Raw genomic sequence first — 57,671 nt, forward strand, 5'->3', positions numbered from 1 at the left:
AGCTTGCCGGCGCGCGCTTCGGCGTCGTAGGCCCCCATCTCGGCCATCTTGGTGTGTGCGTTGGCCACCGCCTCCCAGTCTTCGCGCGCGGTCGCCTCGGCCTCTTCGGCCAGCACCGCGGCCACCTCGGTGTCGCCGCCCAGCACGAAGCTCAGCGCCGGGTCCGGCAGCGACGGGGTTTCCTGGGCCACGCTGGCGATACGGACCTTGCCGGGCAGGTCGACGTCACCCTTGTCGGCCTCCAGCTCGCCCTTCACCGCCGCGAACAGGCTGGACTTGCCAGCACCGTTGCGGCCGACCACACCTACCCGGTAACCGGCGTGCAGGGTCAGGTCGACATTGGACAACAGCAGCCGCTCGCCGCGGCGCAAGGCGAAATTACGAAGGGAGATCATCGGGGGAGGGGTCCATATAACCGGATGGAATGTGCTGGTGAGCACTGTTCCTGCGACGCAATTCTAGCGTTAACGAATACTTGACGCGTCCCGGGATGCGCAGTGGCCGACGTTCCTCTCTCCCACGTCCCCGCCGCGCGCGTCCCGGGTCTCCTCCCCGCCGATGCCTGTCCGGGCTAAATGGTTGCTGCTGCAACGTTTTTTTCGATGACCGGCATTTGACAGGCACTGAATATCCCGTTAATTGCTGTATTGCGCACCGCAACAACCGCCGTCCGCCTCACCCCCGTGATGTCGATTCCGGTGCCGCCCCCGCCAACCGGAGCCCCATCCCGATGACCCGCAAGACCAGCCTGATCGCCGCCGCCGTCGCTGTCGCACTCGGTGGCTCTCCGTTCGGTGCCGCTGCCCAGCAGGCCGGCACCGCCGCCAACACCCTGGACACGGTGATCGTCACCGGCACCCGCGTGGCCGACCGCACGGTCGCCGAATCGCAGTCGCCGATCGACATCATCACCCCTGAAGTGCTGCAGTCCACCGGCACCAGTGAGCTGGCCACCGCACTGTCGCGCGCCCTGCCCTCGCTGAACTTCCCGCGCCCGGCCTTGACCGACGGCACCAGTGGCGTGCGCCCGGCGCAGCTGCGCGGCCTGTCACCGGACCAGGTGCTGGTGCTGGTCAACGGCAAGCGCCGCCACACCTCGGCGATGATCAACGTCAACGGCAGCATCGGCCGTGGCTCGTCGGCGGTGGACATCAACGCGATCCCGATCGCCGCGATCGAGCGCGTGGAAGTGCTGCGCGACGGCGCGTCGGCGCAGTACGGCTCGGACGCCATCGCCGGCGTCATCAACATCGTGCTCAAGGGCAGCGGCCGTGGCGGCAGCCTGGCCGTGGACTACGGCCAGTACTCGGCCGGTGACGGCAACAAGTACCAGCTCTCCGGCGACACCGGCGTCGAGTTCGGCAACGGCCGCGGCCGGGTGCACGTGGCCGGCCAGATCAGCCAGCAGGACGAGAGCAACCGCGCCGGCCCGTACCGCGGCACCACGCCGAACACCGGCAACTTCCCCAGCATCGGCCAGAAGACCTTCATCGTCGGCGACCCGCGCGTGGATGCCACCGCCGCCTCGGCCAACGCCAGCTTCGACTTCAGCGACCACGTGACCGGCTACGCCAGCGCGCTGCTCAGCAACCGCGACATCACCTCGTTCGCGTTCTACCGTTCGCGCAACCACAGCGGGCAGAGCGCGCTGCTGGCGCAGACCTACCCGGACGGCTACGTGCCGGAGATCAACCAGTACTCCAAGGACCGCTCGCTGGTGGCCGGGGTCAAGGGCAACACCGACAACGGCTGGACCTGGGACCTGAGCCTGAACCACGGCGAGAACACCCTCGACTTCCACACCCGCAACAGCATCAACTACAGCCTCGGCGCCACCAGCCCGCGCTCGTTCTACGACGGCACGCTGAAGTACCAGCAGGACATCTTCAATGCCGACCTGACCAAGTCACTGGACTGGGGCCTGGCCTACCCGGTCACGCTGTCCTTCGGCGGTGAGTACCGCAAGGAGAAGTGGGACCAGAACCCGGGCGAACTGAACTCGTACACCGGCAGCGGCGCGCAGGGCTTCGCGGGCTTCACCCCGACCAATGAAGTGCATGCCGACCGCCACAACTACGCGGTCTATGCCGGCCTGGAAGCGGACCTGACCGAGAAGTTCTCGGCCGGCATCACCGGCCGCTACGAGGACTACTCGGACTTCGGCGACCGCTTCTCCGGCAAGCTGTCGGCGCGCTATGCATTCACCGACAAGGTCGCGCTGCGGGCAACCGCCTCCAGCGGCTTCCGTGCACCGTCGCTGGCGCAGCAGGGCTACCAGGCGGTGACCAGCCAGTTCCTCAATGGCGTGTTCGTCGAGCGTGGCACCTTCCCGACCACCAGCCCGGCCGCGCAGGCGCTGGGCGCCTCGCCGTTGAAGGCCGAGACCTCCACCTCCTACAGCCTGGGCCTGGTGCTGCAGCCGGTGGACCGCCTGTACATCACCGTCGATGCGTACCAGATCGACATTGATGACCGCATCGCGCTCTCGTCCAGCATCACCACCAACGCCGCCACCAGCGCGCTGCTGGGCACCCTCGGCCTGCCGCAGGTGACCGCGTTCTCGTACTTCACCAACGGCCTGGATACGCGCACCCGCGGCGTCGACTTCGTCTCCAGCTACACCGTGCCGTTCAGCGCCAGCAGCCTGGAGCTGACCGCTGCGTACAGCTACAACGACACCGAAGTGCGCCGTGTCGGCGGCACCCCGCCGGTGTTCGGCACGCTGGGCCTGACCCAGTCGCTGATCGGTCGCGATGAAATTGGCCGCATCGAGGACAGCTACCCGCGCGACAAGGCGATCCTGAGCGGCACCTGGCGTTCGGACCACTGGGAGCTGGGCTTGGCCGCCACCCGCTACGGCAAGTTCACCGTGCGCAACTCGGCCACCGCGCTGCGCGACCAGACCTACGGCGATGCCTGGGTGGTGGATGCCTCGGCCAGCTACAAGCCGAGCAGCAACTGGACCCTGACCGTGGGCGCCGACAACCTGCTGGACAAGTACCCGGACCGCACCGAAGACCTGCAGAACTCCACCTTCGGCATGCTGCCCTACAGCAACTACTCGCCGTTCGGCTTCAACGGCGCGTATGTGTACGGGCGGATCAAGTACACCTGGTAAGCGAGGCTCTGGTAGTGCCGGCCGCGGGCCGACAACTCCTAGCCACATCTCTCACACCCGCCGGAGTGATCCGGCGGGTGTTTTGTTATGTGCTGCGGGCAAGATCAGCCGCGCGGCTGGCAATTGGACGTGCGATGACCTTCTACGATCACACGGACAGACTCGAGACAGTTGTCCAGACTGTCAAAATTCACGCTCACTTGAAGACCAGGCAGCGACCACCTCGCGCTGCCAAACGTTCCTTCATCAAGCCAACGACTGGCTCGTTGATCCATGCGCTCTTCGAGAATGGACGGCGGATCATCGAATTGAAGGCCGAATGGCAGCGGCCCAGCCCAGGCTCTTGAGTTTCCCAGTCGATCGCGGACGAAACTGATGCCGGTGCATACCGGATGGCTACCGGGCACGCCCTGCCTACTGTCAAAGTAAAGGATGAAGCCATGCTCGTCGGCTCTATCAACGACCTCGCTGCTCGCCTCCGCCATCAGACTCGCAAGACCAAGGTCCCGGAACGCGACCTGGGAATCGGGGTCATTGGTCGATCTGCCGAGGACAGCGAGCACCTGCTCCGCCGAAGGGTACTCGCGCGTTGCCGGTGCGCAAGCCAATGGATGCATGGGAATTCCCAAGCTGATATCGAAGATCCCACGCGCTCCTGCCTGTTTGATGCATCCAGCCTGATACGTCAGACGGATGCGGTAGTCAGGCAGCCACCACGCGTCACGCCTGCCGGCGTGCAAGCTGTCCCCAAAGCCCGCCGTGGCGAGCCTTTCGCGCGCTGTCGTCCTGTCGTCCTCCCATTGCAGGCCAAACAGCAGGTCGCCTTCGTACCTGCGCATGACATCCGGAATGCCGGCCGTCACCGCAACGTTGGTGAAGATCAGCTCACCGCTCTTGCCGTGCGAAGCAATGGATCGCCCGTTCCAGTAGTTGCGCTCGCTGAAGGAGAACAGCATGCCCCGCGCGCTCACACGCACAATCGCCTCGTAAGGGCTTTTGGCAGGACGGGCCAGCTCTGGCCTTCGCCTGACGCCAAGCGACTGCAGCATCGTTGAGACGGCTGGGTCAGTGGCGCTTCTGCCAAACAGGGCTGTTACTGCCTGGATGTGCACCATATTTGTTGGAAGAATCATGGAAGCCCCACTGTCCATTCGAGCGGGTTGCGCATACGCCGCGATTACGCTTGGCTATGAGTACGGTCCACCGGAATGCCAACGGATACGCAGCGAATCGAATCTCCGGGACCGGAAAAATCCACCGTAAGCTCCAGACCGCTGACCCACCAGATATCCACTTCTCCAGAAAAGCCCATCTCGACAGCGTTCCCTGCACCCAGAACGGCAAGTCGCTCCCTGACATGTGGACGCAGCATGGAAAAGCTCACTCCGTGGGGTAAAGACCCAGCGTAGGCCCGCTTGTTTTTCCTGACTCCCCAGAAGATCGCGTCAGTCAGCACCCATGGGCCATCGTCCAGATCGTGATACGGAATGTCCTTCAGTAGTCCGATGTCCTTGAATTCCAACTGCAGCGAACCCTCGCTGTCGGTCCATATTCGCCTTCCGGCCAAGTTGAACGGATAGCGACGGAAGTCGACCTCGCCGATTTCCAGTTCAAGGAGCAACCGGGACATGGAAGCAGAACTCGTGTCCTGGCCTACCGCCTGAATCACTACGTCGATGTCGGGAAGCTTCATGCGGTCATCCACCCACGCAGTCTGAAGAGAGCAGGCCCCGCCTGGTTGGCAAGCAGAAGGGGCAATGAGCACATGGTGACGCGTGCGGGGCTCGGGAAAACTTCGGCCAGACCTCAGGCGTCCTGCCCAGAACGCGCGCCACCAGAATGACTTCCCACCCTCGTATATCATTGGATCGACTGAAAAACCTTCGCACAGGGGCAAAGGGTCCTGCGATGGCACCGCCGCGTATCGAAACCATCCTCCTTCCCGTGCCCGTCTCGGGTGGCGTCGGTCTGGCTCCGGTTCACGGTCGAGAGCAACTGGTCACCCCAAACAGGTCCGATCCCGACAGCGCCACCCTCGATCGCGCCGCACACGCCAGGCCGGACGCCGACCACTGATGGCTCCGCCCACGCAACGATCCGATACGCTGGCCGGGTTTGCCGTATGTGGCCGCATCGGTGAAAATCGGGGCATCCCCCCGATTTCCTGCGAGTGCCGATGCACCATGACACCGACCTGATCAACATCGTGGCCGTTGGCCTGGGGCTCGCCTTCATCTTCGGCGCGCTGGCCAACAAGCTCCGCTTGTCTCCCCTGGTCGGTTACCTGGTTGCTGGCATCTGCGTAGGCCCGTTCACCCCCGGCTTCGTCGCCGACCAGGCGCTGGCCAACCAGCTGGCCGAACTGGGCGTGATGCTGCTGATGTTCGGTGTCGGCCTGCACTTCTCGCTGAAGGACCTGATGGCGGTCAAGGCCATCGCCATTCCCGGTGCCATCGGCCAGATCGCGGTGGCCACCCTGCTCGGCTGGGGCGTGGCCTCGCTGATGGGCTGGCCGGCCATCCATGGCGTCATCTTCGGTTTCTCGCTGGCCACGGCCAGTACCGTGGTGCTGCTGCGGGCGATGGAGGAACGCCGGCTGCTGGAGACGATGCGCGGCAAGATCGCGGTCGGCTGGCTGATCGTCGAAGACCTGGCCTGTGTGCTGGCACTGGTGATGATGCCGGTGATGGCCGGCGTGTTTGGTCCCGACGCGGCCAAGGAATCGCATTCGCTGGGCAGCGTGCTGGCCGACATCGGCTGGACCTTCGTGCAGCTGGGCCTGTTCGTGGCGGTGATGCTGGTGGTCGGGCGCCGGGTCATCCCGTGGATCCTGGAACGCATCGCCGGTACCGGTTCGCGTGAGCTGTTCACCCTGTCCGTGCTGGCGATCGCGCTGGGCGTGGCGTTCGGCTCGGCGATGCTGTTCGGCGTCTCGTTCGCGCTGGGCGCGTTCTTTGCCGGCATGCTGCTCAACGAATCAGAACTGAGCCACAAGGCCGCGCATGATTCGCTGCCGCTGCGCGATGCGTTCGCGGTGTTGTTCTTTGTGTCGGTCGGCATGCTGTTCGACCCCAACATCATCGTGCAGCACCCGTGGCAGGTGCTGGCCACGGTGCTGATCATCATGTTCGGCAAGTCGGCCGCCGCGTTCTTCATCGTGCGTGCGTTCGGCCACCCGACCAGCACCGCGCTGACCATCTCGGCCAGCCTGGCGCAGATCGGCGAGTTCGCCTTCATCATCGCCGGCCTCGGCGTGGCGCTGCAGATCCTGCCGAAGGAAGGCCAGTCGCTGGTGCTGGCCGGGGCACTGGTGTCGATCATGCTCAACCCGCTGGTGTTCGGCCTGCTCGACCGTTGGCAGGCCAAGCAGGAGCAGTCCCCGCAGGCACCCGAGCCGCCTGAAGCCATCGGCCCGTCACGGGACCTGCATGACCACGCCATCGTGATCGGCTATGGCCGGGTCGGCAGCGAACTGGCGCAGGTGCTGAGCGACCGTGGCGTGCCGGTGCTGGTGATCGATGACAACAAGGAACACGTCGAGGCGGCGCACGCCAAGGGCCTGGCGGCGATCCGCGGCAGTGCGGCGGCCGACCGGGTGCTGGCCGAGGCCCATCCTGAGCGGGCGAAGATTGCGGTGCTGGCGATTCCGCAGCCGCTGGAAGCCGGTGAGGCGCTGGCCAAGCTGCGTGCGATCAACCCGGACCTGACCCTGCTGGCGCGCGCGCACAGCGATGCGGAAGTGAAGCATCTGCTGGAACACGGTGCCGATGGCACGGTGATGGCCGAACGTGAGCTGGCGTACTCGCTGGCGGAGATGATCATGTCCACACCGCCGTACCGGAATCTGGGGCAGCACAGTATCCCGGTGGTGTGAGAAGTGTGCTTGCGGCAGGGCTTGCAGCCCGGCACCTGCTGAAGCAACTTCAACTGCAACGGCAAAAGCAAAAGCAGGCATTCCGTGGGATGGCGGGGTGGGTCCGGTTGCGGGGGACGCCGTGAATACGTCCATGTAGGCTCGGTCGCCGCATCCATGCGGCTCACGCCCCCGCAACCGGACCCACCCCGCCTTCGACAGTTCCCCGCTGCTGTTGGTGCATTGGGTCAGATCCGTTTTCCGCAGGAAAACGGATCTGACCCCGGAAACAAAAAAATCCCCGGTCGACCCGCATCGACCGGGGATCTGGATCGCCACGTTGCCACGCCTTGGAGAGGCAGTTCCACCCTAGCGCATCGCGTGGCCGGCGGTGATCGCCTGTGGCGATGACGACCAAGCGCGTGGCTATCAGGCAGCGGCCAAGGCCTGCTCCAGGTCGGCGCGCAGGTCGCCGATGTGCTCGATGCCGATCGACAGCCGCACGGTGTCTTCACTGACGCCGGCCTTGGCCAGTTCCGCCGCATCCAACTGGCGGTGGGTGGTCGAGGCGGGATGGGTGGCCAGTGACTTCGCATCGCCGAGGTTGACCAGGCGGGTGAACAATTTCAGCGCGTCAAGGAAACGTGCGCCTGCCTCGCGCCCGCCCGGCAGGCCGAAGGTCAGCACGCCCGAGCCGTGCCCACCCAGATAGCGCTGCGCGGCGGCGTGCTCGGGGTCGTCGGCCAGTCCGGCGTAGCGCACCCACGCTACCTTGGCGTGCGCCTTCAGGTACTGCGCGACGGCCAGCGCATTGGCATTGATGCGTTCCATGCGCAGGGCCAGGGTCTCGATGCCCTGCAGGATCAGGAACGCATTGAACGGCGACAACGCTGCGCCGGTATTCCGCAGCGGCACCACGCGCGCGCGGCCGATGTAGGCCGCTGGCCCCAGGGCTTCGGTATAGACCACGCCATGGTAGCTGGGGTCGGGCTGGTTGAGCCGCGCGAAGCGTTGGGGCTGTGCGGTCCAGTCGAAGCTGCCCGAATCGATGATCGCGCCGCCCAGGCTGGTGCCGTGGCCGCCCAGGTACTTGGTCAGCGAGTGCACCACGATGTCGGCGCCGTGCTCGAACGGGCGCAGCAGGAAAGGCGTGGCCACCGTATTGTCGACGATCAGCGGCACCCCGGCGGCATGCGCGACCTCCGCAATCGCAGCGATGTCGGTGACGTTGCCACGCGGGTTGCCGATGGATTCGACGAACACCGCCTTGGTGCGCTCGTCGATCAGCGCGGCGAACGCAGAAGGATCAGCCGGATCAGCAAAGCGCGCCTGGATGCCGTACTGCGGCAGCGTGTGCGCCAGCAGGTTGAGGCTGCCGCCATACAGCGCGCTGGAGGCGACGATGTTGTCGCCGGCCTCTGCAATGGTCTGGATGGCATAGGTGATCGCGGCCTGCCCCGAGGCCAGCGCCAGCGCACCGATGCCGCCTTCCAGCGCAGCCAGGCGCTGCTCCAGTACGTCGGTGGTGGGGTTCATGATGCGCGTATAGATATTGCCCGGTACCTTCAGGTCGAACAGGTCGGCACCGTGCTGGGTGTCATCGAAGGCATACGCCACCGTCTGGTAGATCGGCACCGCCACCGCGCGGGTAGTCGGGTCGGGACGGTAGCCGCCGTGCACGGCCAGGGTTTCCAGTTGCCACTGCGGATCGCTCATTGCGCCAGGCTCCATCCGGGGAAACCGCCACCATAGGCCAGCCGTCGCCCGCCGCTGAAAGCTGCTGGCGATGACGCCCATACCGGGGGTTATCAGGTTGGCCGCGATTCAGGCAGCGGTCACGGGGCGTTGATAGGCTTCGCCGCCGGGCGCTCCTGCCCGGGCACGGAGGCCCCACGCGCATGCAGCCATCCCCCTGGACACCAACCGCCAACGGTACTCCGACGCAGGTCCTGCTGGTGGAGGACGACCGTCGCCTGGCCGAACTGGTCAGCGACTATCTCCACGAACATGGTTTCGCCGTGCAGCATGTGGCCCGCGGCGACCTGGCCGGCGCCGCCTGCCGCCAGCACGCGCCGGAGCTGGTGGTGCTGGACCTGATGCTGCCCGGCCTGGGCGGCATCGACGTGTGCCGGCAGATCCGCAGCTTCTCCGATGTGCCGATCCTGATGCTGACCGCCTGCGAGGACGACATCGAACAGGTGCTGGGCCTGGAATCGGGCGCCGATGACTATGTGCACAAACCGATCGAGCCGCGCCTGCTGCTGGCCCGCCTGCGCGCCCTGCTGCGCCGCCGCCATGGCAGCAGCAACACCGGCACACCCAGCCGCCTGATGCATGGCGAACTGCTGATCGACCGCATGCAGCGCGAAGTGCACCTGCACGGTCAGCCGGTCGAGCTGGGCACCACGGAATTCGAGATCCTGTGGCTGCTGGCCAGCCAGCCGGGGCAGATCCTGTCGCGCGACCATATCCTGCAGGCGGTGCGCGGCATCGGCTTTGACGGCCTGGACCGCAGTGTCGATGTCAGCATCGGCAAGCTGCGCCGCAAGCTCGGCGATGATGCGCGCGAACCGCGGCGGATCAAGACCGTGTGGGGCCGTGGCTACCAGTTCAATCCGTCGGCCTGGACGGCATGAAGCGGCTGTTCCTGTGGTTGTGGTTCGTCACTGGTGCCTGCTTCCTGGTGTCGGTGTTTTTCCTCAACCACATCCTGGACGGCATCTACACGCCTGTGCAGGATCGCGTGTTCGTCGAGCAGGTGCGCGGGCAGGTGTACGCCCTGCGCAGTGGCCTGGCCGGCCTGGACGCCGGCCAGCAGCGTGAGCGCCTGCAGCAGTGGCAGCCACACTACGGCATCGCGCTGACCCTGCTCGACAGTCCGCCCGCGCTCGCCCCCCAGGAACAGGCAGCCGTGAAGGCCGATGGCTTCATCGTGCGCGATCAATACCAGCAGGTCCTGCTGCCCATCGAAGGCATCGGAGGCCGCTGGCTGCACCTGCGCCTGCCTGGCGCGGTGCAGATGACGACGTACATGACAATCGCGGCATACCTCAGCATCCTGCTGCTGGTCGGCGCCAGCCTGTACGCCTGGGTGCGCCTGCTCTGGCGCGATCTTGAAGCGCTGCGCCTGCACGCCGACCGCATCGGTGCCGGTGATCTGCAAGCGCGCGCACAGGTCTCGCCGCGCTCGCAGATCCGGGTCATCGTCGAACATTCCAACCGCATGGCCGCGCGCGTAGCCGAACTGGTGCAGCGCCAACGCGACCTGACCCATGCGATCTCGCACGAACTGCGCACGCCGATCGCGCGCGTGGCCTTCGGCCTGGACCTGATGCAGGACAGCGACGATCACGAACGCCGTGCACGGCTGGCACAGGGGCTGCACGGCGATCTGGCCGAACTCAACCGGCTGGTCAGCGAACTGCTGGCGTATGAGCGCCTGGAGCACCCCAGCGAAGGCGAACCGATGCAGCGTATCGAAGCCAATGACTGGCTGCAGGCCTGCCTGGCCGATGCGCGCCGTGATGCCGAACGTGCCGGGGTGGTACTGCGCGTGCAGCCCAGTGCGTTGCCACGGGTGGATGCCGAACCACGCCTGCTGCAGCTGGCACTCAGCAATCTGGTCGGCAATGCGCTGCGCCATGCGCGCTCGCAGGTGGAAGTCTCGCTGGTCGGTGTCGGCGGCCGCGCCTGCCTGCGCGTGGATGACGATGGCCCCGGCATCGACGAAGCCGATCGGGAGAAGGTGATGCGCCCGTTCACCCGCCTGGATGACAGCCGCAGCCGCGATACCGGCGGCTTCGGCCTGGGCCTGGCCATCGTCAGCCGCATTGCCGTCCGCCACGGCGGCGAGCTTCGCATCAGCCGCGCCACGTTGGGCGGCGCGCGCCTGGAGATGCACTGGCCGCTGGCTGCCAGCTGAACGCCCTTGGGTGCAATTACAGTTGATTACAACTCCCGCACAACTGCGGACGGATCGGTCGCCGGCGTATCGCCACGCTAGCGACCCTGCAGCACTCGCCGGATGCGCGCGCTGCCTTCCTCCCATTGTCGAGAGTTTCCATGTCCCAGCTTCGCCGTTCCCCCGCCCTGCTCTGCCTGGCCCTGTTGCCGCTGTTCGCCGCACCGACCGCCTACGCCCAGGATGACCGCTGGACCTTCGAGCTAGCCGCCGGTGGCGGCGTGGCACCGCGCTACAGCGGCAGCGAGGAGTATCGTGCGACGCCGTCGCTGTCCTTCGATGTCACCTCGCCCGGTGGCTGGTTTCTGGGCACCAGTGGCATTGGCTGGGGCACCTCCATCGGTGAGCACACCCGCGTGCGCGCGTATGTCGGCGCCAGCGGCATCCGCAAGGAAAAGGACTCGCTGCTCGGCGGTTCCGACTTCCTGCGCGGCATGGGTGATATCGATACCCGTCCCCTGGTCGGCGTCTCGGCTGGTTATACGCTGGGCGAAGCCGTGCTGAGCGGCTCCTGGCAGTTCACCCGCAAGGACGAGGACAAGGCCGAGAACGGCCTGGCCACCCAGCAGATCCATCTGAACCTGAGCATGCCGCTGTTCGACCTGGCCGGCGGCGTGGTCAGCGGCAGCGTGTCCACCGACTACGGCAACCGCGGTTACATGCAGACCTGGTACGGCGTCAGCCCGGAACAGGCGGCGCGTACCGGCTTTGCCGAGCACAAGCCAAAGGCCGGCCTGGTCAGTGCCGGTGTCGGCCTGAAGTGGAGCCACCGCGTGGGCCGCAACGGCAACTGGTACATCTCGGCCGAAGGCACGCGCCTGCTCGGTGATGCCGCCGACAGCCCGATCGTGCAGAAGGCGAACCAGTTCGGCTTGATGAGCGGCTATACGCACCGCTTCTGAGTGAGCGCCGGGCATGGCCCGGCATGCCTCGCAGGAAACGGGGCGCTGCGGCCAGGCGGCGCCCCGTGTGAATCACGCTTTGGCGAACACCAGGCGACCGCCGTCGTTGCCAACCTCGATGGTGTCGCCGTTGACGAAGGCGCCGGACAGGATCTGCTGCGCCAGCGGATTTTCCAGTTGCGACTGGATCGCGCGCTTCAGCGGGCGCGCGCCATACACCGGATCGAAGCCGACGTTGCCGAGCAGGTCGAACGCCGCATCGGAGACCGCCAGCTTCAACCCGCGCTCGGCCAGCCGCTTCTCCAGCCCGCGCATCTGGATGCGCGCGATCTGCTTGATCTGCTGCTTGTCCAGCGGGTGGAACACTACGATGTCGTCCAGCCGGTTGATGAACTCCGGACGGAAGTGCGCCTGTACCACGCCCATCACCGCCGCCTTCATCTGCGTGTAGGCCTCCGGACTGTCGTCGGCGCTCATGTCCTGGATCTGGTGCGAGCCCAGGTTCGAGGTCATCACGATGACGGTGTTGCGGAAGTCCACGGTGCGGCCCTGGCCGTCGGTCAGGCGGCCATCGTCGAGCACCTGCAGCAGGATGTTGAACACATCCGGGTGCGCCTTCTCCACTTCGTCCAGCAGGATCAGCGAGTACGGGCGACGACGCACGGCCTCGGTCAGGTAGCCGCCTTCCTCGTAGCCGACATAGCCCGGAGGCGCACCGATCAGGCGCGCGACGCTGTGCTTCTCCATGAACTCGCTCATGTCGATGCGGATCATCGCGTCGGCACTGTCGAACAGGAATTCGGCCAGCGACTTGCACAGCTCGGTCTTGCCGACGCCGGTCGGGCCGAGGAACAGGAACGAGCCGGCCGGACGGTTCGGATCGGACAGGCCTGCACGCGAGCGGCGCACGGCATCGGAGACGACCTTGATCGCTTCCTCCTGGCCGACCACGCGGTTGTGCAGCACCTCTTCCATGCGCAGCAGCTTGTCGCGCTCGCCTTCGAGCATCTTGTTGACCGGGATGCCGGTCCAGCGCGATACGACTTCGGCAATCTCCTCGTCGGTCACGCGGTCCTGCACCAGCTTGAAGTCCTTGTGCTCGGCTTCCTGGGCCGCAGCCAGCTGCTTTTCCAGTTGTGGCAACAGGCCGTACTGGATCTCGCTCATCTTGGCGAAATCCTGGCGGCGCTGCGCGGCTTCCAGCTCGAGCTTGGCCTGCTCGACCTGTTCCTTGATCTTGGTTGCGCCCTGCAGCGCGGCCTTCTCCGACTTCCAGATTTCATTGAGATCGGAGAACTCGCGCTCCAGCGCATCGATGTCCTTCTCCAGATCGGCCAGGCGCTGCCGCGAGGCTTCGTCCTTCTCCTTTTTCAGCATCTCGCGCTGGATCTTCAGCTGGATAACCCGGCGTTCCAGGCGATCCAGCTCCTCCGGCTTGGAGTCGATCTCCATGCGCAGGCGTGAGGCGGCTTCGTCCATCAGGTCGATGGCCTTGTCCGGCAGCTGGCGGTCGGTGATGTAGCGGTTGGACAGCGTGGCGGCGGCGACGATGGCCGGGTCGGTGATTTCCACACCGTGGTGCACGGCGTACTTTTCCTTCAGCCCGCGCAGGATCGCGATGGTGTCCTCCACCGTGGGTTCGCCGACGAACACCTTCTGGAAGCGGCGCTCCAGCGCAGCGTCCTTCTCGATGTACTTGCGGTATTCGTCCAGCGTGGTCGCGCCGATGCAGTGCAGCTCGCCACGCGCCAGGGCCGGCTTGAGCATGTTGCCGGCATCCATCGCGCCATCGGCCTTGCCGGCACCGACCATGGTGTGCAGTTCGTCAATGAACAGAATGATCTGGCCTTCGTTCTTGGCCAGGTCGTTGAGCACGCCCTTCAGGCGTTCCTCGAATTCACCGCGGAACTTGGCACCGGCAATCAGCGCGCCCATGTCCAGCGACAGCACGCGCTTGCCGCGCAGGCCTTCGGGCACCTCGTCGTTGATGATGCGCTGCGCGAGCCCTTCCACGATCGCGGTCTTGCCCACGCCGGGCTCGCCGATCAGCACCGGGTTGTTCTTGGTCCGGCGCTGCAGCACCTGGATGGTGCGGCGGATTTCCTCGTCACGGCCGATCACCGGGTCGAGCTTGCCGCTCTCGGCGCGCGCGGTCAGGTCGATGGTGTACTTCTCCAGCGCCTGCCGCTGCTCCTCGGCATTCTCCGACTGCACGTTCTCGCCGCCACGCAGCTTGTCGATCGCCGCCTGCAGGCGCGTCTTGTCGGCACCAGCGGCGCGCAGCGCCATGCCCAGCGTGCCACCATCCTCCAGCGCGGCCAGCACGAACCACTCGCTGGCAATGAAGGCGTCACCATGCTGCTGGGCCAGCTTGTCGGTCTGGTTCAGCAGGCGCCCCAGATCGTTGCCCAGCGACACGTTGCCGGCCTGGCCAGATACCTTGGGCAGAGCGTCCAGCGCCTCGGTCAGGCGCTCGCGCAGCACCGGCACGTTCACCCCGGCCTGGGCCAGCAGCGGGCGCGTGCTGCCACCCTGCTGGTCCAGCAACGCGCTGAACAGGTGAACCGGTTCGATGATGCTGTTGTCGCGGCCCACGGCCAACGACTGTGCGTCTGCCAGCGCCTGCTGGAAACGCGAGGTGAGCTTGTCCATCCGCATTGCGAATCCTCATCGGTCTTCAGGGCCGGCCTAGGCCGGCAATGCTGGAAAGATGCGGTTGCCCCACCCGGTTTCAAGGGCGGCTGCGACTGCACCCCGGGGCCAGTCAGCCTGCGGCCAGCATGCCGGAGCGCGTGTGGTCGGCGCGTTGATCCCGATCAGTTCCGCACGGTGGACGGGCTCAGCGGGTGATCGCGCTGCGGATCGCCCGCAGCTGCTGCTTGATCGCCCGCGCCTGTGCAGGATCCATGCGTAGCAGGGCCTTCTGCCCGATCGAGCGTGACTGCAGGGTGGGATCGACGAAGCGGTAACGGCCGCGCTCATCGCGCTGCACCAGAGGCGCCTGGGCCAGTTCCGGGGTATCCAGCAGATGGTCGATCACCGCGACCAGGCGATCATTGAAATATCCGTCGGGCCGGCCTAGGTCGACGTAGGCCTGCTGGATCAACGGATAGAAGCGCTTGTAGGCCGTTGCCGTTGCTGCCGGATCCAGCGCGGTGAAGGCCTGCACATAGGGCGCATAGCGCGCCGCGTTGCTGGCGGCGGTGCGATCACCGCCTTCGCCGGGCTCGACCTGGAGGTTGCCCGGCAGCGGCCGTGCGGCCAGCGCAGTGGGCGGCACGCTTGGCTTGTCCAGGTTGTCGACCTGGGTGACCAGGCGCTGGATCAGGTGATCGCGCAGCAGCAGGGTCAGCGGCCCCTCGCCCTGGAACAGTTGGCTCAGTGCGCCCCAGGCCGCGGCATCGCTGTCAGCCAGCTTCGGCAGCGCCGGGTCGGCGGCGGCCTCGGTGTCCAGCGGATGCCTGATCGGCGGCGGTGCTGGCGAGGGTTCCGCGGCCGCCTGCGGTTGTGGCGCTGCGCTGGTGCTGACGGCAGTTGACTGCACCGGCACCGAAACACCATCTGCCAGGTGCTTCAGCTGATCCCGGAACAACCAACCGCCCGCGCCGCCGATCACCACCACACCCAGCACCCAGGGCCATACCGCCTTTGCACTCTGCATGATGCAGCACCTCGTTTCACACGCATGGAGAAGGTGTGACCCCACCGGTTCCAGCCGGTTCCCCGCCTGTTCCGCTGCCGTTCGGCTTCGCCCTGCGCCAAAGCCGCGCTCACGCCTGCTTTGCATGCCGCGCGCGAGGCTGGGGGCCTTGTCCTGCGGAGACACTGCCATGCAGTACGCGCTGTATTACTGGACCGGCATCCAGGGCCGGGGCGAGTTCGTGCGGCTGGCGCTGGAAGATGCCGGCGCCGACTACATCGACATGGCGCGGGTGCACGGTGATGCGGTGATGCAGCCGTTCCTGGAGGGCCACAGCGAAGGCCCGCAGCCCTTCGCGCCGCCGTTCCTGAAGGCCGGCCGCCAGGTCATCGCGCAGGTCGCGGCGATCCTGGATTTCCTCGGCCCGACGCTGGACCTGGTGCCACAGGCGGCCTCGCGGCGGATGCAGGCGCTGCAACTGCAGCTGACCATCGCCGACCTGGTGGCCGAGGTGCACGACACCCACCATCCGATTGCCGCATCGAAGTACTACGAAGCGCAGAAGACCGAGGCCAAGGCACGTGCCGCGTCGCTGCGCAGCGAGCGCCTGCCGAAGTTCCTGGGCTACTTCGAACGGGTGCTGGCCGCCAACGGTGGCCGCCATGCACTGCGCGAGCATTCGTACGTGGATCTGTCGCTGTTCCAGCTACTGAGTGGGCTGGACTACATGTTTCCACGCCGCATGCAGGCACTGGCGTCCACCCTGCCCCTACTGCGCGCGCTGCAGGCGCGGGTGGCGAAGCGGCCGAACATCGCCGCCTATCTGGCCTCGGAACGACGTCTGGCGTTCAACACGAATGGCATCTTCCGCCACTACCCGGAGCTGGACGCCGAACGGTAGTGCCGGCCGCTGGCCGGCAGAGCGCGCTGTGATCATTCGCCGCCTGCAACACGCCCCTGTAGGGCCGAGCCATGCTCGGCTCAGAGCAGCCGAGCGCAGGCTCGGCTCTACAGAGCACCAGAAGTGGAAGGAGCGGTAGCGCCGGGCCATGCCCGGCGTCACCGGTCAATGATCGGTGCGATCAGCCAGCGGTTGCACCGGCTGCTTCTGCAGCGACAGCAGGCCCAGCAGCACCGCCAGGGCCACGTAGGCGCCGGCAAACTGCAAACTGATGATGCGCGCCAATCCTTCCAGGTCCCACGGCAGGTAGATGCCGCCGCGCGGATCCACCGAGTGGATCAGCCCGAACAGTGTCAGCAACGCAGCCACCAGCAGGAACCCGCAGGCACGGCGCAGGCGGCCATCGACCATCGCCGCCACCGCCGAAATCCACAGCATCGAGGTGATGATGAAGCCGTTGCCGAGAGTGAAGATCACCGCCAGCTCCGGCAGGCCGTGGCCGTCGAGCTTGGTCAGCAGCTGCGCCAGCTGATCCGGTGCGATCCAGCCGGGTGCCTTGATCGCCAGCAGGTAGGCCACCGACGGCAGGAAACCGAGCACCATCGCGCCGGCATGGTGGCGCGGCGTGGCCTGGAACGCCTGCGTGGTGATGTCGATGGCCACGTACACGATGATCGGTGCCAGCACCGCCAGCGGCAACCACTGCACCAGCCCGGAGATGATACCGAGCATGCCGCCGATGCCGACGAACAGGCCGGTCAGCAGCGTATAGCCGCTGCGCGCGCCCATGTGCTTGTAGGCGGGCTGGCCGATGTACGGCGTAGTCTGCGCGACGCCGCCACACACACCGGCCACCAGCGTGGCCACCGCTTCCACCAGCAGGATGTCGCGGGTGCGGTAGTCGTCACCGGCTGCGCGCGCGCTTTCAGACACGTTGATGCCGCCGACCACCATCAGCAGGCCGAACGGCAACAGCAGCGGCAGGTAGGTCATCGCGGTGGGCAGGCCGTCGAGGAAGCCTAGTGTCGGCAGCGGCAGCACCACCTGCGGTGGCACCCACTCCGGTACATGGAAGCCGGGTGCGCCCAGCCCGGCCAGGCCGAGGCCGTAATACAGCACGGTGCCGAACACGAAGGCCAGCAGCACGCCCGGGCCACGCACCGGCAGCATGCCCTTGGCGATCAGCACGTACAGCAGCAAACCGAGCGTGGTGAAGCCGACCAACGGCGAGCGCAGCGTTTCCAGCAGCGGCAGCAGGCCCATCAGCACCAGCGCGATGCCGGCGATGGAACCCAGCAGCGCGGCACGCGGCAGGGCGCGGGTGACCGCTTCACCGAAGAACGACAGCACGAACTTGAGCACGCCCATGATGACCAGCGCGGCCATACCCAGCTGCCAGGTGGCGATGCCCGCCGCGTGCGGGTCCATGCCCTGCTGCTTGAAAGCGATGAAGGCCGGGCCAAGCACCAGCAGGGCCATGCCGATGCTGGTCGGGGCATCCAGGCCGAGCGGCATGGCGGTGACGTCGTCACGGCCGGTACGCGCGGCGAGCCGGCGTGCCATCAGGGTGTACAGCAGGTTGCCGATCAGCACGCCGAAGGCGGTGCCGGGGAACATGCGGCCGAACACCACGTCGGCGGGAAACTGGAAGATCCCGACCAGAGCCATGGCGATGAAGCCGAGGATGGAGAGGTTGTCGACGACCAGGCCGAAGAAGCCGTTGAAGTCGCCGGCGACGAACCAGCGACGCGGTGCGGCGGAAGCGGGAGCGGACATGGAAGGGGCGGTGGGGGTGGGGACCGCCGATGGTAGGCCCAGCGGGGCCCGGGCGCCAATTCCGCGGTGGAATGATGGGTTCCAGCCAACGGCGGGGCCCCTCGTGGCTGGGGGTGGGTCGCCAAAAGCAGCTTTATCGGAGTGGGCCGGTCGGGATGGGCTGCGCAGGACACGCCGTAAACCCGTCCCTGGGGGCTCGATGGCGCCATCCATGGCGCCAACGGTCCTGCGCAGCCCATCCCGACCGGCCCCTGACAACTCCCTGCGCGTGCCAGCCACGGAAAGGAATCAAAAGATCAAAAGCAAAAGCGGGTCGCTTCGCTCTGAGCCGAGCATGGCTCGGCTCTACACGAACAATTCGATCATTTCCAGGTTATCCACGCATGGCGTGGATCTACCGACAGATCGCAGGAAGCTGTCGAAGGCGGGGTGGGTCCGGTTGCGGGGGCGTGAGCGCCATGGATGGCGCGATCGAGCTTACATGGACGTACTTGCAGCGTCCCCCGCAACCGGACCCACCCCGCCATCCCTCAGGAAACCCGCTTCTGCTCTGGCTCTGGCTCGTAGCGGGTGCAGGGCGCAGCCCTGCATCGACCACCCCCTACTTCTTCAGGAAGTTGTCCACCAGCAGATGCTTCACGTCGTCGAAGCGGCCGTTCAACACCGCCTTGGCCGCATACAGCGCGGTACCGGCCACCTGCTTGGCTTCGATCTGGGGCGGCATCACCAGCTCGGCGCGGCTGGTGTGTACGTCCAGCAATGCCGGGCCACGCTGCGACAGGAAGTCCTGCACCGCTTCCTCCAGATCCTCGCTGCGGGTCACGGTGCGGCCGTGGAAGCCGATCACCTCGGCCAGGCGACCGAAGTCCGGGTTCTTCAGGTCGGTGTAGTTGTCCAGCAGGCCTTCCACCTTCTGTTCCAGCTCGACGAAGTTCAGCGAGCCATTGTTGAACACCACCACTTTGATCGGCAGGTTTTCCTGCACTGCCGTCAGCAGGTCGCCCAGCAGCATTGCCAGGCCTCCGTCGCCGGACAGCGATATCACCTGGCGGCCCGGGAACGCCTTCTGCAGGCCCAGCGCCTGCGGCATCGCGTTGGCCATCGTGCCGTGCAGCAGGCTGGTCAGCGTGCGGCGGCGGCCATTCACCCGGATATGCCGCAGCACCCAGACCATCGGCGAGCCGCCGTCGGCGGTGAACAGCGCATCGTCGGTCGCATACTTCGACAACAACGCGGTCAGGTGCTGCGGGTGGATCAGCTCGCCTTCACCCGGCTGTTCTTCCTGTTCGCGCTTCTTCAGCGCCTTGTCGCGACGCTCGATGCACTCGTCCAGGAAACTGCTGTCCTCGCGCGGCGGCAGCATCGGCAGCAATGCATCCAGCGTCGGCGCGATATCACCGACCACGCCCAGGTTCACCGGGTGGCGGCGACCCAGATGACTGCCATCGCGGTCGACCTGGATGATCGTGGCCTTGTCCGGGTAGAACTGGCCCCAGGCGAAGTCGGCGCCGAGCAGCAGCAGCGTGTCGCACTCCATCAGTGTGTGGAAGCCGGACTCGATGCCGAAGATGCCGGTCATGCCCATGTTGTACGGGTTGTCCGGCTCGACGAAGTCCTTGGCGCGCGAGGTGTGCGCGATCGGCGCCTGCAGGCGTCGGGCCAGTTCCAGCAACTGCGCGTGCGCGCCCTGGCAACCGGCACCCGCGTAGATGCCGATGCGCTTGCCCTGCCCCATCAGCTCGGCGATACGCTGCAGTTCGGCGTCGGAAGGACGCAATACCGGCTGGGTGTAGTGCACCGAGAACGGCACATCGTGCTTCACCTCGGCCTGGCTGATATCGGCCGGGAGGATCACCACCGCCACGCCGCGGCGGCTGATCGCCGCCTGGCAGGCCAACGTGACCACGCGGCGTGCCTGTTCGGCGCTGTGGGCCTGCTCGCAGAACACCGAACAACTGGCGTACACCGCCTTGAAGTCCACTTCCTGCGGGAATTCCATGCCCAGCTCGCTGGTCACCACCTGGCTGGCGATCAGCACCATCGGCGCACGGTTTCGGTTGCTCTCGAACACGCCGTTGATGAAGTGCAGGCTGCCGGGTCCGCAGGAGCCGGCGCAGGCGGTCAGCTCGCCACTCACCAGCGAATCGGCGCCGGCAGCGAACGCTGCCACTTCTTCATGGCGCACGTGCACCCAGGCGATCTCGCTGCCATGCATCGCATCGGTCACATGGTTGAGCGTATCGCCCACGATGCCGTAGCAACGGCGGACACCGGCCTGCTGCAGGGCGTCCACCACGATTTCGGCCACGCGCTTGCTCATCGGATACATCCTCGAACGGGGGAACGCCCGAGGCTAGACCTGATGAAGTGATGCCCCCGTGGGCACGTCGCCCGTCGCCTCGATGTGCAAACTGCGGGCAGAGGTCTCGTCAATCATTGACGTTGATCCAGCCCAGCACCGCGCCCTGCTTCGGGTTGCGGTAGCGCAGCTTCACCCAGCCGTCCTGTTCATCCAGCATTTCCACGCGGTCGCCCTGCACGAGGTAACGCTTGGTGCTGGACGCACCGGGCCGGTCGAACAGGAACAGGCGCGCAGGTACCACGGTGGCCTGCTGACCACGCAACGGCCCATCCGGTGGTGCACCCAGGCCATCGGCAATGGCGCTCTCCAGCACACGGCCGGCGGGGTCATAGGTGCGCCAGACCGCCAACGGGCCCTGCTCGTCGGTTTGTTCCCACTGCAGCGCGGCGTTCAATGTGTCGCCCAGCATCAACACGCGCTCGGCGCGGTACAGGTAGAGCTTCGCACCCGCGAACCGGTACTGGTCGGCGTACCACATCGGCCCGCTGCGGCAACTGCTGGTAAGGGTGCGGGTGGCAACGTCCACGCTCAGCCCCATCAGGTCACCGCAACTGTCCTTGCCGTGGGTGTCGGCCTGCAGCACGCGATACGAAGCACTGGCCGGATCGAAGCGGTACACCGTCACCGCTTCATTGACCATGCCCACCGAGGCGCGTGCGACCAGTTCCGGGTAGCCATCGAAGTCGACGTCCTCCAGACCCCAGCGCGAATTGCCGTCGGCATCCGCCGCGCCCGCCAGCGTCTGGCGCCTTCCCGACGGCGACAGCTGCACGGCGATGCTGCCATCCTGCTGGGGATCGGCGTGCGCCTGCACGTGCGCGGCCACCTGGAACCGCAGTGTTTCGACGTCGTCGCCACTGGCCTGCGCCGACGGTGCCAGCAATCCCGCCAGCACCAGGCCCAGCACGCATTCCCTGTGTTTCATCATCGCTCCCTGCGGCACCGCGGTGGTGCCTTCAACTCAGAACGATACCTCGACCGGCTGCCGCGACCACAGCACCGATTGATGGTTGGTCTGCTGCTTCCACGCCAGGCGGATCGCTTCGATATCGGCGCGGCGCTGCGGGGTGTCCTCGTGCAGCACCACCAGCACCTTCGTGCGCAGGCGGTTGGGCGCGGCATCACCGCGGAACAGCCACTGGCCGTAGGCATCGAACACGGTCAGGCCATCCGGGAAGCGCGGGGTCACTTCCTTGTCCAGGAACGTGCGCCACTGCGCCTCGCTGATGGTGTCGGCCTGCGGGCGGTTGCCGGCACCCTGCTCCTCGCCCACGCCGAAGTACAGCTCACTGCGCACCCAGCCATGGCCGGCGGACGGGCGTGCGGCATCACCCTTCAGTTCGGCGGTGGTGGCCGTGGCATAGGCGCTGGGCGCCTGCGAAGAGAGGCTGGCACAGCCGCTGGTGGCCAGCAGCACGGCGAAGACGAGGCCAAGGTGTTTCATCGGTACAGCTCCGGGGAAGGGGGACAAGGCGAGCCGGCAGCGTACAGCGCCACCGGCCCGGCGTGCTGATGCCAGCAGGGCATCAGCTCATGCCGGACTGGCAGGGGCTTGCATCGGCACCGGCCATCACGCGAAGATAATATATCGCTTCATCCGGATGGATGTAAGTGAAACTATCTCCCCCTTCCCCGTCGTCGTTGTTGCTGGAGCCCCCATGTCTGCCCGCCTGCCCGCGTCGCCGCTCGGCCTCGCCATCGCCCTCTCGCTTTCCTCCGCCGCCGTCCCGGCCCTGGCCCAGGACGCCACCAACCTGGACACGGTGATCGTCACCGGCACCCGTGCCGCCGACCGCACCGTGCTCGAATCCACCTCGCCGGTGGACGTGCTCACCGCCGAGGACATCCGCAAGGCCGGCGTGGTCAACGGCGAGCTGGGCAGCGCGCTGCAGGCGCTGCTGCCGTCGTTCAACTTCCCGCGCCAGTCCAACTCCGGCGGCGCCGACCACGTGCGCGCGGCACAGTTGCGCGGCCTGTCGCCGGACCAGGTGCTGGTGCTGGTCAATGGCAAGCGCCGCCACCACACCGCGCTGGTCAACACCGACAGCAAGATCGGCAAGGGCACCACGCCAGTCGACTTCAACTCGATTCCGGTCAGTGCGATCAAGCGCATCGAAGTGCTGCGTGACGGTGCCGGCGCGCTGTACGGATCGGACGCTGTGGCAGGCGTGATCAACGTGATCCTCGACAACGGCGGCGACGGCGGCGAGATCGAGGCCAGCTACGGCGCCAACCACACCGACCTCAAGCCGATCGGCCGCACTCTCACCGACGGCCAGACCGGCAACATCAGCGCCAAGGTCGGCACCTCGCTGGGCGAGGACGGCGGCTTCCTGCGCGTGGGCGTGGAGTACAAGCACCGCAACGGCACCAACCGCGCCGGCTTCGACCAGATTCCGCCGTGGGACCAGACCCCGGGCAACCTGGCGCTGCAGGGCAAGCGCAACTACGTGCTGGGCGATGGCAAGAGCAAGGACATCAATCTGTGGCTGAACACCGAGATCCCGGTGGGCCAGACCTCGACGTTCTACGCATTCGGTACCTTCAACCAGCGGGATACAGAAGGCGCGAACTACTTCCGCTACCCCGATGGCGATGCCAACTGGAAGGAGATCTATCCGAACGGTTACCGGCCGATCTCCGAAGGCGAGAACCGCGACGTGCAGGCCGTGGCCGGCGTGCGTGGGCAGTGGGGCGAATGGAGCTACGACGGCAGCCTGGATTACGGGCAGAACGACTTCACCTACCGCCTGCGCGACTCGCTCAACGCCTCGCTGGGCCCGACCAGCCCGACCCGTTTCAAGACTGCCGATTACGAGTACGCACAGACCGTGGGCAACCTCGACCTGAGCCGCGTGTTCACCCAGAGCGAGAGCATCAGCCACACCCTGGGCCTGGGCGTGGAAGCACGCCACGAGCGCTACCAGACCCGCCCCGGTGACCCGGCCAGCTATGCGGCCGGCCCGTTCACCGACCGCCCGACCGGTTCGCAGGCCGGTGGCGGCCTGACCCCGCAGGATGCGGCGCGCCTGTCGCGTGATGTGGCCAGTGCCTATGCCAGCCTGTCCAGCCAGTTCGGCGAGAAGTTCTCCACCGATCTGGCCGCGCGCTACGAGCACAACGATGATTTCGGCGGTGAACTGACCGGCAAGCTCGGCCTGCGCTACGAATTCACCCCGGCGTTCGCGTTGCGTGGCGCCATTTCCAACAACTTCCGTGCGCCGTCGCTGGCACAGATCGGCTACGAGTCCACCTCCACCGGCTACAACGCTGGCGGTCAGCTGGTGCAGGGCCGCTTGTTGTCGGTCAACAATCCGATCGCGCGCGGCCTGGGTGCGCAGAACCTGAAGCCGGAAAAATCGATCAACACCTCGCTGGGCTTCACCAGCCGCATCGGTGAGCACTTCGACCTGTCGCTGGACTTCTTCCAGATCGACATCGACGACCGCATCGCGCTGTCGGAGAGCATCACTGGCGACGCACTGACCGACTATGTGGCCGCCAACTACGGCGTCAGTGGCCTGCAGAGCGCCAGCTTCTTCGTCAACGCCGCCGACACCCGCACCCGCGGCGCCGAACTGGTGAGCAACTGGCGCCAGTCGCTGGGCGATGGCCAGCTGCTGCTGACCGGCACCTACGCCTACACCAAGACCACGCTGAAGAACGTGCTGGCCACGCCCGCGCAGCTGCGGGCACTGAACCCGGACTACGTGCTGTTCGGCATCGAAGAGACCAACACGCTCACCGACGCCACGCCGCGCACGCGCGGTAGTTTCTCGGCAGCCTGGAGCAACGACCACTGGTCGCTGAGCAGCCGCGTGAACCGCTACGGCAGCGCCACCCGCGTGTTCAACTTCGGTGACGGCTACATCCCGCGCCAGACCTACCAGGCCGAGTGGCAGCTGGACGCGGAAGTGGAGTACCGCATCACCCCGCAGTGGAGCGTGGCCATCGGCGGGCAGAACCTGACCGACAACTACCCGGATCGATCCAACAGCGATATCCACTACTTCGGCAACCTGCCGTACGACGTGCTGTCGCCGATCGGCAGCAACGGCGCCTACTACTACGGCCGCGTTCGCTATACCTTCTGATTGCTCTGGGTGTAATTGCCTTGGGTGGGTGCGGACCGTTGGTCCGCACTGTCTGGGTTCAATGCAGGCTGACCCTTTGTGCCGACCCACGGTCGGCACCCACCGAAGCAAGGCCGTAGCCTGCCCTCGACCCCACGTACACGCCCACGCTGGCAAGCTGGGCGTCATGGCTGAACCGCTCCCCCTGCGTCCGCCACCGCCATTGCTGGATGACGCCTGCGCGTTGTTCCTCGATGTCGACGGCACCCTGATCGAATTCGCTGCGCGCCCGGATGCCGTGCAGCTGCTGCCGGATGTGCGTGAAGCCATCGGCCGCATCAGCGACCGACTGGAAGGTGCCGTGGCACTGGTCAGTGGTCGCCCGCTTGAACAGCTGGATCAACTGTTCGCTCCCCTGCAACTGCCTGCCGCTGGCCTGCACGGCCATGAACTGCGTGGCCAGGATGGTCGTGTGCTGCGTGACGAACACGATGACGACACCGCCGAGTGGCTGCACGCACTGCACCAGCAGGCGATGCGCTTCGCCCACGGCCATCCCGGCGTGCTGGTGGAAGACAAGGGCGTCGGCCTGGCCCTGCACTGGCGCGGCGCGCCGCATGCCGCCAGCGATGTCCGCGCCTTCGCCGACCGCCACGTGCGTGGCCGTGCCAGCTACCGCCTGCAACCTGGCGACCATGTGGTCGAGTTCGTGCCTGTCGGCACCGACAAGGGCCGTGCCGTGCGCCGGATGATGCAGTACCTGCCCTTCCGCGGCCGCCTGCCGGTGTTCCTCGGTGACGACCTCACCGATGAATTCGGCTTCGACGCCGCCAACGTCCAGCATGGCTGGAGCGTGCTGGTGGGCGAGCGGGAACCGAGCAAGGCGGTGTTCGCGCTGCCCGACATACGCAGCGTGCACGCCTGGCTGCGTGAGAATGCCTATTGACCCGGCCCCCCCACGGCCGCAACCGAGATGTACCGCGTGATGACCCAACCCGATCTTGATCTGGGCGTGGTCGGCAACGGCAGCTTCGGCGCCCTGGTCGACAAACGTGCCCGCGTTGTCTGGAGCTGCCTGCCCACCTTCGACGGCGACCCCACCTTCTGTGCCCTGCTCGGTCCCAACCAGCAGACCGGTGGCGACTTCGCCATCGAGCTGGAGGACTTCGCGAGCAGCGAGCAGGAATACCTGACCAACACCGCGATCCTGCGCACCGTCCTGCGCGACGCGCACGGTGGCGAACTGGAAATCCTCGATTTCGCCCCGCGCTGGCGGCAGAACGACCGTTTCTATCGCCCGGTCAGCCTGATCCGCCAGGTGCGTCCGCTGGCCGGCAGTCCGCGCATCACCGTGCGTGCGCGACCACTGGCGGACTGGGGCGCGCGCGTGCCGGAGTCCACCTGGGGCAGCAACCATGTGCGCTGGATCCTGCCCGAGCATGTGCTGCGGCTGACCACCGATGTACCGGTGCGCTTCGTGCGCGACGGTCTGCCGTTCGTACTCAACCATCCCATCCACCTGATCCTGGGCGTGGATGAATCGCTCAACCGCTCGATCAGTGGCTATGTGCAGGAAGCCTTCCAACGCACCCGCGACTACTGGCGCGAATGGGTGCGTTACCTGTCCATTCCCCTGGAATGGCAGGACGCGGTGATCCGCAGCGCGATCACGCTGAAGCTGTGCCAGTACGAAGACAGCGGCGCGATCATTGCGGCGATGACCACCTCCATTCCGGAAGCCCCCGGCAGCGTGCGCAACTGGGATTACCGTTACTGCTGGCTGCGCGATGCAGCGTTCGTGGTGCGCGCGCTGAACCGCCTGGGCGCAACGCGCACGATGGAACAGTTCCTCGGTTACATCTTCAACCTGGCCACCACCGACGGTACGCTGCAACCGCTGTATGGCATTGGTTTCGAGGCCAAGCTGGACGAGGATGAGGTGCCCAGCCTGTCCGGCTACCGCGGCATGGGCCCGGTGCGCCGCGGCAACCTGGCCTGGGTGCAGCGCCAGCACGACGTGTACGGCAGCGTGGTGCTGGCGTCCACGCAGCTGTTCTTTGACCGTCGCCTGCAGGATCCCGGCGACGCGCACACGTTTGCCCGCCTGGAACCCCTGGGCGAACAGGCCTTCGCCCTGCACGACGTCCCCGATGCCGGCCTGTGGGAATTCCGCGGCCGCACCGAAGTGCACACCTACACCAGCGCGATGTGCTGGGCTGCGTGCGACCGCCTGTGCAAGATCGCCGTGCGCCTGAAGCGTGATGACCGCGCACACTATTGGCGCGAGCGCGCCGACACCATCCACGCCCGCATCATGGCCGAATCCTGGAGCGAGGAGCTGGGCCACTTCACCGATACCTTCGGCGGCCATCGCCTGGATGCCTCGCTGCTGCTGCTGGCCGACATCGGCTTCATCGACGCGATGGACGCCCGGTTCATTGCCACCGTCGATGCCATCGGCCGCGACCTCAAGCACGGCAATTCGCTGTACCGCTACGTCGCGCCGGATGACTTCGGCGAACCGGAAACCAGCTTCACCATCTGTACGTTCTGGTACATCGATGCGCTGGCGGCGATCGGGCGAATGGATGAAGCACGCGAGATGTTCGAGCTGCTGCTGAAGCAGCGCAACCACCTGGGCCTGCTGTCGGAGGATCTGGCCTTCGACACCGGCGAGGCCTGGGGCAACTTCCCGCAGACCTATTCGCATGTCGGCCTGATCACCGCCGCGATGCGCCTGTCGCGGTCCTGGCAGGAGGCATCGTGAGTCGTCTGGTCGTGGTTTCAAACCGTGTGGCCGTGCCCGGCGAGAACCGCGCAGGTGGGCTGGCGGTCGGCCTGCTGGCCGCCCTGAAGGAGCGCGGCGGCCTGTGGTTCGGCTGGAGCGGCAAGACCGTAAAGGAAGGCAGCGGCACGCTGCACCGGCAGAAGGACGGTGACATCGACTACGTCACCATGGACCTGAGCAAGCGCGAGGTCGATGGCTACTACAACGGCTTTGCCAACCGCACGCTGTGGCCACTGCTGCACTTCCGCCTGGATCTGGTCGACTATGACCGCGGTACCCGCGAGACCTACCACAAGGTCAATGCGCTGTTCGCCGACAAGCTCGCGCCATTGCTGCGCGAGGATGACATCGTCTGGATTCATGACTATCACCTGATCCCGCTCGGCGCACTGCTGCGCGAGCGCGGCATCGGCTCCCGCATTGGCTTCTTCCTGCATATCCCGATGCCGTCGGCCGACCTGCTGCAGGCGATGCCCGATCACCTGCGGTTGTTCTCCGCGCTGTACGCCTACGACCTGGTCGGCTTCCAGACCCAGCGCGATGCCGATCGCTTCCAGACTTACCTGCGCCTGTTCGGCGGCGGGCGCGTGCTCGACAACGGCGAGCTGGAAGCGCCGGGCGGGCGCCGCTTCCGTGCAGCAGCCTTCCCGATCGGCATCGACACCGAGCTGATCGCACGCCAGGCCGGCACAGCCGCCACCAAGACCGCCGTGAAGAATCTTCGCGCCAGCCTGCGCGACCGCCAGCTGGCAATCGGCGTGGATCGCCTGGACTATTCCAAGGGCCTCCCCGAGCGCTTCCTTGGCTTCGAGCGCTACCTGCAGCGCCACCCTGACCAGCGCGGCTCGTTGACCTACCTGCAGATCGCCCCGGTCTCGCGCGGTGATGTCACCGAGTACCGGCAGTTGCGCAGCCAGCTGGAGCAGATCGCTGGCCACATCAACGGCGGCCATGCCGAGCCGGACTGGACGCCGCTGCGGTACGTCAACCAGAACTTCACCCATGCCACGCTCACCGGCTTCTACCGGGCGGCGGCGGTCGGCCTGGTCACGCCTCTGCGCGATGGCATGAACCTGGTGGCCAAGGAATACGTGGCGTCGCAGGACCCGGAGGATCCGGGCGTGCTGGTGCTGTCACTGCTGGCTGGCGCCGCCGACGAACTGAAGCAGGCACTGCTGGTGAACCCGCATGATCTGGACGGCGTGGCCGATGCGATCGCCACCGCAGCCACGATGTCGCTGAGCAGGCGCAAGGAGCGCTGGCACGCGATGATGGAGCACCTGCGCACCTACGACATCAACCACTGGCGCCGCAGCTACCTGGACGCGCTGGAGGGTTGAAGCACGCGTTCCTGTAGAGCCGAGCCATGCTCGGCTGCGTTTTGTAGAGCCGAGCCATGCTCGGCTGCTATTGGCAGGAGAAAAAAGCAAGTCGAGCATGGCTCGACTCTACAAAAGACAGGCGATCAATCCAGGAACCGCGCGGCTTGCTCCGGTGCGGGCAGGTAACAGGCCTCATGCCGACCGAACCAGCGGTAGCGGTTGCGTGCCAGCGCGCGATACGCCGCATCACGCCAGCCGCGCGGCACGAGCCGCAGCACGCCGGCCAGGCGCCAGGCGCCGCCCAGCCCGGCCAGTACGCGCAGCATCGCATCGGTATCGGTCCAGGCACCCTGTGCGTCCAGCAGCAGGAACGACATCGGGTCCTGCGGGTCCAGCCCGTGCGCGCGCAGCATCGCGCTGCCCTGTGCGCCCTGCATCGCCGCAAAGCGATAGCGCCCCCTGCGGTCGAAGCGCAGCAGGAAGCGCACCCAGCGGTTGCACAGCGCGCATACGCCATCGAATACGATCACCGCGGTCCCAGCCTCGGCGGCGGCCTCACCGCGGTTCGAGCCAGCCTTCATAGCGGATCAGGGCTCCCACCCAGGGCAGCGTCACATCGACCAGGAAAGTGTAACGCTCGCCCTGCCAGGCTTCGCGGCAACGCGCGCCATCAAACCAGCGCCTTGGCAGCGGCAGCAGCCCGAACGCCCAGACCCGGCGCACCGACCAGTCGATGCCACCCTCGCGGGCCTGCAGATCAAATTCGAAGCGCACCGCGCCCAACTGCTCACGCAGATGCCCGTCGTGCGCCCACAGCCGCGACACCATTGGCCAGCGGCCGAACCGCCGCGCCCATTGCTCGCCCTGCCCGTGTGTGCTGAATACCACTTCGGTTGGCAGCGCGTCGCCGCTCTTCGGCAACCGTGCCACTGCGGCCAGCAGCGGCACCAGCCCGTGACGCCCGCGCTGGATCCGCGCCTTCCCCACGTAGCGGCACGGCTGTGGTGCGGCGTGCAGCGCCTGCACCGGCGGTGCCAGGGTGGCGAAGGCCGGCCCCAGCACCCGTGCAAACAGGGGCGTAGTCAGGGTGCGATCCAGGCCAACGTCGCCATGCGTCCGGTGCGGCGGTCGCGCCGGTGCGAGTACAGGTCCGGATCGGCCATGGTCGACACCGTGCCGCCGTATACCTGCGCCGGGTCCATGCCCGCCGCCTGCAGGCGCTGGCGGGCCAACGCGAACAGGTCCACCTTCCAATGACCTGCGCGGGTCGCTGCGAACGCCACCTCGGCGGCCGGATCGTGTCCGACGAAGGCGTGGTAGACCTCTTCACCGATCTCGTAATCGGCCGGCCCGGCTGCCGGTCCCAGCCAGGCGCGCAACTGCGCCGGCGGCGTCTGCATGGCCGCCACGGTGGCCTCCAGCATGCCGTCGGCCAGGCCACGCCAGCCGGCATGCGCCGCGCCCACCTCACTGCCATCAGCGGCGGCGAACACCACCGGCAGGCAGTCGGCGGTCAGGATCGCCAGCACCACGCCGGGCACCGAGGTCACCGCGGCGTCGGCCACCGGCTCGGCGGCACCCGGCACCGGCGGCGCGTTGAATCGCAGCACGGTGCTGCTGTGCACCTGGCGCAGCCAGTGCGGGGCCGACGGCAGCGCCAACCCCTGCTGCAGCAGCTGGCGGTTGTGCTCGACGTTGGCGGGGGTATCACCATCGGCCGCGTGCCGGTTGCCCAGGTTGAACTGCGCGAACGGCGCCGGCGAGATGCCCGCACCGTGCCGGCGCGTGGTCAGCGCATGGACGCCCGGAGGCGCCGGCCAGTCCGCCTGCAGCAAGGGCAGCGCGGCGGCCATCACCAGCGGTCCCGCTCGCGTGCGGCGAAGGCTTCGCTGTCTTCGCGCAGCACCTTCATCAGGTGCAGCATGTCCTCCGGCACCGGCGCGGTGTTGCGCACCGGCTCACCGGTGATCGGGTGCGTGAACTCCAGCGTCTCGGCGTGCAGGGCCTGGCGCTTGAAGCCGCGCAGCGCGGCCACCAGCTCGTCGCTGGCGCCCTTGGGCAGCTTCAATGCACCGCCGTACAGCGGGTCGCCGATGATCGGATGGCGCACGTGCGCCATATGCACGCGGATCTGATGGGTACGGCCGGTTTCCAGGCGGCACTCCAGTGCGGTGTGCGCACGGAAGCGCTCGCGCAGGCGGTAATGGGTGATCGCTTCCTTGCCGTCCTCGCGCACGGCCATCTTCAGGCGGTCGCGCGGGTGGCGGTCGATCGGGGCATCAGCGGTACCGCCGGCCACCAGCGCGCCCATCACGATGGCCAGGTACTGGCGGTGCACGTCGCGTGCGGCCAACTGCTCGACCAGCGCGGTCTGCGCTTCCAGAGTCTTGGCCACCACCATCACGCCGCTGGTGTCCTTGTCCAGGCGGTGCACGATGCCCGCGCGCGGCAGCACCGCCACCGACGGGTCGCGGAACAGCAGGGCGTTGACCAGGGTGCCGCTGTGGTTGCCCGCGCCCGGGTGTACCACCAGGCCGACCGGCTTGTTGATCACCAGCAGGTGCTCGTCCTCGAACAGCACGTCCAGCGGGATGTCCTCCGGCTGGGCGTCGGTCTGGGTTTCCAGTACCACGTTGAGGGTCACCACCTCGCCGCCGCGCAGCGGATCGCGCGGGCGCACCTGGGCACCGTCCAGCAGCACCTCCCCGGCCTTGATCCATTCGGTCAGGCGCGAACGCGAGTATTCGGGGAACAGTTCGGCCACGACGGCGTCGAAACGGCGCCCGGCAGCGGTGTCGGGGACGATGGCCTGGCGGGCCGATTCAGAAGGTTGTTCAGACATGGCAGGGGGCATTCTTTGAAATTTTGGGGTCCCGGCGGCCGGTTTCAGTCGCTGGACAGGACACTAGGCTATCATCGACCCTTCGTATTCCAGCCGCGTCCCGCCTCGACCCCATGATCCGACGCTCCGCCATGCTCTCCGCGCCCGTCCGCCTCACCGCCCTGCTGCTGGTGCTGGTCATCGCCGCCACCGGCTGCCATCGCGGCGCCAAGAAGGGTGATCGCCCCGATGAAGGCGTGCCGGTCGAACAGCTGTACGAGAAAAGCCACAAGCTGATGCAGGGCGGCAACTGGAGCGGCGCCGAGGCCAGCTTCCGCCGCCTGGTGGCCCAGTATCCGTACGGTCCGTACACCGAGCAGGCGATGATCGAGACCGCCTACGCCCAGTACAAGGCCGGCAAGCACGATGACGCGGTGTCCAGCATCGACCGCTTCATCCGTACCTACCCGACCCACCGCAACATCGCGTACCTGTACTACCTGCGCGGCCTGGCGAACTCCAACCGCAGTACGGTTTTCCTGCGTCGCGTATGGTCGTTGGATGCCAGCCGCCGCGACCTGTCCACGCCGCACCAGGCGTATTCGGACTTCAACATCGTGGTGGACCGCTATCCGAACAGCCGCTACGCCGCCGATGCGCGCCAGCGCATGCTGGAACTGCGTGACGTGTTCGCCCAGCACGAACTGGACAACGCCCTGTACTACATGCGCCGCGGCGCCTGGGTCTCGGCCGCCGGCCGCGCCAACTACCTGCTGGAAACCTACCCGCAGAGCGCGTTCCAGTACGACGCCGTCGCTGTCCTGGCCGATTCCTACACCCACCTGGGCAACAAGACCCTGGCCGATGATGCGCGCCGCGTCCTGCAGTTGAACCAGCCGGACCACCCGTGGCTGGAAGGCAAGTGGCCGAAGTACCCGTGGATGATCCGCAAGCTGAACCCGTTCGCTGGCGAGAAGTCCGCCAGCACCGGCCAGCGCAACGCGCGACTGGAAAAGAAATAAGAAAAAGGCCCCGCAAGGGGCCTTTTCTTTGTCGGTTATCCACGCCATGCGTGGAGGGTTCGTGCGCCCATGGACCACGACACTAGGAATTCTACGAATCCCCGGCGGATGCGACGCCGGTCCCAATCGGCGCGGGCGAGCTCCTCCACACTGCGGCGCAACGGCCATCCCGGCCGTGAAGGAGCGCCTCATGACCCCACCGCCACGCCATTTCCGTCCCCGCGCCTGCCTCCTCGCCACTGCCCTGCTGGCGCTGTCCCCGGGCCCCCTGGCCGCCGCACCGGTTGCACCGGGCGACCTGCTGTCTGCTGCCCCCTATCGCGCGTCATGGGTGCCGTCCAAGGCCGCGCAGGCCTACAAGCTGCACTACCGCACCCCGGATCATCGCGGCCAGCTGGCCGAAGGCACCGGCCTGCTGTATCTGCCCGCCGGCGCGGCGCCTGCAGGCGGCTGGCCGGTGGTGTCCTGGGCACATGGCACCCAGGGCATCGCAGATCGCTGTGCGCCCTCGGTGTCCGGCCCCTACCAACCCCAACGCGACGGGCGCTTCCTCGATCAGTTCCTGGCACAGGGCTATGCGGTGGTCGCCGCGGACTACCAAGGCCTCGGCAGTCCAGGTGACCATGCCTATCTGCATGTGCGCACTGCCGCGCGCAACGCCATCGACCTCGTCAAAGCCAGCCGCCAGTACCTGGGCAACGCAGCGCTGTCGCCGCGCTGGGTCTCGGTCGGCCATTCGCAGGGTGGCGCCGCCGCGCTCACCGCAGGCCACATCGCCCCCACCTATGGGGGGCCGGCGTTGCACTACCGCGGCAGCTTCACCACCGGTACGCCCACGGCAGTGGAGTTGACCGCGCTGGTGATGAAACCGGACAACCGCACCGCCAATCCAGGTGCAGTCAACGCGTATCACGCGTATCTGCTCGATGGCCTGCTGCAGGTCGCGCCGCAGATCGACCGCGTCCTCAGCGACACCGGCCGCGCCCGCGTGGCAGTGGCACGTGAGCAGTGCCTGGGCGAACTGGCCGCCACCCTGGACGGTGCGGATACCGGCAGCATGTTCACTGCACCGCTGACCAGCGTGCCGGGCATCTGGGCGGTGCTGTACGACTATCTCGGCGTACCGCGCCGCGGCTTCAGCCAACCACTGATGCTGGGCCATGGCAGCGCGGACCGCGATGTGCCCTATCTGACCACGCTGCTGTACGCCGCAGGACTGGCCCTGCGAGGCGAGCCGGTCGCGTTTCGACGCTACCCGGTCGACCACCGCGGCACGCTGGATGCGGCGGCGGCGGATGGCCTGGCATTTGTGCGTGCACGGCTTGAGGGCGGCCACTTCAGCGACGCTGCGGAAACCGCCGGCCTCGAACAGCTGCTCGGCGAAGCCCGGTAGATCCACGCCATGCGTGGATGATCTTCGACCATCGTGCGGACCAAGGTCCGCACCCACCGGAGAGGGCCAACGGGTTGCCGGCCATCGGCCGGCACTCCCTGTCGTCTGCTGGACCGGGCCTCAGCCCTTGTAGCCGTTGCTGATCGGGTAACGACGCTCACGGCCGAACGCCCGGCGCGAGACCTTCGGCCCGGGCGCGGCCTGATGCCGCTTCCACTCGCTGATGCGCACCAGGCGAAGCACGCGGTCGACCACGGTCGCGTCGTAACCGGCCGCCACGATCTCCGTGCGCGACTGCTCCTGATCGATGTAGCGGTACAGGATGCCATCCAGCACGTCATAGGCCGGCAGCGAATCCTGGTCCAGCTGGTTCTCGCGCAGCTCGGCCGATGGCGGGCGGCTGATCACCGCCGGCGGAATCACAGGCGCGCCGCCCACGGTATTGCGCCATTTGGACAGGCCGAACACCTCGGTCTTGTACAGGTCCTTCAACGGCGCATAGCCACCGCACATGTCGCCGTAGATGGTGGCGTAGCCGACGGCGTACTCGCTCTTGTTGCCGGTGGTCAGCAACAGGCCGCCGAACTTGTTGGCCAGTGCCATCAGGATCACCCCGCGGCTGCGCGACTGCAGGTTCTCTTCGGTCACGTCCGGCGCGGTGCCTTCGAACATCGGCGCCAGCGATTCCATCAGGCCCTTGAACGCCGGCTCGATCGAGACCGCTTCCAGCTTCACGCCCAGTGCCTGGCACTGCTCGGCGGCCAGGTCGTTGGACATGCCGGCGGTATAGCGCGACGGCAGGCGCACGGCGGTAACGTTCTCAGCGCCGAGCGCGTCGACCGCCAGCGCCAGTACCAGCGCCGAATCAATGCCACCGGACAGCCCCAGCCACACCTTCTTGAAGCCGTTCTTGCGGCAGTAGTCCTGGATGCCACGGGTCACGGCACGCCAGGCCAGCGCGTCCATGCTCTCGTCGCCATCGTCCATCCACACGTGCGGCATGAAGCGGCGGGTCTCACCGTCGTACTCCACCACCAGCCACTGGTCGACGAAGGCAGCGGCAGCCGGGTGTACCGTGCCGTCACCATCGGCCACCACCGACGCGCCATCGAACACCAGCGCATCCTGGCCACCGACCACGTTGAGATAGGCGATGGCCGCCCCGCTCTCGCGGGTGCGTGCGGCCAGCACCGCGTCGCGCTGGGCGTGCTTGCCCCGCTCGTACGGCGAAGCATTGGGCACTACCACCAGTTGCGCCCCCGCGCGCACGGTGTCGGCCAGCGGCTCGGCGAACCAAAGGTCCTCGCAGATCAGCAAACCCACCGGAATGCCATTGACCTCGAACACACAGCTGCCGCCGTCCGGATCGACATCGAAGTAGCGACGCTCGTCGAACACCGCGTAGTTGGGCAGCTCGCGCTTGCGGTAGGTCTGCTCCAGCAGGCCATCGCGCAGCACGCTGGCGGCGTTGTAGACCACCGCACCAGCCGCCTGCGGCCAGCCGACCACGGCGGTGATGCCACGGCAGGCAGCAGCGATACGGCCCATCGCCTGCTCGCATTCGTACAGGAAGCCGGGACGCAGCAGCAGGTCCTCCGGCGGATAACCGCTCACTGCCAGCTCGGGGAACATCACCAGCTCGGCGCCATACTCGTCGCGCGCCTGTCCGATCATCTCGATGATGCGCTCGGTGTTGCCGGCGACATCGCCGACCGGGAAATCGAACTGCGCCATCGCGATGCGGATCGAAGCCATGGGAATCCAGCCTGTGGTTGCAATGCGCCCATTGTAGCGCCGCGTCGTGCGCGCGCCGGGGGCGTTCACTGCGTGGACAGCCCTGGCTTAGTAGATCCCCACCATGCGTGGATGGGCCGACCAGGCGGCCGCCAGACGCAGAAAAGCCGCCCGAGGGCGGCTTTTCCAAAGCAAGCCGAGCGTGGGCTCGGCTCTACAGAATCGGCTGCCAGAGGCAGTCGTTCTTATTTCACCAGCTTGGCGATGGCGGCGCCCAGGTCGCCCGGCGAACGGACGGTGACGACGCCAGCAGCTTCCATGGCGGCGAACTTGCCTTCGGCAGTGCCCTTGCCGCCCGAGGCGATCGCACCGGCGTGGCCCATGCGCTTGCCGGCCGGAGCCGACGCACCGGCGATGAAACCGACGACCGGCTTCTTCACGTGGTTCTTGATGTACTCGGCACCGGCTTCCTCGGCGTCACCGCCGATTTCGCCGACCATGATGATGCCTTCGGTCTGCGGGTCTTCGTTGAACAGCTTCAGGCAGTCGACGAAGTTCAGGCCATTGATCGGGTCGCCACCGATGCCGATGCAGGTGGACTGGCCCAGGCCGACTTCGGTGGTCTGCTTGACCGCTTCATAGGTCAGGGTGCCCGAACGCGACACGATGCCGATCTTGCCCGGCTTGTGGATGTGGCCCGGCATGATGCCGATCTTGCACTCACCCGGGGTGATGACACCCGGGCAGTTCGGACCGATCAGGACGGTGTCCGGGTAGGAACGGGTCAGCACGTTCTTGACGCGCAGCATGTCCAGCACCGGGATGCCTTCGGTGATGCAGACGATGACCTTGATGCCGGCAGCAGCGGCTTCCAGGATCGCATCGGCCGCGAACGGCGGCGGCACGTAGATGACCGACGCGTTGGCGCCGGTGCTCTGCACGGCGTCGGCAACGGTGTTGAAGACCGGCAGGTCGATGTGGGTGGTGCCACCCTTGCCCGGGGTCACGCCGCCAACAACCTGGGTGCCGTACTCGATCATCTGAGTGGCGTGGAAGGTGCCCTGCTGGCCGGTGAAGCCCTGCACGATCACCTTGGTGTTCTTGTTAATCAAAACAGACATGGGAATTTCCTTCGGTGTCGTGGATCAGGCGGCGTTCTTGACCGCTTCAACGACCTTCTTGGCGCCGTCGTTGATGTTGTCAGCCGGGATGATGGCCATGCCGCTGTCACGCAGCAGCTGCTTGCCTTCTTCCACGTTGGTGCCTTCCAGGCGCACCACGACCGGAACCTTGACGCCCACTTCCTTCACGGCGGCGATGATGCCTTCGGCAATCATGTCGCAGCGGACGATGCCGCCGAAGATGTTGACGAAGATGCCTTCAACCTTGTCCGAGGACAGGATCAGCTTGAACGCTTCGATGACGCGCTGCTTGTTGGCACCGCCGCCCACGTCCAGGAAGTTCGCCGGCTCGCCGCCGTTGAGCTTGATGACGTCCATGGTGGCCATGGCCAGGCCGGCACCGTTCACCATGCAGCCGATGTTGCCGTCCATGGTGACGTAGTTGATGTCCAGCTCCGAAGCGGTCACTTCGGTTTCGTCTTCCTGGGACTTGTCGCGCATCGCGACCAGTTCCTTGTGGCGGAAGTTGGCGTTGTCGTCGCTGTTGAACTTGCCGTCCAGCGCGTACAGGTTGCCATCGTCCAGGATGGCCAGCGGGTTGATCTCAACCAGCGCCAGGTCCTTTTCGTTGAAGATGCGGTACAGGTTCACCATGATGTTGGCGAACTGGCCGGCCTGCTTGGCGGTCAGGCCCATCTTGAAGCCGATGTCACGGCCGTGGTAACCCTGCACGCCCTCGACGAAGTCCACGTTCAGGGTGTGGATCTTGTCCGGGGTCTCGGCAGCGACCTGCTCGATTTCCATGCCGCCTTCGGAAGAGGCGATGTAGCTGATGGTGCGGGTGCCGCGATCCACCAGGACCGACAGGTACAGCTCCTTGACGATCTCACCGGCGGTGGTCACCAGCACCAGGTTGATCGGCAGCTCGACGCCGGCGGTCTGGTAGGTGGCCATCTTGGTGCCGAGCATCTTGGCCGCTGCGGCCTTCACATCATCGACGGTCTTGCAGAACTTGACGCCGCCAGCCTTGCCGCGGCCGCCAGCGTGGATCTGCGCCTTGACCATCCAGGGGCCCTGGCCCAGCGACTGGGCGACTTCAACCGCCTCGTCCGGGGTCGCCGCGACCTTGCCGGCCGGGACCGGGATGCCGTATTCGGCAAGCAGTTGTTTTGCCTGGTATTCGTGGAAATTCATGCGTCACCGTGGGAATAGGAACGACCGCACGCAATTCCTCAGGGCCCCCTGGAAGAGGCACCGGCACGGACCGCGGCGGGCCCACTATTGTGGCCGAGCCGGCGCCGGGGCGCAAAGAAGTCTGTACAAAACGCCAGACGCGGGCGGATTTTCGCGGTCATTCAGGCAGTTGCGCCCGCCCTGGCGCTGGCCTCCGGTCTCCGCGGCGGGCCAAATGCGCGATGCGGGGCGGTCCCGCGGCGCCAGCGCAGGGGCCCTATACTGGCCCTCTCGAGCACGCTCGACACTACATCGACGCGACGTGCCCGCCCGGCCTCAGGGGATGCCAGGCAGGCCCGCCGCAGATTCCAGACCCAGGCAGCCAGAAGGGGAGTTCCGGCGTGTCACCCAGTGCTTCATTGATCGACCGCATCGAATCGATTCCGCGGCGTGAGCTGTACTTCTTCGCGCTGTACCGGGTGCTGATCGCCGCAGTCATCGCCGGCCTGCTCTACAGCCCCCTGTCCGGCATGGTCGGCGAGGCCCACCACCCGCGCCTGGCCGATACCGTTGCGGCCATCTATCTGGTGCTGTCGCTGCTGGCCCTGGCGATCGGCCGCAACGAACGCTGGCTGCGCCCCATCGTGGTCACCAGCGTGCTGGTGGATATCATCGCCGCCACCCTGCTGGCGCACGCCCTGCCCGGCGCCAGCGCCGGCATCTCGATGTCGCTGCTGTTCAACATCGCCGCGGCCGCCACCCTGCTGCCGCTGAGCTGGGGGCTGGGCCTGGCAGTCGCGGCCAGCCTGGCCACCGGTACCGAATACCTGTGGAAAGTGCTGGAAGGCGGCGATCCCACCCGCACGCTGGCCGAGCTGGCCATGTTCGCCACCAGCTACCTGGCGCTGGCCTTCATCAGCTACCAGGTGGGCAGCCGCGCACGCCGCAACCAGCAGCTGGCCAATCAGCGCGGCGACGAAGTAGCCAACCTGTTCCAGATCAACGAACTGATCATCCGCCGCATGCGCACTGGCGTGCTGGTGGTAGACGCCGACAACCGCATCACCCTGGCCAATGAAGCGGCCTCGATGCTGCTCGGTGACAATGACGGCATCGGTGAGACAGGACGCCTGGATCTGGCCAGTGCCGCGCCGGAACTGGCGCGCCGCCTGCAGCGCTGGCGCAACGGCTGGGCGCAGGACGAACTGCCGCTGCAGCTCAACCCCGACCAGCCCGAAGTGCAACCGCGCTTCGCCCGCCTGCTGGCCGGCAGCGAGCTGGCCCTGGTGTTCCTGGACGATTCCAGCGTGGTCTCGCGGCGCGCCGAATCGCTCACCCTGTCGGCGATGGGCCGCTTCTCCGCCAGCCTCGCCCATGAAATCCGCAACCCGCTGGCGGCGATCAACTATGCCGTGCAGCTGCTGGAAGAAGGCACCGGCTTCAACGAAAGCGACCGCCGCCTGCTGCAGATCATCCGCCAGCAATGCCAGCGCACCAATGGCATCGTCGAAAGCGTGCTGGGGCTGGCACGGCGCGAACGCGCCACGCCCGAGAACGTCGACCTGGTCGCCTTCGTGCGCCGCTTCGTGCTGGAGTACAAGCAGGGCCAGACGCTGGAAACCGACAGCATCGAACCGATCATCAGCGATACGGCGGTGATGGCGCAGGTCGATACCAAGCACCTGTACCAGGTGCTCACCGTACTGGTGCACAACGCATTGAAGTACGGCCGTATCGGCCAGCAGCCGGCGCGGGTGCGCCTGCGCGTGGCCCAGCACGAGCGCAGCGCGGTGATCGACGTGATGGACCGTGGCCCGGGCATTCCCGAGAGCGTGGCCGCACAGCTGTTCCGTCCGTTCTTCACCACATCCGAGCACGGCACCGGGCTGGGCCTGTATATCGCCCGCGAGTTGTGCCGGGCCAACCAGGCACGCCTGGACTACATTCCCGTGCCCGCCGGCGGCTCCTGCTTCCGTTTGGTGCTGCCCGGCCCCCACACGCTGCTGCCCACCTGATTGCAGATCTGTGCGTCAAACATTTGTCGCTTCCAGCCCCCTCGTTTATCTTTCACGCCCATGAACGAAACCCGCAGCGCCCTCGTCGTCGACGATGAACGCGACATCCGCGAACTGCTGGTACTGACCCTTGGCCGCATGGGCCTGCGCATCAGTACCGCCGCCAACCTGGCCGAAGCCCGCGAGCTGCTGGCCAGCAATCCGTACGATCTGTGCATCACCGACATGCGGCTTCCGGATGGCAACGGTATCGAGCTGGTCAGCGAGATCGCCCAGCACTACCCGCGCACGCCGGTGGCGATGATCACCGCGTTCGGCAGCATGGACCTGGCCGTGGAAGCGCTGAAGGCCGGTGCCTTCGACTTCGTCAGCAAGCCGGTGGACATCTCGGTACTGCGTGGCCTGGTCAAGCACGCGCTGGAACTCAACAACAGCGAGCGCCCTGCGCCCGGCCCCGCCACCGAACAGGCAGCACGCCTGCTCGGCGCTTCGCCGGCCATGGACGTACTTCGCACCACCATCAGCAAGGTCGCGCGCAGCCAGGCGCCGGTCTACATCCTCGGTGAATCCGGGGTTGGCAAGGAACTGGTTGCTCGCACCATCCACGCCCAGGGCGCGCGCGCGGCCGGGCCGTTCGTGCCGGTCAACTGCGGCGCCATTCCCGGCGAGCTGATGGAGAGCGAATTCTTCGGACACCGCAAAGGCAGCTTCAGCGGCGCGCATGCCGACAAGCCCGGCCTGTTTCAGGCCGCGCACGGCGGCACCCTGTTCCTGGACGAAGTGGCCGAACTGCCGTTGCAGATGCAGGTCAAGCTGCTGCGCGCGATCCAGGAAAAGTCGGTGCGCGCGGTCGGTGCGCCCAACGAAGAGCCGGTGGACGTGCGCATTCTCTCGGCCACGCACCGCGACCTGGCCGAACTGGTCGAGGACGGGCGCTTCCGCCACGACCTGTACTACCGCATCAACGTGATCGAGCTGAAGGTGCCGCCGCTGCGCGAGCGCCGCCAGGACCTGCCGGAACTGGCCGCTGCCGTGTTGGCGCGGCTGGCCCGCAGCCACGGCCGCGCCACCCCGCTGCTGGCGCCGTCGGCGCTGGAAGCGCTGGCCCACTATGCGTTCCCGGGCAATGTGCGCGAGCTGGAGAACATCCTGGAACGCGCGCTGGCACTGGCTGAAGAAGACCGCATCGGCGCCGACGACCTGCGCCTGCCGCAGCACGCCCCACGCACGCCCGGCAGCGCAGCCCCCGCCGAAGCCGTGGCCGACCTGCAGCCCGGCGGTGCCGCCCTGCCCTCGTACATCGAGCAGCTGGAACGCAGCGCCATCCAGCGCGCGCTGGAAGAGAACCGCTGGAACAAGACCCGGACCGCCGCGCAGCTGGGCATCACCTTCCGCGCGCTGCGCTACAAGCTGAAGAAGCTGGGGATGGAGTAGAGCCGAGCCCATGCCCGGCTGCGCGGTGGTCGGGACCGCGCCATCCATGCATGGCGTGGAACTACTATGGGATCCGTGGCCGATCATCCACGCATGGCGTGGATCTACTGTAGAGCCGAGCCCACGCTCGGCTGCTCTTCGGTACCTCAGCCGAGCATGGGTTCGGCTCTACCTCAATCCTTGGTAACGCGATTGATCTCCGCCAGGCTGGTGATCCCGGCCGCAGCCTTCTTCAACGCAGACTGCCGCAGGTCGTTCACCCCGATCTGCTGCGCCGCCTCGGCAATCTGCAGCGCGTTGCCACCGGCCAGCACGATGGTAGCGATCTCATCGGTCATCGGCATCACCTGGTAGATGCCGGTTCGGCCCTTGTAGCCCTCGGTGCACTCATCGCAGCCCACCGCCTCGTACAGCTGGATGCCCGCATCCAGCTGCGCCTGGGTGAAACCCTCGGCCAGCAGCGCATGCTCCGGCAGGTTGGCCGGGCGCTTGCAGTTGCCGCACAACCGGCGTGCCAGGCGCTGCGCGATCACCAGCGTCACCGAGCTGGTGATGTTGTACGGCGCGATGCCCATGTTCATCAGGCGCGCGATGGTCTGCGGCGCATCGTTGGTATGCAGCGTGGAAAGCACCATGTGGCCGGTCTGCGCCGCCTTGATCGCAATCTCGGCCGTCTCCAGGTCGCGGATTTCGCCGACCATGATGATGTCCGGATCCTGTCGCAGGAACGAGCGCAGCGCCGCAGCGAAGGTCATGCCACGCTTGTTGTTCTGCTGCACCTGGTTGACGCCGGGCAGGCGGATTTCCACCGGGTCTTCGGCGGTGGAAATGTTGCGCGTCTCGTCGTTGAGGATGCCCAGCGCGGTATACAGCGAAACGGTCTTGCCCGAACCGGTCGGGCCGGTCACCAGCACCATGCCGTAAGGCTTGTGGATCGCATCCAGGAACAGCTTCTGCTGGTCCGGCTCGTAGCCCAGTTTGTCGATGCCCAGCTTGGCCGCGCTGCCATCCAGGATACGCAGCACCACCTTTTCACCGAACAGGGTCGGCAGCGTGCTGACGCGGAAATCGATCTGCTTGGTCTTGGACAGGTTGAGCTTGATGCGACCGTCCTGTGGCACGCGCTTCTCGGCGATATCCAGCTGCGCCATCACCTTCAGGCGCGCGGCAATGCGCTGGTTCAACTTCACCGGCGCGCGCGCCACCATCTTCAATAGGCCGTCGATGCGCAGGCGCACGCGGTAATCGTCTTCGTACGGTTCGAAGTGGATGTCCGATGCGCCCTTGCGGATCGCATCGACCAGTACCTTGTTAACGAACTTCACTACCGGGGTGTCGTCGCCCTTGGCGTCGATGCCGGCGTCGGTGCCCGCGCCTTCGTCGTCGCCCAGGCCGACATCGAGGTTGGCCATGCCCTCGTCGTCGCCGCCCAGCGCGTCGCCGATGGTGTCATGGCTGGCGTGCCACTGTTCCAGCGTGCGGCGGATCTGGTCTTCATCCACCAGGATCGGCTCCACCACCAGGTTGGTATGGAACTTGATCTCGTCCAGCGCATGGGTCGGATTGCTGGTACCCACGAACAGCTTGCCGCCGCGTTTGAACAGCGGCAGCACGTTGTGCTTGCGCAGCAGCTCCTCGCTGACCAGGCTCATGGCGTTCTGGCTGGCGTCGAACGTGGACACGTCGAACAGCGGCATGCCGAACTCGACCGCGTTGGCGGCGGCGAGCTGCGAGGCACTGACCAGCTTGTTCTGCGCGAACCAAGTGGGCAGCGGCTGGCGTGCCGCAGCGGCCTTGGCCATCGCATCGCGGGCGGAGGCCTCGTCCAGAGCGCCGTCCTGGACCAGGCGGCGGGCCAAGCCGGTGATGCCGACGAGGTTGGCGGTGGTTACGGTGTTCATGGGTGCGCTCCTACTGCACGGCAGACTACCCCAACCATAGGTAGGCCGGAATCATTAGATGCTTCAACCATGCGGGCAGCCTTTCGGTGCAACCTCGACTGGCGCGCTGGTCGTACAAGCCCAAGTACCGGTGTCAGCGGCGTAGACGATGGTCACCGTCGCTGATTCCACCTTGCTGTTAACTCCTGCAGCCTTCATGGTCGCAGTAATCACGCATGGGACGCCACCTGCCACCGCTATGCCTTCAACATATTTGCCCGCCAGGACCGCGCTGTCAGGCAGAACGCAGGAATTTGCGCCATTGTTGTTCGCAAATTGTTCGCCGACGGGTGTTTTAAGCCCGCCCAACAGGACTACAGCCTCGGACAATTGAGTGCGAGCGGTGTAGTCGTTGTATTGCGGAATCGCGATTGCCGAAAGAACGGCTATAACGGCCACGACGATCATCAACTCAATCAACGTGAAACCGGTCTGCTTGTTCATGGCGCTCCCCAATGCGCAGGTCAAATGTTTGAATCGGCCTTACCCCAAAAAAAAGCCCCGGCAGCGCCGGGGCTTTTGTGGCTGCGAAGCCCCAGCTTACGGAGCAGTGACGCAAGCCTTAGGCTGCACTTCAGAGGCGGCATTGGTAGAGCACGCCCAAGCGCCAGTATCCGGAGTGAAAGTCAGGGTGACAGTCTTGCCGGCAGCCTTCGCGTTGACGCCTTCTTCCTTCATGGTAGCGACGATAGTGCACGGGCTGTCACCACCAGCTTCCACCGAAGCAACATACTTGCCGGTTTCCACAGCGTTCTCCGGAACCACACAAGAGGTAGCCGGATCGGAATCCTGAGCGAAAGCTTCGGCAATCGGAGTCTTAAGACCGCTGGCCAAGGTATACGCCTCCGACATCTGGGCGCGCGCCGTGTAATCGTTGTACTGCGGAATCGCAATGGCCGCCAAAATGGCGATGATCGCAACGACGATCATCAGTTCGATAAGGGTGAAGCCCTTCTGGTTCTTCATTTGTTACATCCCCAAGATAGTGATGGTTGATGATCAGCGCATCAGGATCTTCCGACCCATAGGCCGGGTGAGCGGGTCCTGTGCCCTGCGGGTGGATCAACGCAGGTTGCGTGCCAACTCTGGCACGCCTCCCCCTGAATTTCCCCATGCCCATGATGGCATCAATTTCACGGATGGGAACCCCCCGTGTGCGAATCTGCGATGGACGCGGCAATGTGACGCAGCGCGTCACCTTTCGTCTCCGCTGGTCAAGAACTCTGCGCAGGGTTGTGCTGGCACACTCCCCGGACGGCCCTGAACCGGCTACCATCGCTGGTCATGATGCCCGCCTGGGGATGGCGGGCCTTGGGGAGCCAACATGTCTGTCAGTCGCAGTGCGATCAAGAAAGAGCCCGTGGCCCGCACGACCACGGAACTGCAACCGTTTGTATGGGAGGGGACCGACAAGCGGGGTATCAAGATGAAGGGCGAGCAGGTCGCCAAGAACGCAAACCTGCTGCGCGCAGAGCTACGGCGTCAGGGCATTAATCCCGGTACGGTAAAGCCCAAGCCCAAGCCAATGTTCGGGGCAGCCGGCAGCAAAGTTTCACCGAAGGACATTGCCTTCTTCAGCCGTCAGATGGCGACGATGATGAAGTCTGGTGTACCGATCGTCTCGGCGCTGGACATCATTGCCAGCGGGCACAAGAACCCGCGCATGAAGAAGATGGTGGACGGGATCCGTGCCGATATCGAGGGCGGTTCCTCCCTATATGAGGCCGTCAGCAAGTATCCCGTGCAGTTCGATGAGCTTTACCGGAACCTGGTCCGGGCTGGTGAAGGCGCGGGTGTGCTGGAAACGGTGCTGGACACCGTCGCCACCTACAAGGAAAACATCGAAGCGCTGAAGGGCAAGATCAGAAAGGCGCTGTTCTACCCAGCCATGGTGGTGGTCGTTGCGCTGCTGGTCAGTGCCATCATGCTGATCTTCGTCGTACCCCAGTTCGAAGAAGTGTTCCGCGGCTTCGGCGCGGAGCTGCCTGCATTTACCCAGATGATCGTGAACCTGTCACGTTTCATGGTTTCGTGGTGGTGGCTGATGGCGACCGTGGCGATTGGCAGCATCGTGGCGTTCACCATGGCCTACAAACGATCACCCAAGATGCAGCACACCATGGACCGACTGATCCTGAAGGTGCCAGTGATCGGCCAGATCATGCACAACAGCTCGATTGCCCGGTTCGCCCGGACTACGGCAGTGACTTTCAAGGCCGGCGTGCCGCTGGTGGAAGCACTCGGAATCGTCGCTGGCGCGACCGGCAACAAGGTCTACGAGGAATCCGTGCTGCGCATGCGTGACGACGTGTCGGTGGGCTATCCGGTCAACATGGCGATGAAGCAGACCGCCCTGTTCCCGCACATGGTCATCCAGATGACCGGTATCGGTGAAGAAGCGGGCGCACTGGATTCGATGCTGTTCAAGGTGGCCGAGTATTATGAGCAGGAGGTCAACAATGCCGTTGACGCCTTGAGCAGCCTGCTCGAACCGATGATCATGGTCTTCATCGGTGTCGTCGTTGGCGGTATGGTCATCGGCATGTATCTGCCCATCTTCAAACTCGGCGCCGTCGTCGGCTAAAGGTATCAATGGCATTTCTCGACCAGCATCCCGGCCTCGGCTACCCCGCCGCGGCCGCCCTGGGACTGCTGCTGGGCAGTTTCCTGAACGTGGTCATCCTGCGCCTGCCCAAGCGGCTGGAGTGGCAGTGGAAGCGCGATGCGCGCGAAGTCCTGGAGGAACCGGACTTCTATGAGCCCCCCCCACCGGGGATCGTGGTGGAGCCGTCGCACTGCCCGCACTGCAAGCACAAGCTGAGCTGGTACGAGAACATCCCGCTGTTCAGCTGGATCATCCAGGGCGGCAAGTGCCGCCACTGCAAGGCGCCGATCTCGCTGCAGTACCCGCTGGTGGAGGCGCTGACCTCGGTGCTGGTGCTGGCTTGCGTCTGGCAGTTCGGCTTCGGCTGGCAGGGCTTCGGCGCCATCGTGCTGACCTGCTTCCTGATCGCCCTGTCCGGCATCGACCTGCGCACCCAGCTGCTGCCCGATCAGTTGACCCTGCCACTGATGTGGCTGGGCCTGATAGGCAACATCGACAACCTGTACATGCCGGCAAAGCCTGCATTGGTCGGCGCGGCGGTGGGCTACCTGTCGCTGTGGATGGTCTGGTGGCTGTTCAAGCAGCTGACCGGCAAGGAAGGCATGGGCCACGGTGATTTCAAGCTGCTGGCCGCGCTCGGCGCCTGGTGCGGGCTGAAGGGCATTCTGCCGATCATCCTGCTGTCGTCGGTGCTGGGCGCCATCCTCGGCTCGATCTGGCTGTACAGCCGGGGCCGTGACCGCGCCACGCCCATTCCCTTCGGGCCGTATCTGGCCATCGCCGGCTGGCTGTACTTCATGTGGGGCGCACCGCTGGTGGATCAGTACCTGATGATGAGCGGGCTGCGCTGAGGGGAGTCCCCATGAGCCGCTATGTGGTTGGCCTGACCGGGGGCATCGCCTCCGGCAAGAGCGAAGTGACCCGGCGCTTCGAGGCGCTGGGCATTGTGGTGGCCGATGCCGATCTGGCCGCACGGGCCGTGGTGGCCGCCGGCAGCCCGGCGCTGGCCCGCATCGCCGAGCGCTTCGGCGCCGACATGCTGCTGGCCGATGGCAGCCTGGACCGGGGGCGCCTGCGCGCCCACGTGTTCGCCGACCCGGCCGAGCGGACGGCGCTGGAAGCGATCACCCACCCGGCCATCCGCCTGCTGATGCAGCAGCAGTGCGAGCAGGCTGAGAGCCCCTATGCGGTTGCCGCCATTCCGCTGCTGACCGAGGTGGGTGGGCGGAAGGCCTACCCATGGCTGGACCGGGTGCTGCTGGTGGACGCGCCGGAGGCCGTGCAGCATGCCCGGCTGATGCAGCGCGATGGCATTGATGCTGCGCTGGCCGACCGGATGATTGCTGCGCAGGCCAGCCGCGCGCAGCGGTTGGCGCTGGCCGATGACGTGGTGGTCAATGATGGGCAGCCGGAGGACCTGCAGGTGCAGGTGGAACAGCTGCACGCGCGGTATCTGAAGTTGGCCGGGGGGTGAGGCCGGGTTGCCGGCCAGCGGCCCGCGCTACCGAAGCGTATCCACGCGTGGCGTGGATCTGGGGATCTGCTGTAGAGCCGAGCCGATGCTCGGCTGCGACCATCAAGCCGAGCATCGGCTCGGCTCTACAAAACGCTCTGCATCCACGCGTGGCGTGGATCTACTCCAGCTGCAGGCGGGCGTAGCGGGCCAGTTCGCGGGCGCCGAGCAGCAGGCCGTCGACGACATCGGGATTGAGTTGCTGGCGGGCACCGCCCTGCTCCCGCGCGATTTCGGCGGCGTGCAGTAGCTGGATCAGGGTGTTCAGACCGGCAAGCGTGCGGCTGAGGCCGGCCATCGTGGCGGCCTGCGCTGGGCTGGCCCCCTGCACGTCCAGCCGCTGGCCGTCGGCGGCGTCGCGGCCATCCATGCGCGCCAGCAGGGCGGGCAGCAGGTCCTTGGGGTCATCCAGCAGCACTTCGACACGCTCGGCGACGTCGGCAGGCAGCAGGTGGGCCGCATCGCCGATCAGGGCGTGCAGCTGGGGGAACAGCGGGCGGGTGGACATGGTGGAGCTCCTCGCAGTCGGCAGGCCACCTGCAGATGCAAGGTGGCGGACGGTGCGGGTTGGCGTACCGGAGACCCAACAACTCAAAAGCGAAGGAAAAAGACTCCAGCGGATTCTGGCGAATCCCCACGCACCGTCCGCCAAAGCCAGGGCAGACGATGCATTTTCCATGATGAGCTAGAGCACATCCGGAGCTTTTGATTTGTTGGTTTTTTTCAGGACGCCAATCCCGGCCAAGGCACCTGCCCCGGCCAGGTCATCAGGCCATCGCCGCGCACGGCAATCTGTAAGGAAATTCTCAAGTGCGGCGCGGGCTTGCCAATGCGTGCACTGGAACACGCGCGGGGCGCGGCAGCGATCACGGTGGTGTCGCGTTGGGCCTGATGCCTGATCATCGCGCGAGGGTAATTCAGTGGCACAAGCGACACAGAGCGCGATGCAAGGTCGGCAGGGTCCGTGCCGACCAAGGTCGGCACCCACCAAAGCAGGGGCCCTTACAACGGCTTCGGCGAGAACGTCAGGGTGGCGATCACGCCACGCTCGCCACCGGGGCGCACGCTGACCTGCCAGCCGTACAGATCGCACAGGCGGCTGACGATCGACAAGCCGATGCCGCCGCCCTGCGAATGGCCAGCATGCGTGCCGCGGTAGCCACGCTGGAACAGCTTGGCGGCATCTTCCTCGCTCAGGCCCGGGCCACTGTCGGTCACCGAGACCGAATTGGCGCCGACGAACACGCGCACCTCGCCGTCCTGCGAGTACTTCACCGCATTGCCGATCAGGTTGCCCAGTGCCACCGACAGCGCCGCCTCGGGCGCGTCGATCACTAGGTTGCGCTCACCTTCGAGCACCAGCTCCAGCGGCTTGCCGCCCAGCTGCGCACGGTGCGCATCCAGCAGCTGCTCGGCTACGCGGGCCACGTTGCTGGTGCCCTGACCGCGTTCGTTGCGCGACAGCAGCAGCAACGCGCCGATCAGATCGCTGCACTGCTGTTCGGCACGCTGGATGCGCTGCAGGCGCTGCAGCACCTTTTCGTCCAGGCCGGGCCGGGTCAGCAGCAGCTCGGTGGCACCCCGGATCACCGCCAGCGGCGTGCGCAGCTCATGGCTGACGTCGGCATTGAACTCACGGTCGCGCTGCACAACTTCGGTCAGCCGCGAGGAATAGTCGTCCAGTGCCTGTGCCAGCTGCCCCACTTCGTCATCGGGGAAACGCGGCGCCAGCGGCTCAGGGTCACTGGTACCACCACGGTAGGCGCGCAACCGTGCGGCCAGGTCCGATACCGGCTTCATCACCTTCGAGGCCGACCACCAGCCCAGCACCAGTGACAGCAGGCTGAACACCAGCACCGACAGCACCAGCGCGCGGTTGAGCTGCTTGCCGCCGCGCACGCTGTCGGTCATGTCATAGGCGAGGAAGAACCAGGCGTCCGGCGTCTTGCGCACGGCCAGCTTGTAGGAGTACGGCTCGCCGTGCTCATCACCGCTGACGCTGTGGATGCCATCGGAGAAGCCCGCCCACTGCGCGCGTTCTTCGCGCACCCGGTCGAACTTGTCCTTCGAATAGGCATAAGCCCTGATCTGCAGCACCGGTGCATCCGGGTTATGCCCGGGGTGCTCGTAATAGCGGCGCGCATACTCGTCGATGTTTCGGTTCATCAGCTCTTCCACCAGCTGGTTTTCCACGCGCAGGCGGGCCCAGTTGGTGGCGAACGCGAACAGTGTTGTCAGGCAGAAGCCCAACAACACGAACGAAACGATGATGCGGCTGCGCAGGCGCCGCCGATACGGCGTGCGCCGGCGCTCCCCCTTGCTTGCCACCGAATCAGGCTTCCGGGGTGGCGATGCGGTATCCGATGCCATGGCGGGTCTGGATCAGCGGCACTTCAAACGGCTTGTCGACCACCGCACGCAGGCCGTGGATGTGCACGCGCAGGGAATCCGAATCGGGCAGTTCTTCGCCCCACACGCGGGTTTCCAGTTCCTGGCGGGTCACCACGGCCGGGGCCGCTTCCATCAGCGCCTGCAGGATCTTCAGTGCAGTCGGGTTGAGCTGCAGCAGCTTGCCCTGGCGGCGCACTTCCAGCGTATCCAGGTTGTATTCCAGATCGCCGGTTTCCAGCACGCGGGTCTGCACGCCCTTGCCGCGTCGCGACAGGGCGTTCAGACGCACTTCCACTTCCTGCAGCGCGAACGGCTTGATCAGGTAGTCGTCCGCGCCGGAATCGAAGCCGGCCAGCTTGTTGTCCAGCGAGTCGCGGGCGGTGAGCATCAGTACCGGGGTCTGCTTGCGCGCTTCGTTGCGCAGCTTGCGGCAGACCTCGATGCCGTCCATGCCTGGCAGGTTGAGATCCAGCACGATCGCGTCGAACTCGTGCACCACGGCCAGGTGCAGACCGGTAACCCCGTCAGCCGCGAAGTCCACGGTGTGGCCCCGGTCCTCCAGGTAGTCGCCCAGGTTGGCCGCAATGTCGCTGTTGTCTTCGATTACCAGGATTCTCACTGTCACCTCTAATTGACGAATTTGCCGACGCGCTGGGCCTGGCCCATATCACGCTGTGCCTTGTCCTTCCGTCGCGCGCGCTCGGCAACGGTAGTGCACTGCGTCGTGGACCGGTTCGAACCCGTGGCCTTTTCACGTTGGCATATTAGACGACTATCTTCACGGGCCTGTGTCAAAACCGTGTTCACGATCTGCTGGTCGTTGAAGACATCGGTTCGTACCTGTTCAGGCATGGAATCGCGGTCGGGATGCTGCTCGACGGCCGTACGCATGCGCACCAGCGCCTCGCGCACGCGGCTGCGGTCGGCCTGTTTCAGCTCGCTGTAGGTCTCGCCATCGTTGAGTTCGATTTCGATGCGCTCGATCTGCTGCTGCAGCGGCTTGCCCGGAATAAAGACCTCACCGGCCTGGTTGGATGCGGAGGCGGCGGTGGCCAGGGTCAGGCCCGAGACCAGGACCGCCGACATCAGGAGGGACTTCATGACAAACGAATCCTTGTTTGAGTTGAGGGTTGACTGTATTCGCACCGCCTTCACGCGAGCAAGTGCCGGTCGCTCGGGCGGCAATCGGCCCGGCTAGCGGTTACTGGGAGGCGTGAGATTGTTGAAGGTGCGCTGGTCGTTGAGCAGGGCCTTGCCCTTTTCCTCGATCCGGCGGCGCTCGGCCACCGTCAGGCAGCGGCTCTTGGGCATGTTGCTGCCCGTGGTGCGGGTGTGCTGGCAGATCTGGCGGCTGTCTTCGTGGGCGCGGACAAGAACGGTGTTGATCCGCTCCTGGTCGTTGAAGACCTCTGCCTGGACCTGCGGCGGGAGCTCCTGAAGCGTGCTGTGGTCCCCCATGCGCTGGGTGATGCGCGCCAGTGCCTGCTGCACCTGGGCGCGGTCGTCAGCGGAAATCTCGCTGTACTCGCCATCATCAAGGGCCCTTTCAACCCGCCGGACCTGCTCGGCCACCGGTGCCTGCCCGTCCATCTGTATGGCGGTCTTCTCCGGCTTGGCGGAGACAGTGCCAGACAACCCCAGCAACAACGCGATCATCGTGATGCGGTACATCGCCAGCCTCCGGATCCATCCAGGAACGATGGCCACTCTACGGCCGTCACGCGGCCTCCACAAGGGACTTCCGGCAGGTATAAAAAAGACCCAGGCGGTGGCCCGCCTGGGTCTGAAGTCGTATCCCGATACCGATCCTGCTGAGAGGCAGAGCTGCGGTTCGCTGAAGGCTACGCCGGCGCCGATTAAAGGCATGTTAAAGCCGGCCTCATTTGCCCATGAGAATCTCAAAATATTGATTTGTCATGGCTTTTTCAGCTTCTCGACGTGCTCGATGATGCGCGTGGCCACATCTACCCCGCAGGCGGCTTCGATCCCCTCCAGCCCCGGCGTGGAGTTGACCTCCAGCACCAGCGGGCCGCGCGCGGAGCGGATCAGGTCCACCCCGCACACCGACAGGCCCAGCGCCTTGGCCGAACGCACCGCCACCTGCTGTTCGGCGCGGCTGGCCTTGGCCGCCACCGCGGTGCCACCGGCATGCAGGTTGGAGCGGAAGTCGCCTTCCGGCGCCTGGCGTTGCATCGAGGCCACCACCTGGTCGCCCACCACGAAGCAGCGCAGGTCGGCGCCCTTGGCCTCACCGATGAACTCCTGCATCAGGAAATTGGCATACAGCCCGCGCAGGGCCTCGACGATGCCGCGCGATGCGCTGGCCTTTTCGGTGAGGATCACGCCCCGCCCCTGGGTACCCTCGTTGAGCTTCACCACGTGGGGCGGCGGGCCGAGCATGGACAACAGGTCGACGGTGTCATCCGGGTTGTCACCGAACACGGTGACAGGCATGTCGATGCCCTTGGCGGCCAGCAGCTGGTGCGCACGCAGTTTGTCGCGCGAACGCAGGATCGCGTCGGAGGGGTTTGGGGTGCGTGCGCCCATCAGCTCGAACTGCCGCAGCACGGCGGTGCCATAGCGGGTGATCGAGGCACCGATGCGCGGGATGACCATGTCCACGCCGGTCATCGGCCGGCCCTTGTAGTGCATCGAAAAACCATCGGCGGCGATGCGCATGTAGCAGCGCAGCGGGTCGAGGATGCGAACGGTATGGCCACGCGTGCGTGCCGCCTCGACCAGCCGGCGGGTGGAATACAGGGAACTGTTGCGGGACAGGATGGCGAGCTTCATCGCGGCAGGATCGGGCGGCAGGCGCGCAGCATAGCGCGGGCGTGTGGCGGGTGGATGATGCCCCGCAGGCCACCGCATCTGCATGCCTGCCGGGGCTGTGCGAATATGCCGTTGCCGGCTGATGGACATAAACGGCCGGCTTGCACAATCCAAGGAGAACCACAGATGCGAATGGGAATTCCGCTGTTGTTGCTGTTTGGCCTGGTGGGAGGCGCCGCAGACGTAGGGGCTGCGCCGACCCACGCAGTCTCCCGGCTCTACTTCGATGCCAACAACACCCTGATCGGCCAGGGCCTGCGCTACTGCACGGGCAAGACACAGCACCAAGGCGTTGCCTCACACGCCAATACCCGCTGGATCGATGTTTCCTACGCCCGCCAGGGCGACTCGACCGACGTGTCCTACGGCAGCTGGGTGCCTGCGCAACTGCGGCAGGACTTCTGCACGCTGTATGACGCCTGCACATCACTGATGCCGTGGCCGGAACCCAGCCTGCCCGGCACCCTTGGCAACGGCTTCTACTCAGACTGACAGCCGATAGTCGCCGCACCGTCTCCGGCGATGACCGCACCGTCGCCGGGGACATCCTCATGGCTCATCCAAGGGATGCCTGCCGCCGCTGATCAGCGCGGGGGCAGGCGCAGCGAGAAGTGCCCATCGCGGACACGCACGGCCAGCGCGGTTTCCCGCCATTCCACAGGCAGGGCGAGCGCAGTGTGTGGCGTGGGGATGCGTGTGATCGCGTCGAACGTCCAGTGTTCCTCATAGGCTTCGCAGCGAAGCGAACCGTCATCGCCGGCCTCGATCACATCGATCCAGGCACCACTGCGGGCCTTGCCGCTGCCGCCCGTCGCACGGCGGCCAATGGCCTGCCAACACCCCTGCCAGTGGACGAGCCATACGCCCTCGATGGGACGCAGATCCCCATCAAGCACGCTGCCCGCCACCGCCACGCACCGTCCGGACGGGCTGGTGATCACCGTTTCCAGATCGCAGGCGTGACGGTCACTGGGCTCGCCATCAAGACAGAGCGCGTACGGGCAGACGCGCGCGAACAGCGTCGGATGCGCGGTCAGGCGCAGATCGTCGGGCAGCAGCGGTATGGCCTGCAGCACCCGGGCATCCGGCAGGACATGCCGCAATGCCTGCGGCAACCCGGCGGCCAGCGCGGGATGCTCCGGTTCCAGCCATAGACCCCGGCAGGGCCGCAGCGTGGTCGGTCGACAGGGGATATCCCGCAACCACATTGCGGCTTCGGCATCCCCGCCAAGCTGCCGGCGCTCGTGCAGTTCCTGCCAGAACAGGCTGGGAACAATCGCCTGCAGGTGCATCACCCGCTTGTCCGCTTCGTCGTAGACGATCACCGCTTCGCTGCGATCAACATAGCCACTGGCCACACGCAGCCCGCTTCCCGCCAGCGTCTGCCACTCGCCACTGGCATCGTGGCTGCCTCCAGTGGATACGCCCTCGACAATGGCTCCATCGCGCAGCATCTGGGTGCTGTAGGCCGGCCCCCCCATGCCCAGTTCGCCCCAATCCAACAGGACATCATGCGTGGGCGGCCGGGTAGCAAAGGGCAGCGTCGCCCGCGAGCGCAGCAGTGCGCCGCCTACGGTATCGCCGACCAGATCAAGGCGCTGCAGCACACCACCCACTGCAAGGCACGCGGCCAGGGCGACAACCACGCCCAGCGGCGACCACCAGGCCACGCAGATGGCGACCAGGACCAGGAACGGCAGCCACTGGGTGAAACGGCGGAGGGCGATTCGATCAACGGTCATGCGGGCATGGTGACTGCGATTGCGCACCATTCAAACCTTCAACGCGGTGCCAGGCAATGGGGGTCGAACCGGCATTGCCGCTAGACTTTCCCTGATGATGGAACCGATGACTGCCGTGAACCGCCGGAATCTGCTGCTGGACGTACTACCGCGATGGAGAGCACTGGCCAAGGATCCGGGAGTACCGCGCCGCATGCTTCGCCTGCCGGACTGGCAGGCAGACTGGAACGCGGGCATGGCCCTGCTTGCGCGTCATGCGCGCAATGGCGGTGACCCTGCGGAGGAACCGCTGCAGGGGCATGCGGCGCTGGAACATGCGTACGGCTGGGAAGCGGTTGCCCAGACCGGCAGCAACCTGCTGCTGAAAGGCATCGACCGTGGCTTCGCCTCCACGGCATTGCAGCAGATGCATGCCGACGTTGCAGAACTCTGGCTCGAGCATGCACGTTTGCTGGCCATTGCCCGGAACAGCCTGCAACAGCAAGGCCACGACATCGCGCTGGCCGCGTCGTTGCAACCGCGTACAACGCAGCACTACGAATACGCACTACAGTTGTTGTCACTGGGCGTGCTGCTGGATGCGCAGGATCGTCTTCCGGCGCTGGTGGAGCAGGTGCTCTGCTTCGAAACCGACCGCGTGCTGGACTACCTCAGCGCGCCGGCACTCGGCCTTGCCGAAGCCAGCGATGCGATATTCCATCCGCGCCCGTTCGCCGAGCTGTTCGCGCCATTGCGCGACGGTGAAGCGTTCGACCCTTCACTGCTGGCCGGCTACCTGCAGGTGCAGTACCGCGACTTCTTCCTGCTGTCGCCCAAAGCCCAGAAGCGGACCCGACGCCTGACCGGACCGAATGCCTGGGGTTACTGGGCGCTTGAGGTAGCAGCGCTGGTGGTGCTGTATGGCGGCGACGATGCCGCGCTGCGCACCTGCCCGCACTATCCTTCCGACCTGGTGGACTTCGCCCGGCCGCAAGCGGGCGCATAAGCCACTCGAGCTATGGTTCGAAGGGGCCACAGCCCAACACAGAGGAGGAGATTGCGGCGCTGCTGCCACACGCTCGAGCTGGGTGTGGTGCATCGAGTACGCCGCGTCTTCCGGGGGTGAATACCCTGGAGACATGGAGCGGGCGATGGGAATCGAACCCACGTCAGTAGCTTGGGAAGCTACAGCTCTACCATTGAGCTACGCCCGCGTTGCGGTGGAAAGTCTATGCGCTGGGGCCGGTGTTGCGCAATGGTGCCCCCGCATCAGAGCGGGGCCGGATCCCCTTCGTTCCCGAAAGGGATCCGGCCCCGCCTGGTTTCTGCTTAGAAGCTGCCGCTGAAGTTGGCGAACAGCGTCGCGTCCTGGGCACGCTTCTGCCCGGCCGAAGCGCTCAGGCCGAAGTTGCTCTGCAGGCCGAACAGCTCGGTACGGGCACCCAGCACCACGGTGGCGTAGTTCTTGTCGAAGTTCAGGCCCGGCACGCGATAGCTGCCCAGTTCCGGCAGGGTCTGCAGCCATGCGCTGGCCTGCTTGGTGTCTTCGAACTCGTGGTCGTAGGTCACCTGCGCGTACGGCTTGACGGTGCCGCCATCGAAGCGGGCCTGCCAGCCGATGCGGCCGACGGTCGAATCGACATTCTGGCGGTCGTAGCCCAGTGCGGTGGCCAGGGTGCCGGCCGCAGCGCTTTCGGTGTAGCCATCGATCTTCACCTTCTGCCAGATCACCGAAGCAATCGGGCCGTGGCGGAAACCGCCTTCGGTGCCGAACTCGTAGCCGGCGTTCAGCGCGGCGGTCAGGTTGCTGCCGTCCGGCGAACCGCCGTGCTCACGAGTGGCCGGGCCCAGCTGGACCTTGCGGTTCACGTCATAGGACAGCCAGGTGTAGCTGACCTGGCCATTGATCCAGATGCGGTCACCATACCAGCCGGCGAACAGACCGGCAGTGGTGTCCTTCTGGGTGAAGTCGCCACGGCTGTTGCCGAAGTCTGCGTTGAGGCGGCCGAAGCCGGCGAAGCCGCCGAACACCATGCCGTCGCGTGCCCAGTCGATACCGAACAGGCCGGCGGGCGCCAGGCCGTCGTACAGGTCGGCATGGTCATAACGCTGCAGGTCACCGCGCACGCCGCCCCACCAGGACAGGCCATCGGCCGGGCGACCACCCAGGTGCATGCTGACCTGGTCGGCACGCGAACGGCCGATGGTCTGGGCCGAGTGGCTCAGCACCTGCTGCAGACGCGGGCCTTCCAGCACCGAGACAGCATACTGGCCCAGCAGCTGATGGCCGGCGGTGGTCGGATGCACGCCGTCGGCGAACAGGTAGGTGTTGGCTGCATCCGGGCTGACGTAACTGGTCGGGTTGCAGCCGATGATGCTGGCGGTGGAGTTGTTCGGATCGATCCTGCAGGCGGTGCTGGTGACGTTGGTGAAGCCGTACATGCCCGGATTGGCAGTCACTTCGCGCAGGATGCTGAAGGTATCGAGCGGAATGAACTCGATGCCTGCCTGCTTCAGGCCACCGTACAGCGCCTTGTTGTAGCCGGCCGACAGTGCGGTGGCGGCGGCGGCATTGGGGCCGCGGAACTGCGGGGTGATGCCCACATCCGGCAGGTTCGGTACCAGCACGTACTGGGCACCAGCCTGCTTCAGCGCACCTACCAGCGCGATCTGGTCGGTGACCGCTGCGCCGATGATGCCCTGCACCTGGGCCTGGGACGCGCCACCTGCCGCCGCACGGGTGGCCGCAAACAGATCATTGGCGCCTCCCCATACGGTGTACAGGGCGTTGCCGTCAGCCTTGCCACCGTTCGCGGCAAGGTAGCGGGTTGCTTGCGACTTCAGCGACGGAATCACGCCCAGGCCACCGGCCTCGTCCACCGATACCCGGGCACCGCCCACGGCGTAGTTGTCGCCACTCTGGCCGTTGCCGTTGGCACCCCCGTTGAGGCCGTAGTAGTTGGCGACCTGCTGTGCCCACACCCAACCCGGGTTGGTGGTGAACTGGCCGGTGACCGGCTGCACGCCCGGATCGAGCAGCGGCCGGAAATAGCCGGCGTCGGTGAGGCTGTCGCCGAAGAACACGGCCTTGGAATACGGACTTTCGCCTGCCATGGCCGGCAGCGCGGCGAGTGCGATCGCAGCCGCCATCAGGGAGCGGATCGGGTGTTTGCTGAGCTGCATCTAGGAACTCCTGTGGGGTAAATAGGTTGGAATCCGGCACACGTACGCCGGCGCACGGTCAATGGTTTCACCGGGCC

The 57,671-nt window shown here is 66.1% G+C and carries 47 protein-coding genes and 1 tRNA gene (1 of these 48 running past the window's edge); 19 read left to right on the forward strand and 29 right to left on the reverse strand.

Annotation, left to right across the window (positions count from 1 at the left end; genetic code table 11):
* Window positions 1–395, reverse strand: partial view of an ABC-F family ATP-binding cassette domain-containing protein gene (locus G370_RS0108120; RefSeq protein ID WP_019660143.1) — the start only. 1,471 nt of this gene lie to the left of the window's left edge; the window shows 395 of its 1,866 coding nt (coding positions 1–395); the start codon lies at window positions 393–395; its stop codon lies off the left edge, out of view.
* Between the two features lie 335 nt (window positions 396–730).
* Between G370_RS0108120 and G370_RS0108125 the strand changes: the two genes are divergently transcribed.
* A complete protein-coding gene (locus tag G370_RS0108125; RefSeq protein ID WP_019660144.1) occupies window positions 731–3,118 on the forward strand; it encodes a TonB-dependent receptor plug domain-containing protein in 2,388 nt (795 codons plus the stop codon).
* Between the two features lie 104 nt (window positions 3,119–3,222).
* On the opposite strand, the gene G370_RS0108130 is transcribed toward G370_RS0108125, so the two are convergent.
* Window positions 3,223–4,251, reverse strand: a complete 1,029-nt coding sequence (locus G370_RS0108130; protein ID WP_245541205.1) for a hypothetical protein — start codon at window positions 4,249–4,251, stop codon at window positions 3,223–3,225.
* Between the two features lie 44 nt (window positions 4,252–4,295).
* Window positions 4,296–4,811, reverse strand: coding sequence for a hypothetical protein (locus G370_RS0108135; protein WP_019338704.1), 516 nt, complete (start codon window positions 4,809–4,811; stop codon window positions 4,296–4,298).
* A gap of 483 nt (window positions 4,812–5,294) precedes the next feature.
* Here G370_RS0108135 and ybaL point away from each other — a divergent pair, with 483 nt between their 5' ends.
* On the forward strand, window positions 5,295–6,992 hold the full coding sequence (ybaL, locus tag G370_RS0108140; protein ID WP_019660146.1) for a YbaL family putative K(+) efflux transporter: 1,698 nt from the start codon (window positions 5,295–5,297) through the stop codon (window positions 6,990–6,992).
* Between the two features lie 408 nt (window positions 6,993–7,400).
* Here the strand turns inward: ybaL and G370_RS0108145 are convergent, their stop codons facing one another.
* Complete coding sequence (locus tag G370_RS0108145) at window positions 7,401–8,687, reverse strand: O-acetylhomoserine aminocarboxypropyltransferase/cysteine synthase family protein (protein ID WP_019660147.1); 1,287 nt, start codon at window positions 8,685–8,687, stop codon at window positions 7,401–7,403.
* A gap of 182 nt (window positions 8,688–8,869) precedes the next feature.
* Between G370_RS0108145 and G370_RS0108150 the strand changes: the two genes are divergently transcribed.
* The 3 genes from G370_RS0108150 (at window position 8,870) to G370_RS0108160 (ending at window position 11,834) form a co-directional block, all read left to right on the forward strand.
* Complete coding sequence (locus G370_RS0108150) at window positions 8,870–9,607, forward strand: winged helix-turn-helix domain-containing protein (RefSeq protein WP_019660148.1); 738 nt, start codon at window positions 8,870–8,872, stop codon at window positions 9,605–9,607.
* Window positions 9,604–10,893, forward strand: coding sequence for an ATP-binding protein (locus tag G370_RS0108155; protein WP_019660149.1), 1,290 nt, complete (start codon window positions 9,604–9,606; stop codon window positions 10,891–10,893). The genes G370_RS0108150 and G370_RS0108155 overlap by 4 nt, the downstream gene beginning before the upstream one ends.
* A gap of 140 nt (window positions 10,894–11,033) precedes the next feature.
* A complete protein-coding gene (locus tag G370_RS0108160; RefSeq protein WP_019660150.1) occupies window positions 11,034–11,834 on the forward strand; it encodes a MipA/OmpV family protein in 801 nt (266 codons plus the stop codon).
* A gap of 72 nt (window positions 11,835–11,906) precedes the next feature.
* On the opposite strand, the gene clpB is transcribed toward G370_RS0108160, so the two are convergent.
* The gene (gene clpB / locus G370_RS0108165; RefSeq protein ID WP_019660151.1) at window positions 11,907–14,492 is read right to left on the reverse strand and encodes an ATP-dependent chaperone ClpB; all 2,586 of its coding nucleotides are present in this window, start codon (window positions 14,490–14,492) and stop codon (window positions 11,907–11,909) included.
* A 181-nt stretch (window positions 14,493–14,673) separates the two neighbouring features.
* Complete coding sequence (locus G370_RS0108170; protein WP_019660152.1) at window positions 14,674–15,495, reverse strand: DUF3014 domain-containing protein; 822 nt, start codon at window positions 15,493–15,495, stop codon at window positions 14,674–14,676.
* Between the two features lie 169 nt (window positions 15,496–15,664).
* Here G370_RS0108170 and G370_RS0108175 point away from each other — a divergent pair, with 169 nt between their 5' ends.
* Complete coding sequence (locus tag G370_RS0108175; protein WP_019660153.1) at window positions 15,665–16,375, forward strand: glutathione S-transferase; 711 nt, start codon at window positions 15,665–15,667, stop codon at window positions 16,373–16,375.
* Window positions 16,376–16,540: 165 nt separating this feature from the next.
* Here G370_RS0108175 and G370_RS0108180 read toward each other — a convergent pair whose 3' ends face one another.
* The 4 genes from G370_RS0108180 to G370_RS0108195 form a co-directional block, all read right to left on the reverse strand.
* On the reverse strand, window positions 16,541–18,151 hold the full coding sequence (locus G370_RS0108180) for a SulP family inorganic anion transporter (protein ID WP_019660154.1): 1,611 nt from the start codon (window positions 18,149–18,151) through the stop codon (window positions 16,541–16,543).
* 601 nt (window positions 18,152–18,752) lie between these two features.
* Window positions 18,753–20,471, reverse strand: a complete 1,719-nt coding sequence (locus G370_RS0108185; protein ID WP_019660155.1) for a thiamine pyrophosphate-dependent enzyme — start codon at window positions 20,469–20,471, stop codon at window positions 18,753–18,755.
* Window positions 20,472–20,580: 109 nt separating this feature from the next.
* Window positions 20,581–21,438 (reverse strand): SH3 domain-containing protein, encoded by an 858-nt coding sequence (locus G370_RS0108190; protein ID WP_026347040.1) that lies wholly within the window; start codon window positions 21,436–21,438, stop codon window positions 20,581–20,583.
* Between the two features lie 36 nt (window positions 21,439–21,474).
* A complete protein-coding gene (locus G370_RS0108195; RefSeq protein ID WP_019660157.1) occupies window positions 21,475–21,957 on the reverse strand; it encodes a DUF3574 domain-containing protein in 483 nt (160 codons plus the stop codon).
* A gap of 214 nt (window positions 21,958–22,171) precedes the next feature.
* Between G370_RS0108195 and G370_RS0108200 the strand changes: the two genes are divergently transcribed.
* The 4 genes from G370_RS0108200 to otsA all read left to right on the forward strand — a co-directional run bounded on the left by G370_RS0108200 (window position 22,172) and on the right by otsA (window position 28,714).
* The gene (locus tag G370_RS0108200) at window positions 22,172–24,607 is read left to right on the forward strand and encodes a TonB-dependent receptor plug domain-containing protein (RefSeq protein WP_019660158.1); all 2,436 of its coding nucleotides are present in this window, start codon (window positions 22,172–22,174) and stop codon (window positions 24,605–24,607) included.
* A gap of 166 nt (window positions 24,608–24,773) precedes the next feature.
* Complete coding sequence (otsB, locus tag G370_RS0108205) at window positions 24,774–25,532, forward strand: trehalose-phosphatase (protein WP_010481547.1); 759 nt, start codon at window positions 24,774–24,776, stop codon at window positions 25,530–25,532.
* Window positions 25,533–25,571: 39 nt separating this feature from the next.
* Entirely contained in the window at window positions 25,572–27,353 is a 1,782-nt protein-coding gene (locus G370_RS0108210; RefSeq protein WP_026347041.1) for a glycoside hydrolase family 15 protein, read from the forward strand.
* Window positions 27,350–28,714: an alpha,alpha-trehalose-phosphate synthase (UDP-forming) gene (gene otsA, locus G370_RS0108215; protein WP_019660160.1), complete on the forward strand. Its 1,365-nt coding sequence runs from the start codon at window positions 27,350–27,352 to the stop codon at window positions 28,712–28,714. The genes G370_RS0108210 and otsA overlap by 4 nt, the downstream gene beginning before the upstream one ends.
* Window positions 28,715–28,839: 125 nt before the next feature.
* On the opposite strand, the gene G370_RS0108220 is transcribed toward otsA, so the two are convergent.
* Genes G370_RS0108220 through rluD form a run of 4 tightly spaced genes read right to left on the reverse strand, consistent with a single transcriptional unit; the run spans window position 28,840 to window position 31,538 of the window.
* The gene (locus G370_RS0108220) at window positions 28,840–29,277 is read right to left on the reverse strand and encodes a thiol-disulfide oxidoreductase DCC family protein (RefSeq protein WP_019660161.1); all 438 of its coding nucleotides are present in this window, start codon (window positions 29,275–29,277) and stop codon (window positions 28,840–28,842) included.
* Window positions 29,252–29,758, reverse strand: coding sequence for a DUF4166 domain-containing protein (locus G370_RS0108225; protein ID WP_019660162.1), 507 nt, complete (start codon window positions 29,756–29,758; stop codon window positions 29,252–29,254). Before G370_RS0108225 ends, G370_RS0108220 begins: the two co-directional genes overlap by 26 nt.
* Before the next feature lie 20 nt (window positions 29,759–29,778).
* Complete coding sequence (gene pgeF, locus G370_RS0108230; RefSeq protein WP_019660163.1) at window positions 29,779–30,549, reverse strand: peptidoglycan editing factor PgeF; 771 nt, start codon at window positions 30,547–30,549, stop codon at window positions 29,779–29,781.
* A complete protein-coding gene (gene rluD, locus G370_RS0108235; RefSeq protein ID WP_019660164.1) occupies window positions 30,549–31,538 on the reverse strand; it encodes a 23S rRNA pseudouridine(1911/1915/1917) synthase RluD in 990 nt (329 codons plus the stop codon). The genes pgeF and rluD overlap by 1 nt, the downstream gene beginning before the upstream one ends.
* A 113-nt stretch (window positions 31,539–31,651) precedes the next feature.
* Between rluD and G370_RS0108240 the strand changes: the two genes are divergently transcribed.
* Both G370_RS0108240 and G370_RS0108245 read left to right on the forward strand, forming a co-directional pair.
* On the forward strand, window positions 31,652–32,539 hold the full coding sequence (locus G370_RS0108240; protein WP_026347042.1) for an outer membrane protein assembly factor BamD: 888 nt from the start codon (window positions 31,652–31,654) through the stop codon (window positions 32,537–32,539).
* A 190-nt stretch (window positions 32,540–32,729) separates the two neighbouring features.
* Window positions 32,730–33,932 carry a lipase family protein gene (locus G370_RS0108245; RefSeq protein ID WP_019660165.1) on the forward strand — a complete coding sequence of 401 codons (1,203 nt, stop codon included), beginning with the start codon at window positions 32,730–32,732 and terminating at the stop codon, window positions 33,930–33,932.
* Window positions 33,933–34,052: 120 nt separating this feature from the next.
* Here the strand turns inward: G370_RS0108245 and G370_RS0108250 are convergent, their stop codons facing one another.
* The 3 genes from G370_RS0108250 to sucC all read right to left on the reverse strand — a co-directional run bounded on the left by G370_RS0108250 (window position 34,053) and on the right by sucC (window position 37,981).
* Window positions 34,053–35,687, reverse strand: coding sequence for an NAD+ synthase (locus G370_RS0108250; protein WP_019660166.1), 1,635 nt, complete (start codon window positions 35,685–35,687; stop codon window positions 34,053–34,055).
* Window positions 35,688–35,911: 224 nt separating this feature from the next.
* On the reverse strand, window positions 35,912–36,787 hold the full coding sequence (gene sucD / locus G370_RS0108255; RefSeq protein ID WP_005418610.1) for a succinate--CoA ligase subunit alpha: 876 nt from the start codon (window positions 36,785–36,787) through the stop codon (window positions 35,912–35,914).
* A gap of 24 nt (window positions 36,788–36,811) precedes the next feature.
* A complete protein-coding gene (gene sucC, locus G370_RS0108260; protein ID WP_005418614.1) occupies window positions 36,812–37,981 on the reverse strand; it encodes an ADP-forming succinate--CoA ligase subunit beta in 1,170 nt (389 codons plus the stop codon).
* Window positions 37,982–38,361: 380 nt separating this feature from the next.
* Here sucC and G370_RS0108265 point away from each other — a divergent pair, with 380 nt between their 5' ends.
* Together G370_RS0108265 and G370_RS0108270 are read left to right on the forward strand one after the other, a co-directional pair.
* The gene (locus tag G370_RS0108265) at window positions 38,362–39,975 is read left to right on the forward strand and encodes a sensor histidine kinase (protein ID WP_019660167.1); all 1,614 of its coding nucleotides are present in this window, start codon (window positions 38,362–38,364) and stop codon (window positions 39,973–39,975) included.
* Window positions 39,976–40,035: 60 nt separating this feature from the next.
* Complete coding sequence (locus tag G370_RS0108270; RefSeq protein WP_019660168.1) at window positions 40,036–41,409, forward strand: sigma-54-dependent transcriptional regulator; 1,374 nt, start codon at window positions 40,036–40,038, stop codon at window positions 41,407–41,409.
* A gap of 173 nt (window positions 41,410–41,582) precedes the next feature.
* Here the strand turns inward: G370_RS0108270 and pilB are convergent, their stop codons facing one another.
* The 3 genes from pilB to G370_RS0108285 form a co-directional block, all read right to left on the reverse strand.
* Complete coding sequence (gene pilB, locus G370_RS0108275; RefSeq protein WP_019660169.1) at window positions 41,583–43,310, reverse strand: type IV-A pilus assembly ATPase PilB; 1,728 nt, start codon at window positions 43,308–43,310, stop codon at window positions 41,583–41,585.
* Between the two features lie 63 nt (window positions 43,311–43,373).
* Entirely contained in the window at window positions 43,374–43,793 is a 420-nt protein-coding gene (locus G370_RS0108280; RefSeq protein WP_019660170.1) for a pilin, read from the reverse strand.
* A gap of 96 nt (window positions 43,794–43,889) precedes the next feature.
* Window positions 43,890–44,315 carry a pilin gene (locus G370_RS0108285; RefSeq protein ID WP_019660171.1) on the reverse strand — a complete coding sequence of 142 codons (426 nt, stop codon included), beginning with the start codon at window positions 44,313–44,315 and terminating at the stop codon, window positions 43,890–43,892.
* 358 nt (window positions 44,316–44,673) lie between these two features.
* Here G370_RS0108285 and G370_RS0108290 point away from each other — a divergent pair, with 358 nt between their 5' ends.
* The 3 genes from G370_RS0108290 to coaE are packed head-to-tail and all read left to right on the forward strand — an operon-like array spanning window position 44,674 to window position 47,428.
* Window positions 44,674–45,933: a type II secretion system F family protein gene (locus G370_RS0108290; RefSeq protein ID WP_019660172.1), complete on the forward strand. Its 1,260-nt coding sequence runs from the start codon at window positions 44,674–44,676 to the stop codon at window positions 45,931–45,933.
* Between the two features lie 8 nt (window positions 45,934–45,941).
* The gene (locus G370_RS0108295; RefSeq protein WP_019660173.1) at window positions 45,942–46,805 is read left to right on the forward strand and encodes a prepilin peptidase; all 864 of its coding nucleotides are present in this window, start codon (window positions 45,942–45,944) and stop codon (window positions 46,803–46,805) included.
* A gap of 11 nt (window positions 46,806–46,816) precedes the next feature.
* Window positions 46,817–47,428 carry a dephospho-CoA kinase gene (gene coaE, locus G370_RS0108300; protein ID WP_019660174.1) on the forward strand — a complete coding sequence of 204 codons (612 nt, stop codon included), beginning with the start codon at window positions 46,817–46,819 and terminating at the stop codon, window positions 47,426–47,428.
* Window positions 47,429–47,588: 160 nt separating this feature from the next.
* Here coaE and G370_RS0108305 read toward each other — a convergent pair whose 3' ends face one another.
* The 6 genes from G370_RS0108305 to rimK form a co-directional block, all read right to left on the reverse strand.
* The gene (locus G370_RS0108305) at window positions 47,589–47,975 is read right to left on the reverse strand and encodes a hypothetical protein (protein ID WP_019660175.1); all 387 of its coding nucleotides are present in this window, start codon (window positions 47,973–47,975) and stop codon (window positions 47,589–47,591) included.
* Between the two features lie 494 nt (window positions 47,976–48,469).
* On the reverse strand, window positions 48,470–49,837 hold the full coding sequence (locus G370_RS0108310) for a sensor histidine kinase (RefSeq protein WP_031269244.1): 1,368 nt from the start codon (window positions 49,835–49,837) through the stop codon (window positions 48,470–48,472).
* The gene (locus G370_RS0108315; protein ID WP_005410804.1) at window positions 49,800–50,477 is read right to left on the reverse strand and encodes a response regulator transcription factor; all 678 of its coding nucleotides are present in this window, start codon (window positions 50,475–50,477) and stop codon (window positions 49,800–49,802) included. The genes G370_RS0108310 and G370_RS0108315 overlap by 38 nt, the downstream gene beginning before the upstream one ends.
* 8 nt (window positions 50,478–50,485) lie before the next feature.
* The gene (locus G370_RS0108320) at window positions 50,486–50,959 is read right to left on the reverse strand and encodes a hypothetical protein (RefSeq protein ID WP_019660177.1); all 474 of its coding nucleotides are present in this window, start codon (window positions 50,957–50,959) and stop codon (window positions 50,486–50,488) included.
* A gap of 93 nt (window positions 50,960–51,052) precedes the next feature.
* Window positions 51,053–51,529, reverse strand: coding sequence for a hypothetical protein (locus G370_RS0108325; RefSeq protein WP_019660178.1), 477 nt, complete (start codon window positions 51,527–51,529; stop codon window positions 51,053–51,055).
* A gap of 243 nt (window positions 51,530–51,772) precedes the next feature.
* Window positions 51,773–52,651 (reverse strand): 30S ribosomal protein S6--L-glutamate ligase, encoded by an 879-nt coding sequence (rimK, locus tag G370_RS0108330; RefSeq protein ID WP_026347043.1) that lies wholly within the window; start codon window positions 52,649–52,651, stop codon window positions 51,773–51,775.
* Window positions 52,652–52,816: 165 nt separating this feature from the next.
* Between rimK and G370_RS0108335 the strand changes: the two genes are divergently transcribed.
* Window positions 52,817–53,182, forward strand: a complete 366-nt coding sequence (locus G370_RS0108335) for a hypothetical protein (protein WP_245541206.1) — start codon at window positions 52,817–52,819, stop codon at window positions 53,180–53,182.
* Between the two features lie 92 nt (window positions 53,183–53,274).
* On the opposite strand, the gene G370_RS0108340 is transcribed toward G370_RS0108335, so the two are convergent.
* The gene (locus tag G370_RS0108340) at window positions 53,275–54,432 is read right to left on the reverse strand and encodes a hypothetical protein (RefSeq protein ID WP_245541207.1); all 1,158 of its coding nucleotides are present in this window, start codon (window positions 54,430–54,432) and stop codon (window positions 53,275–53,277) included.
* A gap of 115 nt (window positions 54,433–54,547) precedes the next feature.
* On the opposite strand from G370_RS0108340, the gene G370_RS0108345 reads away from it, so the two are divergent.
* The gene (locus tag G370_RS0108345; protein ID WP_245541208.1) at window positions 54,548–55,417 is read left to right on the forward strand and encodes a PoNe immunity protein domain-containing protein; all 870 of its coding nucleotides are present in this window, start codon (window positions 54,548–54,550) and stop codon (window positions 55,415–55,417) included.
* A gap of 134 nt (window positions 55,418–55,551) precedes the next feature.
* Here G370_RS0108345 and G370_RS0108350 read toward each other — a convergent pair.
* A tRNA-Gly gene (locus G370_RS0108350) sits at window positions 55,552–55,625 on the reverse strand.
* A 115-nt stretch (window positions 55,626–55,740) separates the two neighbouring features.
* Entirely contained in the window at window positions 55,741–57,561 is a 1,821-nt protein-coding gene (locus tag G370_RS0108355) for an autotransporter domain-containing esterase (protein WP_026347045.1), read from the reverse strand.
* Window positions 57,562–57,671 lie beyond the last annotated feature (110 nt).

Source organism: Stenotrophomonas hibiscicola ATCC 19867 (assembly GCF_000382065.1).
Classification (GTDB): Bacteria; Pseudomonadota; Gammaproteobacteria; order Xanthomonadales; family Xanthomonadaceae; genus Stenotrophomonas; species Stenotrophomonas hibiscicola.

Excerpts from the sequence above, each read along its gene's own strand:
- G370_RS0108175 (WP_019660153.1), top strand. The coding sequence starts at position 15,665 with ATGCAGTACGCGCTGTATTACTGGACCGGCATCCAGGGCCGGGGCGAG.
- G370_RS0108320 (WP_019660177.1), bottom strand. The coding sequence starts at position 50,959 with ATGAAGTCCCTCCTGATGTCGGCGGTCCTGGTCTCGGGCCTGACCCTG.
- sucD (WP_005418610.1), bottom strand. The coding sequence starts at position 36,787 with ATGTCTGTTTTGATTAACAAGAACACCAAGGTGATCGTGCAGGGCTTC.
- G370_RS0108340 (WP_245541207.1), bottom strand. The coding sequence starts at position 54,432 with ATGACCGTTGATCGAATCGCCCTCCGCCGTTTCACCCAGTGGCTGCCG.
- rluD (WP_019660164.1), bottom strand. The coding sequence starts at position 31,538 with ATGTCTGAACAACCTTCTGAATCGGCCCGCCAGGCCATCGTCCCCGAC.
- G370_RS0108310 (WP_031269244.1), bottom strand. The coding sequence starts at position 49,837 with ATGGCATCGGATACCGCATCGCCACCCCGGAAGCCTGATTCGGTGGCA.
- pgeF (WP_019660163.1), bottom strand. The coding sequence starts at position 30,549 with ATGGCCGCCGCGCTGCCCTTGCTGCAGGCGGACTGGCCGGCGCCTCCG.
- G370_RS0108245 (WP_019660165.1), top strand. The coding sequence starts at position 32,730 with ATGACCCCACCGCCACGCCATTTCCGTCCCCGCGCCTGCCTCCTCGCC.
- G370_RS0108135 (WP_019338704.1), bottom strand. The coding sequence starts at position 4,811 with ATGAAGCTTCCCGACATCGACGTAGTGATTCAGGCGGTAGGCCAGGAC.
- G370_RS0108355 (WP_026347045.1), bottom strand. The coding sequence starts at position 57,561 with ATGGCGGCTGCGATCGCACTCGCCGCGCTGCCGGCCATGGCAGGCGAA.
- G370_RS0108190 (WP_026347040.1), bottom strand. The coding sequence starts at position 21,438 with ATGAAACACAGGGAATGCGTGCTGGGCCTGGTGCTGGCGGGATTGCTG.
- G370_RS0108130 (WP_245541205.1), bottom strand. The coding sequence starts at position 4,251 with ATGATTCTTCCAACAAATATGGTGCACATCCAGGCAGTAACAGCCCTG.
- coaE (WP_019660174.1), top strand. The coding sequence starts at position 46,817 with ATGAGCCGCTATGTGGTTGGCCTGACCGGGGGCATCGCCTCCGGCAAG.
- sucC (WP_005418614.1), bottom strand. The coding sequence starts at position 37,981 with ATGAATTTCCACGAATACCAGGCAAAACAACTGCTTGCCGAATACGGC.
- G370_RS0108305 (WP_019660175.1), bottom strand. The coding sequence starts at position 47,975 with ATGTCCACCCGCCCGCTGTTCCCCCAGCTGCACGCCCTGATCGGCGAT.
- G370_RS0108185 (WP_019660155.1), bottom strand. The coding sequence starts at position 20,471 with ATGAGCAAGCGCGTGGCCGAAATCGTGGTGGACGCCCTGCAGCAGGCC.
- G370_RS0108220 (WP_019660161.1), bottom strand. The coding sequence starts at position 29,277 with ATGAAGGCTGGCTCGAACCGCGGTGAGGCCGCCGCCGAGGCTGGGACC.
- G370_RS0108285 (WP_019660171.1), bottom strand. The coding sequence starts at position 44,315 with ATGAAGAACCAGAAGGGCTTCACCCTTATCGAACTGATGATCGTCGTT.
- G370_RS0108155 (WP_019660149.1), top strand. The coding sequence starts at position 9,604 with ATGAAGCGGCTGTTCCTGTGGTTGTGGTTCGTCACTGGTGCCTGCTTC.
- G370_RS0108240 (WP_026347042.1), top strand. The coding sequence starts at position 31,652 with ATGATCCGACGCTCCGCCATGCTCTCCGCGCCCGTCCGCCTCACCGCC.
- G370_RS0108280 (WP_019660170.1), bottom strand. The coding sequence starts at position 43,793 with ATGAACAAGCAGACCGGTTTCACGTTGATTGAGTTGATGATCGTCGTG.
- G370_RS0108295 (WP_019660173.1), top strand. The coding sequence starts at position 45,942 with ATGGCATTTCTCGACCAGCATCCCGGCCTCGGCTACCCCGCCGCGGCC.
- rimK (WP_026347043.1), bottom strand. The coding sequence starts at position 52,651 with ATGAAGCTCGCCATCCTGTCCCGCAACAGTTCCCTGTATTCCACCCGC.
- G370_RS0108250 (WP_019660166.1), bottom strand. The coding sequence starts at position 35,687 with ATGGCTTCGATCCGCATCGCGATGGCGCAGTTCGATTTCCCGGTCGGC.
- G370_RS0108195 (WP_019660157.1), bottom strand. The coding sequence starts at position 21,957 with ATGAAACACCTTGGCCTCGTCTTCGCCGTGCTGCTGGCCACCAGCGGC.
- G370_RS0108170 (WP_019660152.1), bottom strand. The coding sequence starts at position 15,495 with ATGCAGAGTGCAAAGGCGGTATGGCCCTGGGTGCTGGGTGTGGTGGTG.
- G370_RS0108150 (WP_019660148.1), top strand. The coding sequence starts at position 8,870 with ATGCAGCCATCCCCCTGGACACCAACCGCCAACGGTACTCCGACGCAG.
- G370_RS0108325 (WP_019660178.1), bottom strand. The coding sequence starts at position 51,529 with ATGTACCGCATCACGATGATCGCGTTGTTGCTGGGGTTGTCTGGCACT.
- otsB (WP_010481547.1), top strand. The coding sequence starts at position 24,774 with ATGGCTGAACCGCTCCCCCTGCGTCCGCCACCGCCATTGCTGGATGAC.
- G370_RS0108180 (WP_019660154.1), bottom strand. The coding sequence starts at position 18,151 with ATGTCCGCTCCCGCTTCCGCCGCACCGCGTCGCTGGTTCGTCGCCGGC.
- pilB (WP_019660169.1), bottom strand. The coding sequence starts at position 43,310 with ATGAACACCGTAACCACCGCCAACCTCGTCGGCATCACCGGCTTGGCC.
- G370_RS0108210 (WP_026347041.1), top strand. The coding sequence starts at position 25,572 with ATGACCCAACCCGATCTTGATCTGGGCGTGGTCGGCAACGGCAGCTTC.
- G370_RS0108335 (WP_245541206.1), top strand. The coding sequence starts at position 52,817 with ATGCGAATGGGAATTCCGCTGTTGTTGCTGTTTGGCCTGGTGGGAGGC.
- G370_RS0108200 (WP_019660158.1), top strand. The coding sequence starts at position 22,172 with ATGTCTGCCCGCCTGCCCGCGTCGCCGCTCGGCCTCGCCATCGCCCTC.
- ybaL (WP_019660146.1), top strand. The coding sequence starts at position 5,295 with ATGCACCATGACACCGACCTGATCAACATCGTGGCCGTTGGCCTGGGG.
- G370_RS0108290 (WP_019660172.1), top strand. The coding sequence starts at position 44,674 with ATGTCTGTCAGTCGCAGTGCGATCAAGAAAGAGCCCGTGGCCCGCACG.
- clpB (WP_019660151.1), bottom strand. The coding sequence starts at position 14,492 with ATGCGGATGGACAAGCTCACCTCGCGTTTCCAGCAGGCGCTGGCAGAC.
- G370_RS0108270 (WP_019660168.1), top strand. The coding sequence starts at position 40,036 with ATGAACGAAACCCGCAGCGCCCTCGTCGTCGACGATGAACGCGACATC.
- G370_RS0108160 (WP_019660150.1), top strand. The coding sequence starts at position 11,034 with ATGTCCCAGCTTCGCCGTTCCCCCGCCCTGCTCTGCCTGGCCCTGTTG.
- G370_RS0108145 (WP_019660147.1), bottom strand. The coding sequence starts at position 8,687 with ATGAGCGATCCGCAGTGGCAACTGGAAACCCTGGCCGTGCACGGCGGC.
- G370_RS0108125 (WP_019660144.1), top strand. The coding sequence starts at position 731 with ATGACCCGCAAGACCAGCCTGATCGCCGCCGCCGTCGCTGTCGCACTC.